39 protein-coding genes, 1 tRNA gene and 1 CRISPR repeat array are annotated in these 49,907 nt (G+C 61.6%); of the genes, 16 read left to right on the top strand and 24 right to left on the bottom strand.

All coding sequences use genetic code 11. From position 1 onward, the window contains the following. Nucleotides 1-121 precede the first annotated feature (121 nt). The 3 genes from FGU65_RS14725 to FGU65_RS14715 are packed head-to-tail and all read right to left on the bottom strand — an operon-like array spanning nucleotide 122 to nucleotide 3,834. Nucleotides 122-1,768, bottom strand: a complete 1,647-nt coding sequence (locus FGU65_RS14725; protein WP_301665262.1) for a radical SAM protein — start codon at nucleotides 1,766-1,768, stop codon at nucleotides 122-124. Then, a complete protein-coding gene (locus FGU65_RS14720; protein ID WP_301665261.1) occupies nucleotides 1,758-2,378 on the bottom strand; it encodes a 6-hydroxymethylpterin diphosphokinase MptE-like protein in 621 nt (206 codons plus the stop codon). The genes FGU65_RS14725 and FGU65_RS14720 overlap by 11 nt, the downstream gene beginning before the upstream one ends. Beyond that, nucleotides 2,368-3,834: a DHH family phosphoesterase gene (locus FGU65_RS14715; RefSeq protein WP_301665260.1), complete on the bottom strand. Its 1,467-nt coding sequence runs from the start codon at nucleotides 3,832-3,834 to the stop codon at nucleotides 2,368-2,370. The genes FGU65_RS14720 and FGU65_RS14715 overlap by 11 nt, the downstream gene beginning before the upstream one ends. A 113-nt stretch (nucleotides 3,835-3,947) precedes the next feature. Here FGU65_RS14715 and FGU65_RS14710 point away from each other — a divergent pair. Further along, nucleotides 3,948-4,020: transfer RNA gene (locus tag FGU65_RS14710), tRNA-Lys, on the top strand. A 263-nt stretch (nucleotides 4,021-4,283) separates the two neighbouring features. Here FGU65_RS14710 and FGU65_RS14705 read toward each other — a convergent pair. Genes FGU65_RS14705 through FGU65_RS14690 form a run of 4 tightly spaced genes read right to left on the bottom strand, consistent with a single transcriptional unit; the run spans nucleotide 4,284 to nucleotide 7,680 of the window. Continuing rightward, a complete protein-coding gene (locus tag FGU65_RS14705) occupies nucleotides 4,284-5,228 on the bottom strand; it encodes a radical SAM protein (RefSeq protein WP_301665259.1) in 945 nt (314 codons plus the stop codon). Next, the gene (locus FGU65_RS14700) at nucleotides 5,225-6,124 is read right to left on the bottom strand and encodes an NAD(P)/FAD-dependent oxidoreductase (protein ID WP_301665258.1); all 900 of its coding nucleotides are present in this window, start codon (nucleotides 6,122-6,124) and stop codon (nucleotides 5,225-5,227) included. Before FGU65_RS14700 ends, FGU65_RS14705 begins: the two co-directional genes overlap by 4 nt. Further along, on the bottom strand, nucleotides 6,105-6,770 hold the full coding sequence (locus FGU65_RS14695; protein WP_301665257.1) for an isochorismatase family protein: 666 nt from the start codon (nucleotides 6,768-6,770) through the stop codon (nucleotides 6,105-6,107). The genes FGU65_RS14700 and FGU65_RS14695 overlap by 20 nt, the downstream gene beginning before the upstream one ends. Nucleotides 6,771-6,792: 22 nt before the next feature. Next, a complete protein-coding gene (locus tag FGU65_RS14690; protein WP_301665256.1) occupies nucleotides 6,793-7,680 on the bottom strand; it encodes an ABC transporter ATP-binding protein in 888 nt (295 codons plus the stop codon). Between the two features lie 81 nt (nucleotides 7,681-7,761). Between FGU65_RS14690 and FGU65_RS14685 the strand changes: the two genes are divergently transcribed. The 4 genes from FGU65_RS14685 (at nucleotide 7,762) to FGU65_RS14670 (ending at nucleotide 12,855) form a co-directional block, all read left to right on the top strand. Beyond that, nucleotides 7,762-9,564 carry an ABC transporter permease gene (locus FGU65_RS14685; RefSeq protein WP_301665255.1) on the top strand — a complete coding sequence of 601 codons (1,803 nt, stop codon included), beginning with the start codon at nucleotides 7,762-7,764 and terminating at the stop codon, nucleotides 9,562-9,564. Next, nucleotides 9,561-10,643 (top strand): ABC transporter permease, encoded by a 1,083-nt coding sequence (locus FGU65_RS14680; protein WP_301665254.1) that lies wholly within the window; start codon nucleotides 9,561-9,563, stop codon nucleotides 10,641-10,643. Before FGU65_RS14685 ends, FGU65_RS14680 begins: the two co-directional genes overlap by 4 nt. A gap of 171 nt (nucleotides 10,644-10,814) precedes the next feature. After that, a complete protein-coding gene (locus FGU65_RS14675; protein ID WP_301665253.1) occupies nucleotides 10,815-11,492 on the top strand; it encodes a hypothetical protein in 678 nt (225 codons plus the stop codon). A 49-nt stretch (nucleotides 11,493-11,541) separates the two neighbouring features. After that, the gene (locus tag FGU65_RS14670) at nucleotides 11,542-12,855 is read left to right on the top strand and encodes a methyl-coenzyme M reductase glutamine C-methyltransferase (RefSeq protein ID WP_301665252.1); all 1,314 of its coding nucleotides are present in this window, start codon (nucleotides 11,542-11,544) and stop codon (nucleotides 12,853-12,855) included. A gap of 4 nt (nucleotides 12,856-12,859) precedes the next feature. On the opposite strand, the gene FGU65_RS14665 is transcribed toward FGU65_RS14670, so the two are convergent. Together FGU65_RS14665 and FGU65_RS14660 are read right to left on the bottom strand one after the other, a co-directional pair. After that, nucleotides 12,860-13,468 (bottom strand): cyclase family protein, encoded by a 609-nt coding sequence (locus FGU65_RS14665; RefSeq protein ID WP_301665251.1) that lies wholly within the window; start codon nucleotides 13,466-13,468, stop codon nucleotides 12,860-12,862. 30 nt (nucleotides 13,469-13,498) lie between these two features. After that, nucleotides 13,499-14,581 carry a helix-hairpin-helix domain-containing protein gene (locus tag FGU65_RS14660; RefSeq protein ID WP_301665250.1) on the bottom strand — a complete coding sequence of 361 codons (1,083 nt, stop codon included), beginning with the start codon at nucleotides 14,579-14,581 and terminating at the stop codon, nucleotides 13,499-13,501. 177 nt (nucleotides 14,582-14,758) lie between these two features. On the opposite strand from FGU65_RS14660, the gene kamA reads away from it, so the two are divergent. Then, nucleotides 14,759-16,075 (top strand): lysine 2,3-aminomutase, encoded by a 1,317-nt coding sequence (gene kamA / locus FGU65_RS14655; protein ID WP_301665249.1) that lies wholly within the window; start codon nucleotides 14,759-14,761, stop codon nucleotides 16,073-16,075. Then, nucleotides 16,059-16,898 carry a putative beta-lysine N-acetyltransferase gene (gene ablB / locus FGU65_RS14650; protein ID WP_301665248.1) on the top strand — a complete coding sequence of 280 codons (840 nt, stop codon included), beginning with the start codon at nucleotides 16,059-16,061 and terminating at the stop codon, nucleotides 16,896-16,898. Before kamA ends, ablB begins: the two co-directional genes overlap by 17 nt. A gap of 2 nt (nucleotides 16,899-16,900) precedes the next feature. Here the strand turns inward: ablB and FGU65_RS14645 are convergent, their stop codons facing one another. The 3 genes from FGU65_RS14645 to FGU65_RS14635 all read right to left on the bottom strand — a co-directional run bounded on the left by FGU65_RS14645 (nucleotide 16,901) and on the right by FGU65_RS14635 (nucleotide 19,419). Further along, nucleotides 16,901-17,395, bottom strand: coding sequence for a flavodoxin family protein (locus FGU65_RS14645; RefSeq protein ID WP_301665247.1), 495 nt, complete (start codon nucleotides 17,393-17,395; stop codon nucleotides 16,901-16,903). A 114-nt stretch (nucleotides 17,396-17,509) separates the two neighbouring features. Then, a complete protein-coding gene (locus tag FGU65_RS14640; RefSeq protein ID WP_301665246.1) occupies nucleotides 17,510-18,166 on the bottom strand; it encodes a DUF2795 domain-containing protein in 657 nt (218 codons plus the stop codon). 257 nt (nucleotides 18,167-18,423) lie between these two features. Further along, complete coding sequence (locus FGU65_RS14635) at nucleotides 18,424-19,419, bottom strand: sensor histidine kinase (RefSeq protein ID WP_301665245.1); 996 nt, start codon at nucleotides 19,417-19,419, stop codon at nucleotides 18,424-18,426. A gap of 493 nt (nucleotides 19,420-19,912) precedes the next feature. Between FGU65_RS14635 and FGU65_RS14630 the strand changes: the two genes are divergently transcribed. From FGU65_RS14630 to cas2, 8 genes are all read left to right on the top strand, one after another. Next, on the top strand, nucleotides 19,913-20,503 hold the full coding sequence (locus tag FGU65_RS14630) for a 3'-5' exonuclease (RefSeq protein ID WP_301665244.1): 591 nt from the start codon (nucleotides 19,913-19,915) through the stop codon (nucleotides 20,501-20,503). A 519-nt stretch (nucleotides 20,504-21,022) separates the two neighbouring features. Beyond that, complete coding sequence (gene cas3, locus FGU65_RS14625; RefSeq protein WP_301665243.1) at nucleotides 21,023-23,203, top strand: CRISPR-associated helicase Cas3'; 2,181 nt, start codon at nucleotides 21,023-21,025, stop codon at nucleotides 23,201-23,203. Nucleotides 23,204-23,207: 4 nt separating this feature from the next. Further along, complete coding sequence (gene cas5c / locus FGU65_RS14620) at nucleotides 23,208-23,876, top strand: type I-C CRISPR-associated protein Cas5c (protein ID WP_301665242.1); 669 nt, start codon at nucleotides 23,208-23,210, stop codon at nucleotides 23,874-23,876. Next, nucleotides 23,873-25,762, top strand: coding sequence for a type I-C CRISPR-associated protein Cas8c/Csd1 (gene cas8c, locus FGU65_RS14615; RefSeq protein ID WP_301665241.1), 1,890 nt, complete (start codon nucleotides 23,873-23,875; stop codon nucleotides 25,760-25,762). Before cas5c ends, cas8c begins: the two co-directional genes overlap by 4 nt. A 2-nt stretch (nucleotides 25,763-25,764) precedes the next feature. Next, nucleotides 25,765-26,616, top strand: coding sequence for a type I-C CRISPR-associated protein Cas7/Csd2 (gene cas7c / locus FGU65_RS14610; RefSeq protein WP_301665240.1), 852 nt, complete (start codon nucleotides 25,765-25,767; stop codon nucleotides 26,614-26,616). Further along, complete coding sequence (gene cas4 / locus FGU65_RS14605) at nucleotides 26,613-27,299, top strand: CRISPR-associated protein Cas4 (protein WP_301665239.1); 687 nt, start codon at nucleotides 26,613-26,615, stop codon at nucleotides 27,297-27,299. The genes cas7c and cas4 overlap by 4 nt, the downstream gene beginning before the upstream one ends. Nucleotides 27,300-27,360: 61 nt before the next feature. Further along, nucleotides 27,361-28,392, top strand: a complete 1,032-nt coding sequence (cas1c, locus tag FGU65_RS14600; RefSeq protein ID WP_301665238.1) for a type I-C CRISPR-associated endonuclease Cas1c — start codon at nucleotides 27,361-27,363, stop codon at nucleotides 28,390-28,392. 10 nt (nucleotides 28,393-28,402) lie between these two features. After that, nucleotides 28,403-28,693: a CRISPR-associated endonuclease Cas2 gene (cas2, locus tag FGU65_RS14595; RefSeq protein ID WP_301665237.1), complete on the top strand. Its 291-nt coding sequence runs from the start codon at nucleotides 28,403-28,405 to the stop codon at nucleotides 28,691-28,693. 295 nt (nucleotides 28,694-28,988) lie between these two features. Further along, a CRISPR array of direct repeats spans nucleotides 28,989-35,065; the repeat unit is 32 nt; unit sequence GTCACACCCCTCGCGGGTGTGTGGATTGAAAT. Between the two features lie 906 nt (nucleotides 35,066-35,971). Here cas2 and FGU65_RS14590 read toward each other — a convergent pair. The 11 genes from FGU65_RS14590 to FGU65_RS14540 form a co-directional block, all read right to left on the bottom strand. After that, nucleotides 35,972-36,610 (bottom strand): TMEM175 family protein, encoded by a 639-nt coding sequence (locus tag FGU65_RS14590; RefSeq protein ID WP_301665236.1) that lies wholly within the window; start codon nucleotides 36,608-36,610, stop codon nucleotides 35,972-35,974. Between the two features lie 101 nt (nucleotides 36,611-36,711). Beyond that, nucleotides 36,712-38,085 carry an FAD-dependent oxidoreductase gene (locus tag FGU65_RS14585; protein WP_301665235.1) on the bottom strand — a complete coding sequence of 458 codons (1,374 nt, stop codon included), beginning with the start codon at nucleotides 38,083-38,085 and terminating at the stop codon, nucleotides 36,712-36,714. After that, entirely contained in the window at nucleotides 38,051-38,488 is a 438-nt protein-coding gene (locus tag FGU65_RS14580; RefSeq protein WP_301665234.1) for an FAD-dependent oxidoreductase, read from the bottom strand. Before FGU65_RS14580 ends, FGU65_RS14585 begins: the two co-directional genes overlap by 35 nt. A gap of 21 nt (nucleotides 38,489-38,509) precedes the next feature. Next, nucleotides 38,510-39,169, bottom strand: coding sequence for a cyclase family protein (locus FGU65_RS14575; protein ID WP_301665233.1), 660 nt, complete (start codon nucleotides 39,167-39,169; stop codon nucleotides 38,510-38,512). Between the two features lie 43 nt (nucleotides 39,170-39,212). Continuing rightward, nucleotides 39,213-40,262, bottom strand: coding sequence for a glucose 1-dehydrogenase (locus FGU65_RS14570; protein ID WP_301665232.1), 1,050 nt, complete (start codon nucleotides 40,260-40,262; stop codon nucleotides 39,213-39,215). 13 nt (nucleotides 40,263-40,275) lie between these two features. After that, nucleotides 40,276-41,676 (bottom strand): sugar porter family MFS transporter, encoded by a 1,401-nt coding sequence (locus FGU65_RS14565; protein ID WP_301665231.1) that lies wholly within the window; start codon nucleotides 41,674-41,676, stop codon nucleotides 40,276-40,278. Between the two features lie 54 nt (nucleotides 41,677-41,730). Then, nucleotides 41,731-43,617, bottom strand: coding sequence for a glycoside hydrolase family 15 protein (locus FGU65_RS14560; protein ID WP_301665230.1), 1,887 nt, complete (start codon nucleotides 43,615-43,617; stop codon nucleotides 41,731-41,733). 101 nt (nucleotides 43,618-43,718) lie between these two features. Then, nucleotides 43,719-44,285 (bottom strand): DUF1269 domain-containing protein, encoded by a 567-nt coding sequence (locus FGU65_RS14555; protein WP_301665229.1) that lies wholly within the window; start codon nucleotides 44,283-44,285, stop codon nucleotides 43,719-43,721. A 178-nt stretch (nucleotides 44,286-44,463) separates the two neighbouring features. Continuing rightward, nucleotides 44,464-44,640 (bottom strand): hypothetical protein, encoded by a 177-nt coding sequence (locus FGU65_RS14550; protein WP_301665228.1) that lies wholly within the window; start codon nucleotides 44,638-44,640, stop codon nucleotides 44,464-44,466. Nucleotides 44,641-44,842: 202 nt separating this feature from the next. Beyond that, nucleotides 44,843-45,751 carry a bile acid:sodium symporter family protein gene (locus tag FGU65_RS14545; protein WP_301665227.1) on the bottom strand — a complete coding sequence of 303 codons (909 nt, stop codon included), beginning with the start codon at nucleotides 45,749-45,751 and terminating at the stop codon, nucleotides 44,843-44,845. 122 nt (nucleotides 45,752-45,873) lie between these two features. After that, nucleotides 45,874-46,413: an LURP-one-related/scramblase family protein gene (locus tag FGU65_RS14540; protein ID WP_301665226.1), complete on the bottom strand. Its 540-nt coding sequence runs from the start codon at nucleotides 46,411-46,413 to the stop codon at nucleotides 45,874-45,876. Between the two features lie 321 nt (nucleotides 46,414-46,734). Here FGU65_RS14540 and FGU65_RS14535 point away from each other — a divergent pair, with 321 nt between their 5' ends. After that, a complete protein-coding gene (locus FGU65_RS14535) occupies nucleotides 46,735-47,328 on the top strand; it encodes a HEAT repeat domain-containing protein (RefSeq protein ID WP_301665225.1) in 594 nt (197 codons plus the stop codon). Nucleotides 47,329-47,379: 51 nt separating this feature from the next. Here FGU65_RS14535 and FGU65_RS14530 read toward each other — a convergent pair whose 3' ends face one another. Further along, on the bottom strand, nucleotides 47,380-49,731 hold the full coding sequence (locus FGU65_RS14530; protein ID WP_301665224.1) for an arylsulfatase: 2,352 nt from the start codon (nucleotides 49,729-49,731) through the stop codon (nucleotides 47,380-47,382). Nucleotides 49,732-49,907 lie beyond the last annotated feature (176 nt).

Raw genomic sequence — 49,907 nt, 5'->3', positions numbered from 1 at the left:
GGGGCCTGCCCCCTCCCCTGATACCCCTCCCCCGTTGCGATTGCCCCTACGGTCCGGAGGATCGGGATTTGGGGAGGCGGCCTCCAGTTACAAAGGCCTGAAAAATCATCCTGCCAATCGACTAAAACACCAGCATATCATCTATCGGCGTCGCTCCGGCGATCGTGCGGAACTCCCCGATATTTTTGAACGGCCGTCGGGCCGCTATCTGCGCCGCCCGTTTCTTCCCGATGCCCGGTATCCAGCGGAGCGCACTCATCGGCAGGGTGTTGACCGGCACCGGCGACGGGAGGGCGGTGAGCGACCGCATCCCGAAGTCGACGACGACCGCATCGAGCACGCTTCGTGTCGGAAGGGTCAGCGGGATCCCGACCAGGATGGGATACGACCCCAGCTGCCGCCCGAAGGACGGGTTTCCCGACGCCTCGACGATCACTTCCGAAAGAGTCGTGCCGACCGGGAAGACGCGGCGGAGCATCGGTTCGTCGAACGTTCCCCGCGTCCACTCCTTGAACGCCCGAAACTCTTTATCATGCTGCCCGAGGGTGTTTGCCTCGTAGGCGGCCGTCCCCTCAAACGGCATCACCTGCCGGATGTTCACCCGCCGCACGAGGAGCCCGGCGTCGAGCACCCGCGCAAGGAACGCCCGGTTGGCGTCGAAGGTCGCCGGCGTCTCCCCCGCAAGCCCGATCACGAAGTTCAGCCCCGGCAGCAGTTCCGGAACACCGTTCCGGCGGACTCGTCCGACCTCGTTGACGATCTCGATCGCCCGGAAGACGTCGTCCGGCTGCGCTTTCAGGTTGTTCGCCGCGACGACCGCCGGATCCGCCGTCTCCATCCCGAACGCCGCGACGTCGCCCGGGGTGTGGCCGCGGACGATCGCTTCGAGGGCGGCACGGGCGGCGTCAGGGTGGCGGGCGATCGTCCCCGGGTTGATGTTGTCGATATGGAGCGTCCGCAAGGCCGGCGCCGCCTCCCGGATGCCGGTGAAGAGCTCCTCGAGAACGTCCGGGCGGGGCGTCGGGAACTCGCCGCCGCCGCCAGTACCGTAGGCGAGGAGGTCGGGCTGGCGGCCGAGCCGGAAGTGGCGGGCGCCGGCGGCGTGGAGCGCCGCGACCTCGGCGACGACCCCCTCGATCGAGCGGTACTGCGGCAGCCCGTAGAACGGCTCGGTGCAGAAGGAGCAGCCCCCGGTGACGGCGCGGGAGCACCCGGTGGCCGTCTCGAGCTCGCAGATAACGTAGGGGAAGGCCGGGTGCTCCGCAACGATCCCGCTCCCCGCCGCCATCCAGGGGTCGAGCCGGGCGTAGTCGACGGTGCCGGCAGGCTCGCGGCCGCGGAGCCAGGCGTCGAGCGCAACCGCAGGGTGGCCGCTGAGGGTGACGTCGAACCCGGCGATCGCCTGCCGGATTGCCTTCTTCCCGCCCTCCGGGGCGTAGCCGAAGGTGATCGGGCCGCCGATCGCCGTCGTCGGTTTCCGCAGCAGGGTGCCGAGCTGCTGGATCTCGGTGAGGCTCGCCGGGGTGCCGCCGATGTATGTGCCCGGGACGGTGATGCCCGCTATCATGACGACGAGCCGCGCCTCGCCGAGGGCGAGCGTCCGCCCGGGGTCGGCACGGAGCTGGTCGATGGTGACGTAGCCCGGCCGGTAGCCGTGTTCGGTGAGGGCGCCTGCGACCGAGCGGATATAGGGGGAGATGTAGGGCGAGACGCCGAGACAGGCGGGTTCGTCGACGTAGGCGTCGACGATGACTGCGTCAGAGGTCATGGCCGATCAGGTGCAGGAGCCTGCGTGCCCAGAAGAGTTTTCCCCGTTTGACCGGGTCGACCGACCGGTCGTCGAGGTCAAAGCCGATGATCCTGACCTCCTTCGCCCCGAGGTCTTCGGCGGCAAAGACGGCACGGTCGCCGTCGGTGAACCCGCCGAAGTTGTGGACGCGGGGGAGCGGAGATGCCTGGGTGGTGCGGACGAGCGGGCCCGGAAACCGGGGCACCCAGTGGCGGAGGAGCGGGATGTTGTCGCCGTGGGCGTGCACCACCATGACTGTCCCCGCCCGGTTCACGTCGATGAAGATGTCGGTTGCGCCGTCGAGGTCGGTGAAGATCGCGTCGGGGTGGATGCCGTGATTGTGGAGCACTTCTGCGGCGGCGTCGGCGGCGAAGACCATGCCCTCTACCCGGTCGAGCTCGCCGGCAAGTCCGGGCGCGTTCCCGCAGACCGTCACGGTCCTGCCGCTGCAGAGCGAGCGGAGCAGATCGATATCGTCCCGGTCCGCGAGATCCGCAAGGATGCGGGCCGCCTCTTCGTCGTCCGTGCGCTCGAAGCAGAAATAGTCGAGAATTGCGGTGTAGTGCGGCTCCCAATCCTCAAATTTCATCTTTATCCTCGCCGTCCAGGCCGACCAGGTTGGTGAACTGCTTCAGGACGGGGTCGATGATGAGCTGGAGCAGCTCCTCTTTGTCCTTCACCATCGTGAAGTAGTTTAAGGGGATACTCGCCGCCGCCATGGTCGCGTGCCCTCCGGCCTCGCCGATCGTTCCGAACGCCTCGCCCATGACGTTGCCGAGGTGGAGGCGGATGTCCTTGTTCCGGCCGGAGATGATGATCTGCTGGTCGCCGATGCCGTAGACGATCGCCGTGTTCACCCCTTCGAGCTGGATCAGGAGGTCGGCCGCCTGGGGGAGCGCATCGCGGTTCCGGACGTAGCCGACGTTCGAGAAGAGGTAGCCGCTCTTGATCTTCCGGTTCCGGACGGCGGTCCCCAGGATATCGAGCGTCTCCTGCGACATGGAGGGGGAGGTGATCTTGCCGAGCAGGTCCGAGTCGGTCAGGGGCAGGAGGAACGCGGCGTAGCTCAGGTCCTGCGGGGTGACGTTCCGCTTGAAGTCCCGGGTGTCGGCCCTGATGCCGTAGAGAAGGGCGGTGGCCACGGTCTTGCTCACCGGGATGTCCAGTTCCATCAGGTACTGGGTCATGATGCTGGCCGTCGCGCCGACACCCGGCCTGATATCGATGAAGTCGGCGATGGCGCTCGGCGGTTCGCCGTTCTTGTGGTGGTCGACGATGATATTGACCCGGGTGCTACGAGAGAGCTCGTTGTTGACACCGGGAGCGGCCGAGTCGACGAGTGCCAGGTAGTCGCACTCTCCGAGGACCTGGGGCGTGAGCCGCTCCATCTTGATCTCGAGAAGGTTGATGAACGCCCGGTTCTCCTGGTGCCCGATATTCCCCTCGTAGAGGATCCGGCAGGCGAGCTTATTGTGGCTGGCGTGGCGTGCGATCATCGAGAGCGCCATGGCGCTCGAGATGGCGTCGGGGTCGGGGTTGATGTGGGTCACGATCCCGAGTGTCCCTTCCCACCCTGCAAGGAGGTCGTAGAGCCGCATCGCGAGCCGGGACGAGTGGAGCTTTCTGATGTGGTGGATGGCCGTCTTTGCGACGACTTCCTGGGGGTAGAGGACGATGTCCGCCCCTTCCTCCTGCAGCATATCGACGCTCACCGGGTCGACCGCACGGGCGATCACATAGGTGGCGGGGTACCGGTTCTTGACGCTTCGAAGAGCTGCTATGTTGGCGTCCTTGTCGTTGCTTAAAATAAAGGCGATTTCCGGCACCGGCAGTCCGTCGAGGAGGTGGGGGTCGCGGATGTCCCGGACGAGCGCCTCGTACTTCCTGTCGCGGAGGTCTTCGACCCTTTTTTCGTCGCCGTCGACGATGATGAGGTCTTCATTCTCCTGGACAAGTTCTTCGGCGACGTTATATCCCGTGCTCCCGCACCCGAGTATGATATATTTGATTCGCTCTTTCGATACGTTCTGAACCGCCTCAGGCATGCGTACAATGGTGTAACTTCTCATCTTATTAAGGGATACGATGAGGCCGATTTTCGGGAGGAATCCGGAAGATTTATTTCCGCTCCCGTTCTATTCTGTTAAGTCAAGTGAATGGGCCTGTAGCTTAGTTGGCAGAGCGACGGACTCTTAATCCGTAGGCCAGGGGTTCAAGTCCCTTCAGGCCCGTATTCTTTCCTTGCACGCTTCTGATCTCTGCACTGCTCTGTTTTTCTGCCGTTGTGATGCATGGAGAGCCCCGCCCGGGTAAAGCCCGTTCTTCTCATGGAGCGGGTGCTTCGGAGACGGTCGGAGGTTCATCGGCATATGGGCGTCTGTGCGGTGGTCGCCGGAGGTCAGGTATATGCCGATCCTATTTAAAGTATGCTCATCGCGGCAATTTCCCCAAAAAAGTGCTCCATGAGGTTACCTCACCGATTCCCCTCGCCGGGTCAGAGAAGCGTCTCCTGCGAGATGTCATAGGTATATCCGGTCTTCAGCGGCTGCTGTGATCGCTGATGGGTGAGCACGTACTGGCCGCAGTTACTCCCGATAGCGTTCTCTTCACGTTCCCCGATACTGACGATGACCTCGAAACCGGCTGCTTTCAGGTCATGCACCCGTTTGTACTCTGTCTTGTCCGGCCGGATATAGGACGAGAGATTGTTCCTGATCGCGGCATACGTCGGATTGATCGGAGTGATCTTGATCAGGAAGATCTCCGGAGAAAAATGCCGCAGCAGAATGTCCGGGTCTATCGGTGCCCCCTCTGCGAGGGCAAAATTCAGCACGATCTTTCGATCTCCTTCTTCATGGAAAAGCTCTCCGTAGCGAGCCATCCGGGATACGTCCCAGGTCCGGATCGGTACCAGTGTTCTCCTGACCTGCTCGTCGGTGGTGTGCAGAGAGAACTGGAGCTGGAATCTGCCGCGGTAGTGTCTTTCCTTCACAGCGAGCAGGTCTTCGAAGAACCGATCCGTTCCGTGCGGAGCGACCGTTGACAGGGACGGGATGAGGCCGGGCGCTCTGTAGCGCCGGGGAAGAACTTCGAGTACGTCGATGACCGCCGGGTTGAAGGCCGGTTCGCCCATCCGTGCGAACTGGATCTTGAATTTTTTCGCAGGAACGGTGCCGTCGGGGTACCGTTTCCTGACGAGGTGGTCGATCTGGAAGAGGAGCTCTTCGGCCGTGAGCTTCCCGTGGTATTCCGTCCCTGCGTCGCAGAAGGAGCACCCGACGGGGCATCCGTGCAGCGTCGAGACGATCAGCACCCACTTCTCCTCGCGCGAAAGCGGGGGCTGAACGGATTCCACGCACTCGATCCTCCTCCCTGCCGCGGTTCCCATGATGTATACCCTCGCGATATCGTCGCATCCCGTCTGGGCCAGCACTCTCATTCCCTGTCACCTCTCAGCCTTCGGTCAAGTTCCATTGCGGCTCTCATCCCCGTTCCCGCGGCGACGGCGGTCTGCCGGAAGACGCCGGCCGTCGCGTCTCCGACGATCCATATCCGTCTCTCCGCCCGCAGCGCGTCCAGATTATATTTCAGGTCTTCACTCATAAAGTCGAGAGCCGGTTCCCTGCCGATGGCGGTGAGAAGGTAGTCGGCTTCACAGTCCCGGATATATTCCCCCGTCCTGCACCGGAGGACGAGTCCCCTGCCCCCGCGCGTTACCGCTTCGATCCGGGTATCGTCCAGGCAGGTGATGCGTGCACAAGCCCGCGCACGTTCACGGAGCAGCGGGAGGCACCGTGTCCGTCTGCTCCGGTTGACGATCACGACGTCGTTTGCGCGGGAGAGGTGCAGGGCGTAGTCGAACGCAGCGTCTCCTCCGCCGAGGACGGCGACGGTGCTTTCGCGCAGATCCCGGAGCGGAATGATGCCCGAGACGATCCGGTGTTCTGCATCCCGAGAGACGTCCGCGCCCTCCCATCGCCGCGGCTTCGTCCCCGGCGCTACGATGACGTTCGATGCCCGGTAGACGTCTCCCGCCGTCTCGATCACAAACTCCGCGCCCGTATAATCGAGCCGGAGAACTTCGCCCATGACGAGGCGGACGCCGAGCCGTTCCAGGTGGCTCGCCAGGCGATCGGCGAGTGCAAAGCCGGGTATTCCGTCCGGAAACCCGGGGTAGTTCTCGACGTTGTTCGCCTCGCGGATCAGGCCGCCGGGCGTTCCTTTCTCGAAGACGAGCGGACGATGGCCGGATCGCTGCAGCTGGACCGCGGCCGCGATCCCGGCGGGGCCGGCCCCGATGACGGCCACCCGCTCACTATCCCGTGCCTGCTTCATGCACCAGCTCCAGAAGTTCGGAGACGAGCAGGGGAACCGCAAATCCGTGTGCGAGGGTGCAGAGCGACGCCCGGTGCAGTTCCGCCGTATACGTAGCCGTCCCGTCGACGGGAAAGAGGACGGAGAACCCCCGCACGAACGCGGACCGTGCGGTCGTCTCGCAGCAGAGGTGGGTCATGACGCCGGCGACCGCAACCTGCTCGACGCCGGAGTCGCGGAGCATCGCCTCGAGGCTCGTTCCGTAGAATGCATCGTACTGCGACTTCACCACGACCGGGAACTCCCGGCGGTCGAGGCCGGGCGCGAGGTCTGCCGCACCGGCCTCATCGGTGATCATCCCTCTCCACCAGACGGCCATGCTGCCGGCGTCCGCGGGCGTGTTGACGTGCCGCGTGAAGATCACCTGCCCGCCTGCGCGGGCGAACCCGTCGATCAGGGCGCGAATCTTCGGCAGGATCGCGCGGCTGCCCGGGACGTATGCATGCGATCCCTCATCCAGGAAGTAGCGCTGCATGTCGATGACGAGCAGTGCCGAGCGCTCAGGGGTGCATCGGACGGGATGGCGGTTCCGGAGGTGGATGACGCCCCCGAGCATCTCTCCGGCAATGGCATCGATCGTTTCGGGGGTGAAATACTCCTCTTTCACTTGAACCGCCCATATTTGCGTTTTACTTCCCGATCTTCACCAGCATCTCTTCGAGCGTCGGGTACTGCGACTCGATCCGCTCGATCGCGGCGCCTTCGGCGGTGAGCGTGGCGGTGATCCGGTTCAGCTCCTCGACCGTCCGTGCCGTCGCCAGGTACAGCCCGTCGTGCTCGGTGTGCGCGACCTCGGTCGTAAAGGGTGCGCCGTCCGGGACGATGAAGTGGATCTGGTAGGTGATCGAACCGAACATCTCGCGCAGGTCGTGCATGCTGCCCGAGGCGACGGTCTTTCCCCGCCGCAGGATCATCACGGCGTCGCAGACCTCCTCGACCTGGTAGAGGTTGTGGCCCGAGAAGAGGACCGTCTTGCCCTGCGAGCGCAGGTCTCTGATATAGTCGATGACGAACCGGGAGGTCATGGGGTCGAGCCCGGAGGTCGGCTCGTCGTAGATGAGGAGCGCCGGGTCGTGGATCAGCGACCGCGCTATCGCGACTTTGCGCTTCATCCCCTTCGAGAGCTCCCCGAGCTTCTTGCCCTCTGCGTCGAGGGCGAGCGAGTCGAGGAGTTCGTCCCGCCGCCTCCGGATGGCCGCCGCATCCATGCCGTAGATCTCGCCGAAGAAGGAGAGGTAGGCGTCAACGGTCATCGTCTCGTAGAGGCGGGACTCTTCGGGGAGGTAGCCGAGCTGCCGCTTCAGGTCGATCGGCCGGCGGACCACGTCGATGCCGTCGACGGTAAGCGTCCCGGAGGTCGGGCGGATCAGGCCCGCCAGGATCTTGAGAAGCGTGGTCTTCCCGGCGCCGTTGTGGCCGATGATCCCGAGGATGGCGCCGTCCTCAAGGTCGAAGGAGATGCCGTCGAGGGCGGGGAAGTCGTTGTAGTACTTGACCAGGTCGCGAGCGCGTATCATCGTATCACCCCTTTTTTACCAAATGCATAATATAGATTACTGTAAACAGACATCACTCCTCTGGAGCCGAGCGGGATAATCATGAGTCACCTTTCCTCCGTCCTGACAATAGCCGTATGGGAGCTGAAGAAGTCGATGACTTCCATGGGCAGGAACGTGCTGCCCCTGGCGGTCGGGCTTCTGATCCTGCTCGTCCTGGTGACCGGGTTTGCCGCAGAGCAGGGGATCCATCTCCAGGACGGGATGTACCGGCTCGGCGTCGACGATCCGGACGTCGCCCGGATCGTCGCCGGCGACGACCGGTTCACGGTCTTCCAGGACTCTGCCCCCGGCCTCTGGCAGAACCGCTACGCCTATGACGTCATCGTGATCGGCGGCGAGGTCTACGCCGCCGACGACGGGAAGGGGCGGTCCGCGCTCAAGGCGCTGGAGCGCGACTATTCCGGCTACGTCTCATGGGTGGCGACCGGCCAGCCCGACCTCTTCGCCGCCTACCCGCTCTGGATCAATATGGAATACGTCCAGAGCGAACTCGACTTCGCGGCCACAGAGAGCGGCCGGCAGGTCGGGGCTCCCCCGCGGTCAGCATCGCCTCCGGTGCCCGAAGGCCCGGTGGCGGCGATGACGCCCCCCTCGTCCGCCGTCGCGTTCTCGCCCGACGATCTCCGCCGGCACCTGGCGACCGATACCGCGGATACCCCTTTCACCCGCTACACCGATATCCTCACCGCCGATACCGGGATGGAGACCTTCAAGACCCCGTCGCAGCTCTCGCCGCCGCTCCCCTTCGACTCGATCATCCTCATCTTCGTCTTCATCTTCCCGCTCTACTTCACCGCCCAGTTCTTCATGATGAGCATCATGAACGAGCGGCTCGGCCGCGTCGGCGAGGCCCTCCTCTCGACGCCCGTCCGGCCGGGGGCGATCCTGCTCGGCAAATCCCTGCCGTACCTCGCTATCATGCTGCTGATCGCCGCCGTCATCACCCTGATGAACGGTGCGTCGCTGCTGATCCTCCTCCCGCTCTTTCCGGTGATCCTTTTCTTCATGGCAAGCGCCCTGATCATCGGGATGGCGGCACGCAGCTTCAAGGAGCTCAGTTTCCTCTCGATCTTCTTCTCGACCCTGGTCACCTCATACCTCTTCTTCCCGACGGTCTTTGCGAATGTCCACATCGTCAGCATCATCTCCCCGCTCACCCTGGTCGTGCTGCAGCTGCAGGGCGACGGGTTCACCGCCGCCGAGTACCTCTACTCGACCTCCCTCTTCTTCGCAACCAGCCTCGTCCTCTTCTACGCGGGGGTGACGAACTTCACCGAAGAACGGCTCTTTTCGCAGGAACGCCTGCTGCCGCGGCTGATGGAGTTTGTGGCAAGCGGCATCTCCGCGAGCCGCCCGCTCCTCTCCCTCGGTCTCCTTGCCGCCTTCTCGGTGCCGTTCGTCTTCATGGTGCAGATGATGTGCCTCGTCCTCTTCTTCAACATGCCGATGCCCCTCTCCCTGATCCTGCTCATCGGGGCGTCGGCGTTCATCGAGGAGTTCGCCAAGTCGATAGGGCTCTATGCCCTCGTCCGGAGCCGGCCGGGCTTCCTGACGGTCAAAAATCTTGTGGCCGGTGCGCTCCTGATCGCGCTCGGATTCCTCGTCGGTGAGAAGGTTCTGCTGCTCGCGACGCTCTCACAGATCACCGAGTCGGTCTTCGGCGAGATCCTCTTCCTCTCGCTCCAGGTGCTCTGGATGCCGCTCCTCCTCCACTTCGCCGGGGTGCTGATCGTTGCCCTCTACCTGAAGATCGGGGGCAGCCGCTTCTGGGGCGTCGGGCTCCTGACCGCGACGATGGTGCACGCCGCATATAACCTCTACTTCATGGGAGGCCTTCTATGAACGGACGGAATATCGGCATCATTGCCAGAAAAGAGTTCTCCGGGCTGTATGCGGAGAAGACGATCCTCTTTGCCGTGCTGCTGCAGCTCTTCATCGCCATGTTCTCGTCGTTCCTGCTGGTCGGGCTTGCCAGCATGTACGACCCCGAGACGATGGCCGGCTACTCGACGGTCGAGTACGCCGTCGGCTACGCCGGGGAGGACTCGCCCCTTGTGGCGGAGTTTGCAAAACGGGACGACCTCCGGCTCTACCGCGTCGACCTTGCCGAGGGCGTCGCCGCCCTGAAGGAGCGGAAACTCGCGGCGGTCGTCTACGCTCCCGATACGCCGCCGGATGCTGCCGAGCCGGTCAAGCTCACGCTCTACCTCCTGCAGAACGACCTGCAGTCGAGCCTCATCAACGTGAAGATGAAGGACGTTCTCCTCGGCTACGAGGCGGAGCTCCGCGAGGTCCGCTCCGATCGGCTGGAGTCGTTCCCGGTCCGGCTGAACTTCCCGGAGGGGATCGGCGGGACCGACTTCTTCGAGTTCGTGTACGGCCTCCTAATCCCGCTGCTCGTCTTCATGCCGGCGATCATCTCGGCGGCGCTGATCATCGATCTCATCACCGAGGAGTACCAGCGCCAGACGCTCGAGACCCTCCTTTCGACGCCGGTCACCTTCCTGGAGATGATCTGGGGCAAGATCCTGGTCTGCGAGGTGCTGATACCCCTGCAGGCGGGGATCTGGCTCGTCCTGCTGGCGGCGAACGGGATCGCCATCGACCACGCACCCGAGATCCTCCTCCACGTCGCGGCGGGCGGCCTTGGGCTGATCCTCCTCGGGACGCTCGTGGCGCTCCATTACCGGGAGCGCACCAGTGCACAGTTCGTCTTCTCGACAGCGCTGGTGGTGGTCGTCCTCTTCGCCATGGCGGTGCCCTACAATCCGCTCAACCTGATCGTCCGGCTTTCGGTGGATACCGCAGGGGCGGCTCACTGGGTGATGCTCGGCATCGTCCTGCTGGCGACAGGGCTGCTTGCCTGGGCGACGACCGCCTACGCCCGCCGCGTGGCGGATCTCCAGCAGACCGGCGGATGAAAGCAGAACTTTCATAGACCGCACAAACGTGCGAAAACGATCCGGCTCCGCCGCTGCCTTCCCGCAAGATGCCGTTACCTTTGCTTTTACCCCGAACCGGTGCCGCATTGCCGCGGATTTTGCTGTCCGGGAAAAGATTATATTCTGGATCGGGCTATGCAGCCCTGATCAATGCACCGGCAGCAATACCTCAAGACCTTCTGTGCAGTCTGCGGAGAGCAGTGCCGCTTCTCACATCCGGGGCAGGCCGGCGCGGTCGGTTCCCGCGACCTCGATACCCGGCCGTCCGACCCCCTCCGGTCGACGATCTACGCCTGGGTGCAGCGCTGCCCGGCCTGCGGCTACGCCGCTCCCGACGTCGGGAAGCGGGTCCCGGGTGCGGCCGAGACCGTCCGGCTCCCCCGCTACCGGGAGCAGCTCGGGAACCGCACCTTCCCGGACCTGGCGAATACGTTCCTCTGCTGGTCGCTCATCCAGGAGGATGCCGGAAAGCGCGGCCGGGCTGCATGGGCGTGCATTCACGCGGCCTGGGTCTGTGACGATCAGGAAAACGACGTCGCCGCCCGGCTCTGCCGGAAGCGTGCCGCCGCGCTCATGAAGCAGGCCCGGCGCGAGGGCGACCTGCTTGCGACGCAGGACGGCGGCGACGATGCCATCCTGGTCGACCTCCTGCGGCGTGCCGGGAAACTCCGTGACGCCCGCACGACGGCGGAGGAGGCACTGACGCGGCATCCCGAACCGCTCATCGCCGACATCCTCGGCTACCAGAAACGGCTGATCGAGCGGGCCGATCGGGGCTGCCACAGCATCGACGAGGTGCGGCGGCTGCGGGGGCTCTCTCCGCGGTGACGCCGCCGGATGGTTACCCTTTGTATACCTTGACCCGCTGATATCTATCATGCATATTGGAATCGTCTCCCCGGGCATCTACACCTACGGTGCCATGCTGATCGGCGGCGTCCTCCGTGCTGCAGGCCACGAGGTGGCCATCAGCAGGGCGGCGGAGGCGTCCGCGGGCGAGGTTCTGCTGCTCAGCCTCTTCTCGACGCAGCATCTCCTCGATCCGGCTATCCGCGATCTCGTGCGGACGCACCGGGCATCGGGCGGCGTCGTCTACGTTGGCGGGCCGGTCTCTGCGGCGCCGGAGATGGTGATCGGCGAGCTTGCGCCCGACGCGGTCGTGGTCGGCGAGGGGGAAGAGACGATCCTCCGCCTCGTCGACGAGGGCGTCTCGCCGGGGCTCCCCGGGATCGCATACCGTGACGACGATACGGTGGTCGTGACCGATCCGGCGCCCCCGGCATCGCTTGACCGGCCGCTCCCACTCATCCCGCCCGATATCGGAAGCCAGAGCATCCGCGGAGCGAGCGCCTACATCGAGACGCACCGGGGCTGCATCGGGGGCTGCACCTTCTGCCAGGTGCCCCGGTTCTTCGGCCGCACGATCCGGAGCCGCAGCCTCGACGACGTCATCGCCGAGGTGAAGGCCTTCAAGGAGATGGGGGCGACCCGCCTCTCGGTCAGCGGCGGCACGGGCTCGCTCTACGCCTCCCGCGACGGCACCGTCAACGCCGGGGCGTTCGTCGAGCTCCTCGCCCGGATGGCCGAGGTGATGGGGCCGCGGAACATCTCGTCGCCGGACATCCGGGTCGACTGCATCACCGATGAGGTGCTCGAGGCGATCCGGCGGTACACCATTGGCTGGGTCTTCTTCGGGGTCGAGTCCGGGAGCGACCGGGTTCTGCGGCTGATGGGGAAGGGCGCGAAGGTGCGGCAGGTGGAGGACGCGGTCGCCGCGTGCCGGGAGCACGGGCTGAAAGTTGCAGGAAGTTTCATCGTCGGCTACCCCGGCGAGACCGAAAAAGACTACGAAAAGACGAAAGACCTGATCGCGTCCCTCTGCCTCGACGACGTCTTCGTGAGCAGCGCCGAGCCCATCCCGAGGACACCGCTCGCCGACCTGGTGCTCACGACGCCCCGGGAGAAGAACCCGGCGTTTGTGCCGCATACCGGCGAGTACCGGCCGCTGCACCTGACCGAGAGCGAAGCACGCTGCTTCGACCTGATGATGCACGCCGATATGTTCCGGCCGCAGATGCGGCTCGTCACCGACGAGGTCTACAACACCTACCTCGGCGAAGCGCGGACGCAAGGTGCGGACATCCGGGCGGCGACCGGGCTCCTCTTCCGCTACTACGGCACACGGGAGTAAGGCCTCACTCCTCTTCCCTGCAGAGCACCACCCGCGCCGGCGACCCGTCGAGGCCGGCGAGCGGGAGCGGCAGGGCGAGCAGGGTGTACTCCCCCTCCGCCGCCGCTGCAAGGTCGAGCATCTCGATGATAGCGCAGCCGCTCCCCAGGAGCGCGCGGTGCACCGCCCCGTCGCACGGGATGGCCTCGATCGACGGGGTGTCGATCCCGACGCAGGCAACACCCTCCCGGACGAGGAGCCGGGCGGCGTCGGTGTCGAGGTGCGCAAAATCGGGGCTGAAGGGGTCGGCCATGGCGTACCCGGTCTTCAGGAGAAGGCGGCGGGCGCCGCATAGCCGCCCCTCCAGGTCTTCGGACGTGATCGCGCCCGCGACCCCGCCGAGGTCGAGCACCCGGCAGGGGCCGACGAGGTGGTCGAGGGGAAGGGCGTCGACGACCGCTCCGCCTTCCAGGTAGTGCGCCGGGGCGTCGATATGGGTGCCGCCGTGGGTGGAGAGGAGGACGTCGCTGATACGGTACTGCCCGGTATCCCGCTGCCGGAAGACCGGCTGCGTCACGCCGGGTATGGCGGGCATGCCGGGCGCAAGGGGCCTGGTCACATCGATGATCTGCATAGAGATCCTTCGCCTCCCCGGGTTAAATAGTCAGACCGGTAGAAGGGTCTGCACCGTCCGCTCCCGCGGGAAGGCGAGGTAGCCTGCCGCCCACCGCGTCCGGATGCCGATCGCTTTTAAGTCGCGGAGACTTTCGAAGTGCCGTGTCTTTCGCTCCCGCAGGATCCGGTCGGCGCCGGCCGGCCCGATCCCCGGCACCCGCAGAAGGTCGTACCGCGACGCGGTGTTGACGTCCACGACCCCCATCCCCTCCGCGAGGATCACCTTCGGGTCGCGGTTGGCGAGGCTGCCCGCCGCATCGAAGATCCGGTCGAGTTCACCCGGATCGATCCGGTATTCCCGGAGGAGGTGGTCAAGCTGGTACCACCGGTGTGCCCGCCATGCCGGTGTGTCGGGCTGGTCGGCAAGCGGCGTTCCTGCAAGCGCCCGGAAGGCCGAGTAGTAGATCCGCGTCGGCCTGACCCGCCGGTACTGCTCCTGCACGCAGGCAAAGATCTCCCGGTCGGTCTCGTCGGCGACCCCGACGACGAGCTGCGTCGTGTGGCGGTCCGGCATGGCCTCGGCCACCCAGTCCTGGCGCTTTTTGATGTCGATCCGGTAGTCCTTCACGCCGGCGACGCTGCCGAGCCGATCCGCCGAGGGTGCCTCGATGTTGATGCTGATCCGGTCCGCCACCCGGGCGGCGTCGCGGATGTCGGACCTGGCGGCGCCCGGCAGCACCTTCAGGTGCAGGTAGCCGGCATACCCGGCCCGCCGGAGACGCTCGCCGGTCTCCACGATGTCGTGCATCACCGTATCCACGTCCCGGGCAATCCCTGAGCTCAGAAAAAGCCCGTCCGCCATCCCTTCGCGGTGCAGGCGGAGGAACGTCTCCGCAAGTTCGGCCGGCGTAAACGAGAACCCCTCGCGTGCCACCCGGATAGGGCAGTAGGCGCAGTCGTAGGCGCAGTCCCCGTGCATCAGCACCCGGAGCATCCGGCCGCAGCCGCCGCGGCGCGGGGCATACGTGATGCAGGGCGCTTCGGTGAGGTACTGCATGCACTCGCCCGGGGAGCAGACGTCGTATCTGCCCGCCGATGTCAGGTTCCGGAGTTTCTGTTCGCGCAGGGACATAATGCACGTACCTCCGCGCCGGAGATGATAAGAGCACGATGTGCAGGGCGAAAGTGAGTGCCCCTCCGTGCCAAAATGCCTCTTTGGAGAACGGTTTCGCCAATCCGGCTCTTTATAAAGGATATCCAAACCCATTATATATTCTTGGCGATATACGTAAGACCCGAGGAGGAACCTATGGTTATTTTTTCACCGAATCAACAGGCTATTGCCAACAGGATCGATGCCGACACCGCGATCGACCGGTGGAAGGACTGGCGGTGGCAGGTCAAGCACGCCGTCACCGATATCTCCACGTTCGAGCGGCTGCTCGGCATCGAATTCCCGGAGGACGAGCGCGAAGCCCTGGAAGAGACGATCCGGAAGTTCCCCCTTCGGATTACGCCCTACTATCTCTCCCTGATCGACGCGGACGACTACTGGAACGACCCCGTCTTTATGCAGTGCTTCCCGCAGCCTGCGGAGCTGCAGGTCGAAGCCTGCGACATGGCCGACCCGCTCGCGGAAGACACCGACAGCCCGGCGCCCTGCATCACCCACCGCTACCCGGACCGGGTGCTCTTCCTGGTCAGCAACGTCTGCGCCATGTACTGCCGCCACTGCACCCGGAAGCGCCGGGTCGGCGACGTCGACTCGATCCCGGACGAGGCCGAGATCCTCGCAGGGATCGCGTATATCCGGGAGAACCCCTGCATCCGCGACGTTCTCCTCTCCGGCGGCGACCCGTTCATGCTCTCGGACAGCCGGCTCGACTGGATCCTCACCGAGCTAGCGGACATCCCGCACGTCGAGGTGGTGCGGATCGGCACCCGGACACCGGTTGTCCTTCCCTACCGGATCACCGAGAAGTTCACCGCGATGCTGAAGAAGCATCACCCCCTCTGGGTGAACACGCACTTCAACCACCCGGCGGAGATCACCGCGTCCTCGCGTGAGGCGCTCCGCCGGCTCGCCGATGCCGGCATTCCGCTCGGCAACCAGTCGGTGCTCCTCGCCGGGGTGAACGACTGCCCGCGGATCATGAAGACGCTGATGCACAAACTCGTCCAGAACCGTGTCCGGCCCTACTACCTCTACCAGTGCGATCTCTCCGAGGGGCTCGCCCACTTCCGGACGCCGGTCTCGAAGGGGATCGAGATCATCGAAAATCTCATCGGCCACACGAGCGGGTTTGCGGTCCCGACCTACGTCATCGACGCCCCGGGCGGCGGCGGGAAGATCCCGGTGATGCCCAATTACCTCATCTCCTGGTCGACCAACAAGGTCGTTCTCCGGAACTACGAGGGCGTGATCACGACCTACCAGGAGCCCGACTCCTACGAGCCGGTCTACTGCGACCGGAAGTGCGACACCTGCCGCCTGCAGCTGAAGCTCGACGACGCCGACGAGTCCAAAGCGGTCGGCATTGCCCGCCTCCTCTCAAACGACGAGTCTATCTCGCTGGTCCCCGAGAACACGGAACGGTTCGACCGGAGACATGACGACGACGACTGATACGGTTACGACCCTCGGCGGCAGCACGGTGCAGCACGGGCCGCTGAACGACCGCATCTACCTGATGCACCTCGATGCGGGCGATCTTCCCGGGCTCCCCGACCGGCTCGACGCCCTCGCGGAGGAGAAGGGCTACGGGAAGATCTTTGCGAAGGTTCCGGCGTCGGCGCAGGGCCTCTTCGCCGCCCGCGGCTACGTCACGGAGGCCTGCGTGCCGCGGTTCTTCCAGGGGCGGGAGGACGGCTGCTTTCTGGCAAAGTACTTCGACCCTGCCCGGAGACTGGCCGAGGCGGGGCTCGGCGACGTGCTCGCCGCCGCACGAAAGAAGGCCGCCTGCGATCCGCCCGCCGATCTCCCGGAGGGTTTCTCCTCTTCGCCGGCGACGCCGGCGGACGCTCCGGCGATCGCAGGCCTGTACCGTGAGGTCTTTGCAACCTACCCGTTCCCGATCCACGACCCCGCGTACATCGCCCGGACGATGGAGGAGAACTTCCGCTACGTCTGTGTCCGCTCGCACGACCGGATCGTTGCGGTCTCCTCATCCGAGATGGATGCGGAGGCGGAGAACGTCGAGATGACCGACTTCGCCACCCATCCGGCCTTCCGCGGTTACGGTTTCGCCGCCCGACTCCTCGCGGTGATGGAGAACGCGATGCAGGATGCGGGGATGAAGACGGCGTTCACGATCTGCCGCGCCGCGTCCTACCCGGTCAACATCACCTTCGCCCGGGCGGGCTACGCCTACGCCGGAACCCTGGTGAAGAACACCAACATCTGCGGCTCCTTCGAGAGCATGAACGTCTGGTACAAACCCCTGGCGTGATGTTACGGCATCGGGGCGGCGGCCGCGGCGCGGTGGATCGTCGCTGCGAATTCGGCGATCTTCTCGCCGATTCTGCCGGCCTCGACGTCGTCCTCCAGGGTGTAGGCAGAGGAGACGTACTGCATCCCTTTCTCCTCGAGTTTCCTTCTGACGATAGCAATGGCGTTCTCTGCTCCCGACCCTTTCATCTCCACGATGACCGAGAACGGTTTGCCCGCAGCGTTCGAAACTTCGGCGATGTACTCGGTGATGTAGGGCGGCACCTTCTGCGCCCAGACCGGGCTCGCGATGACGAGGTGGTCGACATCGGTAAGGTCGGTTCTGGCTGGGCGTATGGCGGCCTTCATCCCGAGTCCCGCCCGCATGACCTTCCCGAACATCCCCGACTCAGATACGGGTTCGATCTTCTCGAGTTCTCCGTCGATCCGCCCGGCAAGTTCCCGCGCCACGGTTTCGGTGTGGCCCTGCCAGGAGTAGTATACAATGAGTATGCCCATCACGCGTCACCTCACGGAGCATGGTGTCGTCCCGGTACATAAGCGTGCCCGGCCGGCAGAGGGCGGGGCCGTGGTGGAGGAGCACTCGGTCAAAAAACAGTGGTGGGGTTGTGGTTACATCACGTCGCCGAGAGCCTTGCTCAGATCGGCCGCGCTGGTGAACTGCCGATCCTGCATCCTGTTCAGGACGTCGATGACGTCATCGGGTGCTTTGTTCTTCTTTGCCTGGCTGATGACGTCCTGTTTGCCGGCCGGGTAGTCCATGCCCTTGAGGAACTTCTGCACCTCGGCCGCACTGACGGCGGTTTTGGTGCTCACCGCCGCCTCGCCGCCCATGTGGCTGACCCGTTCGCGGGTCTCCTGGGATGCCGCCTGCAGACCCCGCTCCTCGTGCGGCGCCGCGCCGCCTGCGTGTGCTACGCGTTCGCGGGTCTCCTGGGATGCCGCCTGTAGGCCGCGCTTCTCGTGGGGCGCCTCGCCGCCGGCCCGTGCCACGCGTTCGCGTGTCTCCTCCGATGCGGCCGCGAGGCCGATATCTTCACCCCGGGATGCCCCGGTGGACTCGACATGCCCCTTGCTCATCGCCTTGCTGATGTCGATCGGCGAGTTGAACGTCGTGTCCGGAAGATTGCTGATGGTGTCGATGATATCCTTGCTAGCGTTGTTCTTCTTCGCCCGACTGAGCAGGTCTTTCCTGCTTGCAGGATAATCGACGCCGGAGAGATACTTCTCTACCGTAGCCGGATTTGTCTTAAACGTTGCCTTTGCCATTGTTCTCGACCTCCGTTGACGATCCCCTCCGCGTGCACTGAGACTACATAATGATTAGCATTCCATTGGGTGGACGGGTGTAGCGGTGGGCGCTCTCCATCGATCTGTGTCGCGGTGAGATCCGCCCGCTCCGGGAGGAAAAAGCCGATCGGCATACAGCTGCAATGACAATCGCGCGTTTTTTTTGGCGGGCGCTTCCGGCGGGATTGGTGCCGGCCATTTTCCTGCGGACCGCACGCTTCGCCGGCGCCGTCCCTTCAGGTTTCGGTCTGCCGGTCTCCCTTCTCCCCGGGTTCCGGCCGGGCCTGCCGGAGGGTGAACCGGAACGCCGCCCCTTCTTCCGGCCGGCCGCACGCCCGATCGTCGGCCCAGATGCGGCCGCCGTAGCGCTCCACCAGGATCTGCACCAGGTACAGCCCGAGGCCTTCGCCGACGCCCCGCCGCTTCTGTTCGTAGCGGTGGAAGATCGCCTGCTTGTCGGCGTCCGGGATGCCCGGCCCGGTGTCCTCGACCGAGACCAGCGCCTCGCCGTCTTCTTCGCCGACCCGGATGGTGATCCCGACGTCCGTTCCGCCGTATTTGACGGCGTTGCCGATGAGGTTTGCAAAGACTTCGGAGAGGAGGTCGTCGGCGTACACCCGGCAGGAAGAGCCGTCGTACCGGATGGCGGTGTCGGGAAACTGCTCGATCTCCCGCCGGATCACGCCGCTGAGATCCACCGCTTTGAGCCCGGAGGACGCCTGATGGATCCGGCGGATGGTGGAGACCGTGCCCAGGATCTCGATGCTCTTTTGGATGCTGCGCTGCAGCTTTTCTACGTATCCTGCCGCATCGCCGTCGACGGCGTCGATCAGGAGCTCGGCATACAGGTTCGAGACGTTCTCGGTGTTGCGGATATCGTGCGTCAGGATGTCGAGGTAGAGGTTCGACTCCCGGTGCGCCTCCTCGAGTTCGCGGTGAAGCCGGGCGAGCTCGTCGGTATGCCGTTTGAGCGCCTCTTCCGCCGCTTTTCGTTCGCGCACCTCGATCGTCATCGCGGTGAGGAGTTTCTGCTGGCTGCGGAAGACGAAGAACGCGGCGGAGACGGCCAGGAGCGTCGTGAACGCCACGGTCGTGATATGCGTCTCCATGATGGAGATGTCCGGGTAGAAGAACGTCTTGCCGAACTGAAAGAGGCTCATTAAGAGGAGCGTGATCGCGGCGACCTTTCCAAGCGCCAGAGCCATGCTGGTAGACCGGAGTTCTCTGTTCACGGCTATCCTCCCAAAAAGAGATGCATCTCTACGGCCGGCGTGCGGCGGTACCGGCGCGGCGTGGAGACCGGGGATGGTGTGTGCGCAGGCATAGTGTGCAGGAAGACGGCTGCCCCTGTTTATTTCGGCAGACAAGGCGGGCACGTGATGGAACCAGGGCTCTGCAGGTCAGCTGAGTCTTGCGCTCTTCTGGTGATAAAGCATTCCCCGGCGCCCTGCCGGCAGGTTACTGCTGCACGCCCGGGCGGGTCTTTCCATCCCTGAAAAGCGGCGCCGTGTCCGGCAGGCGGTCGGCCCTGACAGAGGCCGTCCCGTCGCAGAGCGAACGCGAGGCCGGCTCGCACCGCGGTGTTCCGAAACCGGCGCGGACCGACCCTGACGATTCTGCCCGGTATCTTTGAGAGAGGCGCGGGGGATTCCGCTCTTCATTGCTCCCTGCGCGCGGTTCCGCCATGTGAAAAGGTATATCGTTCCGGTCGTCGTTTCTCACGCTATGGTGCCGGAATTTTCCGGGAACGCCCCGGAGTACCTGTTCCTCGATACGGAGACGACCGGAATGTTCCGGGCGGGCAGCCCGCCGCCCCGCCTCGTCGAGGTTGCCTGGCTGGTCTGCGACGGCACGGGAGAGGTTGTGGAGAGAGGCGGCCGGATCGTCCGCCCGGATGGGTTTCTGATCCCGGCAAGCGCCGCCCGGGTTCATGGGATCACCACCGCCCACGCCCGGCAGGCCGGTGTGCCGCTCCGGGATGCGCTCGACGCTCTTGCCCTGGCTGCGGGTGCGCGATTGACGGTCGTCGCACACAACCTCAGGTTCGACCGCGCCGTCATCGCGGGTGAGTGCAGGTGCACCGGCGTTCAGGACCCGCTCGCCGCGCTGCCCGGCGTCTGCACGATGGAGACGACGGCGTCGCTCTGCGGGATCCGGCGAGGGAACGGGTACAAGTGGCCGACGCTTGCCGAACTTCACCGGACGCTCTTCGGCGTTCCGTATGCGGAGGTTCACCGGGCGGCCGGCGATGCGGAGGCCTGCATGCGGTGTTTCTTTGCGCTGAAGAAGACGGGTTTCTGGGAGAAGATGTGGTGATCCCCACGGGGTGGGGAACTCACCGGTGAGGGGACACTGGACGAGGTACTGGACGGTTCATTCCCACATGGTGGGGAGCTCAGGTCGCAGCAGCAACAGAACACGATGACCTTCGGTTGATCCCCACACGTGTGGGGAACTCTCTTCGAGTATGAGCCAGCCTTCGGCCGTTACCGGTTCATCCCCACGTACGTGGGGAACTCTCTTTCTCTTACTGCCCCGGAAGGAAGCACCCCTCCACCCCGGGTCGCCGTATCTGTCGAAAGTCTCCAGGTGGCCGGAGAGTCTAACTATACTCTCATCGCACTGCCATATCATGGTTTTGGCGTCTGGCCGGTATGGCAGATGAGCCGGTTGTCAGAGAGCCGGACTGCCCGGTTCCAGTGAGTGAACCCCTATGTAACCGTTCGTCACCAGGCTTCAGATCGTCTTTCTGCAGGAAACCTCTAGCATGTGGTCAAATACGAAATGGCCACATTTATCATCCCTTCATCGAATTGTTAGATCTGTGAAATCTCTATGTATTATGCCCATTCTACGGACGATCCCGGGAAGCATGACTGGCAAACCCTCCAAGAACATCTACAAAACGTAGCCGATATTGCATCGACATTCGCAGGCGATTTTAACGCCGGTGAGCTTGCCTATGCCGGAGGCCTGCTGCACGACATCGGAAAGTATTCGCCCGAGTTCCAGCGCCGCCTTGAGGGTGCTGCCATCCGGGTCGATCACTCGACCGCCGGTGCACGGGAAGCGCGAGCGCTGTATCCCAGGCACCTGAGCCGCGTTCTCGAGTATATCATCACCGGGCATCACGGCGGTCTCTTGGATTACGGAACCAGCGAGAGCGGACTTGAAGAGCGTCTGGGCAACAAATTCCTCCCGGATTATTCGGCATACCGGGATGAGATAGCGCCCCCCGATCTCACGGGGTTCCGCCCGAGATTCCAGCCCGTCCGGAACCGATTGGGTTTTTCGATAGCTTTCTTCACCCGGATGCTCTACTCATGCCTTGTCGATGCCGACTCCCTCGACACTGAGGCGTTTACCGATCCCAATGCCTCCTCTATCAGGGGCCGGTATGAATCGCTCGAACTCCTCTCCCGGAAATTCGATGACTACATGGCCGGATTCCTCTCGAGCGCCGATGATACTCCGATCAATAGGCGGCGGAGAGAGATCTATGAACAGTGCAGAGAGATGGCAGCACTCCCGCCGCAGATGTTTACCCTGACCGTCCCGACCGGCGGTGGGAAGACACTCTCGTCCATGGCGTTTGCTCTTGAACACCTCAAGCAGCATGGCTTGAAGCGAATCTTCTACGTCATACCCTACACGAGCATCATCGAGCAGAATGCCGCAAAATTCAGGGACGTCTTCGGGGGGCGGAACGTACTGGAGCACCACAGCAACTTCGATCCGAAAACTCTGCCCTCTGACGACTTTGATTCGCTGGATCACCTCCTCAAACTCTCGGCCGAGAACTGGGATATGCCGATCGTCGTGACGACAAACGTCCAGTTCTTTGAATCGCTCTTCGCAAACAAACGGTCACGGTGCCGGAAGATCCATAACCTTGCCGGGAGTGTGATCATACTCGATGAAGCCCAGATGCTGCCGACGGACTACCTGAAACCCTGTCTCCAGGCGCTCTCCGAGCTTGTTCAAAATTATGGCTCAACAGTTGTCATCTGTACGGCAACCCAGCCGAAGATTGGGGATCTTCTGGACGAGAGTCTTCGGCCGACCGAGATCATGCGCTCGCCTGCGAACCTTTACGAAGCGTTTCGGCGGGTGAACGTGAACGATCTTGGATCGCTGAGCGACGAAGAGCTCTCTGCGAGGCTGCAAGAGCATAAGCAGGTTCTGTGCATCGTCAATACCCGAAAACATGCACAGCACCTGCACGATGCACTCGCGGAGCACGGCACCTGCTATCATCTGAGTGCCCGGATGTGTCCCGTCCACCGGAGAAAGCACCTGCAAGAGATTAAGGATCTGCTGAAAGAGGGTGCCGACTGCCGGGTCGTCTCGACGCAGCTGATCGAGGCCGGCGTGGATATCGACTTCCCCGTTGTCTACCGGGCGGCAGCCGGCATCGACTCGATCGCCCAGGCCGCCGGGCGGTGCAACCGCGAAGGGAAGGCCGAGCGGGGAGAGGTCTGCGTCTTCCGGTCGACCGAGCACTATGGTCAGGCTACCAGCTGGCAACGCCTTACGGCGGAGATCGGCAGGATGGTTCTGGACGGGCACGACGACCCGCTCTCCCTCCCGGCCGTTGAGGACTACTTTCAGAAACTCTACTCTTACAAGGGAGACGGGGGGCTCGACCGGAAAGAGATACTGCCGCTATTTGAGAAGAATTGTGGCAGTCTTGCATTTCCGTTCGAAGATGTCGGCTGGAAGTTCAGCATCATCGACCAAGGCACAAAGGACATTGTCATCCCCTACGATGACAATGCCCGCTCGCTCCTCGATGAACTCCGAACCAGCGAGACCCCGTGGAGGTATGCACGGCGCCTGCAGGGGTATACGATCGCCATCTACCCCAACGAGTTCAAAGATCTTGAACGCGCAAATGGGATCGACCTTTTTGGCGATAGATTCTACGTGCTGAACGATATCAACAAATACTCGGAGGAAACCGGCCTTATAAACAGAAAAGATAATGGAGGGGAGGGGTCACTACTGATTATTTAGGGAGGTGACAACGATAGGATACGGAATACGACTGAAGGTCTGGGGTGATTACGCCTGTTTCACGCGGCCCGAGATGAAGACGGAGCGGGTGAGCTACGATGTGATGACCCCGTCGGCAGCACGGGGTATTCTCGAGGCGATCCACTGGAAACCTGCGATCTGCTGGAAGATCGACAGGATTCACGTTTTGAACCCGATAAAGTTCGATAACATCCGGAGGAACGAACGGTCGGGGAAGATCCCTGCAGGGAAAGTAAAAACCGCACTCCGCGGAGGCGATGTAACACTCTTTCAGGATCCGGCAGAAGATGCTGTTCAACGGGCTTCTCTGGTGCTGCGTGACGTCTGTTACGGCATCGAGGCGCACTTCGAGTTAACCGGCGAGGCAGGCCCGGAAGACACCGTCGAGAAGCACTACAATATTGCACTCCGCAGGATGAGAAAGGGGCAGTGTTTCCACCACCCCTATTTCGGTTGCCGCGAGTTTCCGGTTCAGTTCGAGCTTGTTGAAGGGGAGATGCCGGCGTCCTGCTGCACCGGAGAGAAAGACCTCGGGTTTATGCTCTACGACATCGATTTTGCCGACGAGATGAAAGCCATCTTCTACAGGGCGGTCATGGTGGACGGTGTCATCGATGTGCAGCGGTGCCTCGGCTTCGGGGGCGTTTCATGATCATCCAGTCCCTCTGCCGCTACTACGACATCCTGGCAGGTGATGAGGATGCAGCAATCGCCCGGCCGGGCTACAGCAGTGCGAAAGTATCGTTTGGGTTGGTTCTCGGTCCCGGGGGCGAGTTGTCGTACATCGTCGATCTCAGGAGCGATGACAAGAAACCGCGTCCCAAGGTTATGGACGTGCCTCTGCAGACATCCCGTGCGGTGAGCATAGTACCATACGTCCTCTGCGACAACGCAAAGTACGTCTTTGGCGTTGAGAAGTTCAAAAGAGGTGATTTCGAGAAGAAGTTTCTGAAACCTTCAGGTAAGGGTAATTCTCCCGATTACACGATACTCGCCGAGAACGAAAAAGAGGTCGTGGTAGTCCACCAGCGTTCGCGGGACTGCTTTGAGGCCTTCAAAATGCGCCAGCATGAGGTGTTCGACACCCTCGATGACCCAGGAGTCCGGGCACTATTCACGTTCTTAGATTCCTGGAAACCTGAGGAGTTCTGCAGGCATCCGAAGATAGCGGAGTACCTGGATGACCTTCTCGCCGGTGGGAGTTGTGTTTTTGAGTGTGACGGAGTCTTCCTGCACAGGAAACCTTCTGTGAAGGGTGCGTGGGAACACTATTGCGGAAACAATGAAAGTAGCGCCGCCGTTGCCGCCCAGTGCCTCGTGACCGGGAAGGTGGGTGCAGTAGCCCGTATCCACCAGAACCTCAAGGGCGTTGCCGGTGCTCAAATGTCCGGTGCGTCGCTCGTCAGTTTCAACGACGACTCATTCTGCTCCTACGGGAAAAAGCAGAGCTTTAATGCCCCTATTAGCGAATCGGCGATGTTCAAATACACCACCGCCCTGAACTATCTCCTTGCACACACGGAGTACCGGCAGAGAATAGCCGATACAACGGTGGTGTACTGGGCGGAGACGAGCGGCACCGCCTGTGAGAACCTTGCAAGTCTCTTCTTCGCTCCCCCGGAGACTGTTGACAGGGATAGCAGCAAAGATCCCACTGATCCGGAGAGGGTGCAGGACTGGCGGAAGATCGAACTGATCGGAGGGATCCTCGAGAAGGTCAGAAAAGGACGGAAGATCCACACCGAGGATGTCGGGGCGGATCCGGAAACAAATTTCTATATGCTCGGCCTTGCTCCGAACAACGCAAGGCTTGCAGTGCGCTTCTGGCACGTTGGCAGTTTTGGCAACTTCATCGAGCGGGCTGCACGCCATCACCTGGATATGGAGATCGTCAGGGGTGACTACGATCCGCGATACGTGTCGATGTATCGCCTGCTGGAGCAAACCGTTGCAGCGGGTTCCGATAACAAGGCCGCCTCCCCACTCCTCGGTGGCCTTCTCTTGCGGTCGATCCTGAACGGCACGCCGTATCCGGTTCAGATGTACACCGCGATGATCAACCGGGCGAAGGTTGAGCGGTCGGTGAACGCTGTCAGGGCTGGCTTCATCAAAGCCTACCTGCTCCGGCTTGCGAGAGCCGGCCTGACGAATTTACAGGAGGAGATGATTACCGTGAGTTTAAACGAAGAAAACCCGAATGTGCCGTATCGCCTTGGAAGATTGTTCGCAGTGCTCGAGAAGGCGCAGACGGATACGAACCGTGAGATGAAGAGCACGATCAACAGCAAGTACTTCAGCAGTGCGTCGACGACGCCGGCGGTGGTCTTCCCTGTTCTGCTGAAACTTGCACAGCACCACATAGCCAAGTCAGACTGGGGATTCAAGACGACGCAGGATGTCGAAGAAACGCTGGCAGGCGTGGACGAGTTCCCGGCGTACCTGAACCTGGAGGAGCAGGGCATGTTCATGCTCGGCTATTACCACCAGCGAAAGGCGTTCTACAAGAAGAAAGAGGAAGTTGCAGGCGAGGGTGAGTGATTATGAGTGAACCCATCAAAAACCGATATGAGTTTGTACTGTTGTTCGATGTTGAGAACGGGAACCCGAATGGCGATCCCGATATGGGGAACATGCCGCGGGTCGACCCACAGACCGGCCACGGTATCGTCACCGACGTCTGCCTCAAGCGGAAAGTGCGGGACTACGTCGAGCTGGTGAAAGGCGACGTTCCCGGCTATGACATCTACGTCAAATCCGGCGTGGTTCTCAACGAGCAGCACAAGAAGGCGTATGACTATCTCGGCATCGACCCCGACAGCAAAAAGCCGAAGGACGGCGAGCTGACCAAGTTTATGTGCAACAACTTCTTCGATATCCGGACGTTCGGTGCCGTGATGACGACAGAGGTGAACTGCGGCCAGGTCCGCGGCCCGGTGCAGCTCAATTTCGCCCGCAGCATCGATCCGATCTTCCAGCAGGAGATCACCATCACCCGCCAGGCAGTCGCCAATGAGCGAGACCGTGAGAAAGGGCAGACGATGGGGAAGAAGCAGATCGTCCCGTACGCACTGTACCGCGCCGAGGGCTACATCTCCGCACACCTGGCTCAGAAGACGACGGGTTTCTCCGAGGAAGATCTCGACCTCTTCTGGGACGGCCTTGTCAATATGTTCGAGCACGACCACTCGGCATCGCGGGGCAAACTCTCCGCCCGGAAGCTCGTCATCTTCAGGCACGACACGCCGCTCGGGTGCTGCCAGTCCCATGTCCTGTTTGACAAGGTCACGGTAGAACGCATCTCCGGGGATCTGCCTCCGCGTTCATTCGGGGATTACGAGGTCACTGTCGCCAAAGACGTGCCCAGCGGCGTTGAGGTTATCGAAAAGTTATGAGTGCGGCGCGGTATACCGACGAAGAGCTGCTTGCTCTGTCGGGCATCCAGCACTTCTGCTTTTGCAGGCGGCAGTGGGCGCTGATCCACGTCGAGCGCCAGTGGGAGGAGAATCTCCGGACGGCAGAAGGCCACCTGATCCACAAACGGGTGGATGACCCGTTCTTCATTGAGAGCCGCGGCGACGTTGTCATATCGCGGGCGTTCCCCCTTGTCTCGTATTCTCTCGGTTTCTACGGTGTGGCGGATATCATCGAGTATATCCGATCCGAAAACGGCGTATCCCTTCCGGGTCATGAAGGGTCCTGGATGATGCGGCCGGTAGAGTACAAACGGGGGAAACCGAAGATCGACGAACGTGACGAGGTTCAGCTCTGCGCCCAGGCAATCTGCATCGAGGAGATGTTTGATATCCATGTGGGCCGGGGCGATTTCTACTACAACGAGATCCGGAGACGGGTGCCGCTTCGGTTCTCCGACGAACTGAGAGACCGGGTCTACTCATTATCGGACGAGATGCATGATATCTTTGCGAAGGGGATCACGCCTCCTGCCGAGACCTCCCGGAACTGCAGCCTCTGTTCTCTTCAGAACATCTGTATGCCGAAACTGACGAAGAAAAGTCCTTCCGTCCGCAGGTACGTGCGGAAACACATGACGGAGGCCTGTGTTGAGGATGTTTGAGCGTTGAGGGGTTACTCCAGCAACGTCCCGTATACGCATCCCTTCCATCAGGACGCACCGCATGAGAAAACTGCTGAACACGTTATACGTGACCACCCCGGAGTCGTACCTTACCCGCGACGGTGAGAACGTCGTTGTCAGGGTCGACGGCGAGGAAAAGTTCCGGATTCCCGTCCACAACCTCGAGGGCATCGTCTGCTTCGGTTACATGGGGGCGAGCCCGCATCTGATGCGGCTCTGTTCAGATAACAATGTTGGTCTATCGTTTTTAACGCCATCCGGGAAGTTCCTGGCGCGGGTGAACGGGCGGGTCAGAGGCAACGTGCTGCTGCGGCGGACGCAGTATCGGAAAGCGGATAATCCTCAAGAATCGTTGGAGATTGCAAAGTCCTTCATTATCGGCAAGATCGTAAACTGCCGGACGGTTCTCGGACGAGGGCTCCGCGATCACGCAGCTGTTATTGACAGTGGCAGGGTGCGAGCGGTGGATGCTCTGCTGATCGAGAACCTGCTGAAGATCGAGGGTTGTGACTCCGCCGATACGCTCCGGGGAATCGAAGGGAACTGCGCAAAGTTCTATTTTGTCACCCTTGACGAGCTGATCCTCAAACAGAAGGACGACTTTTACTTAGAAGAGCGGAACCGGAGGCCGCCGCTGGACAACATGAACGCGCAGCTCTCCTTTTTGTACACGCTCCTTGCTCACGACGTCGAGTCTGCTCTGGAAACGGTCGGGCTCGACCCGTATGTCGGGTTCTTCCACACCGACCGGCCCGGACGGGCAAGTCTGGCACTCGATATGATGGAAGAGCTGCGGCCATTTATGGCCGACCGCCTTGCACTAAACCTTGTAAACCTGAAGCAGATCGATAGGGACGACTTTCTGAAAAAGGAGAACGGGGGGGTTATCCTGACTGAAACCGGACGGAAAGAGATCATTGGGGCCTGGCAGAAACGCAAGCAGGATACAATTACGCATCCGTACCTGAACGAGAAGATACCCGTCGGGCTGCTTCCGTATGTGCAGGCAATGCTGATGGCTCGTTTCCTGCGGGGAGATATCGACGGCTATCCGCCGTTCTTTATGAATTGAGGTGTTTGTGATGATGGTTCTGGTCACATATGATGTCAATACGGAAACCCCGGAGGGGAGGAAAAGACTTCGCAGAGTTGCGAAGGAGTGCGTAAACTACGGACAGCGGGTGCAGAACTCTGTTTTTGAGTGTCTTGTCGATCCTGCCCAGTTTGCAAAGCTTAAACATTCTCTATGTGGATTGATCGATGAAGAGAAGGATAGTCTCCGGTTCTATTACCTAGGAAAAAATTGGAAGAACCGGGTCGAACATTTCGGTGCAAAGGAAGGGTATGATCCGGAGGGTTTATTAGTTGCGTGACTCTGCGAACCCCTAGTGAGCATAAATTCCCCGGGTGGTTCGCGGAGATTTTTTCAAAATGCTATATGATTCTTGTGGTACAGCCGTCCGGTTCGTGATACGAGCGCCAGTCCCGAACCGGGATGCCATTTTGAAGAATTGTATGTGTGCGGTATTATAACCAAACTTTGATAGATGTCGACCTACGAAATCTCCTGAAAATAAGATTTATCTGTCTGCTGATTGAATACCAATTGGTTCGATAGGCACTCGTCCTTCAGCGATGGATGAAGTGTTGATCCGGATCGTTTTTGCGGTCACACCCCTCGCGGGTGTGTGGATTGAAATCTGCCCCGGTCGACCGGATGCCGTAGACCAGCACGCGTCACACCCCTCGCGGGTGTGTGGATTGAAATCTTTTCGATGAGAGCATCGAGGATGAACGGACGGGCGTCACACCCCTCGCGGGTGTGTGGATTGAAATCCGACGACCCTCCTGCATTGCGCTCGAGCCAGGCGTCACACCCCTCGCGGGTGTGTGGATTGAAATCCGAGGCATTATCCACCTCCCCGCAGACCAAAGGTCACACCCCTCGCGGGTGTGTGGATTGAAATTTGCAGGGCCTGATCGGCATCGAGCATGGCCGCAGTCACACCCCTCGCGGGTGTGTGGATTGAAATATGCTCCCGGAGCGTCGGGGTGCGGCACCTGCCGAGTCACACCCCTCGCGGGTGTGTGGATTGAAATCTCGAAAAGCACTATGAACCGGCATTAGACCTCAAGTCACACCCCTCGCGGGTGTGTGGATTGAAATATACTTCGATCTCCTGTTCGTAGATGCCGTCATAGTCACACCCCTCGCGGGTGTGTGGATTGAAATCTGCTGATTGCAGGGCTTCTCGTCGGGAGTGTAGTCACACCCCTCGCGGGTGTGTGGATTGAAATCTGACGGCGGTTGCATCCGCAGCGATCGGATGGGGTCACACCCCTCGCGGGTGTGTGGATTGAAATTCCATTTCTCAAGTGTTGCCTTTCGCTTTGCGGTGTCACACCCCTCGCGGGTGTGTGGATTGAAATATTTCAGATCGTGCTCGACAAAACGGCAGGACAGAGTCACACCCCTCGCGGGTGTGTGGATTGAAATATCAAACGATGTCGCGTTCGTCATGTCGATCGGAACGTCACACCCCTCGCGGGTGTGTGGATTGAAATCTTACACCGTCCGGTTCAACGACGCTCACAAGAAGTCACACCCCTCGCGGGTGTGTGGATTGAAATTTCTGTTTGTCTTGTTGTGGTCATAACACTTTCACCAAGTCACACCCCTCGCGGGTGTGTGGATTGAAATACCGCAGCCGAGTGGGGAGAGAGGTGCTTGAGATCCGTCACACCCCTCGCGGGTGTGTGGATTGAAATTGTGTTCGGCCGGTATTTTTTCCGCCGGATCGACGTCACACCCCTCGCGGGTGTGTGGATTGAAATCTGGAACGGCATGAGGAAGCCGGAATCCTCGAAGTCACACCCCTCGCGGGTGTGTGGATTGAAATCCCGCTGCGGCTGCGGGCGGCGTCCGAGCTCTGCGTCACACCCCTCGCGGGTGTGTGGATTGAAATTCGGAGTCCTTCACCACAGATACATGTCAACCGAAGTCACACCCCTCGCGGGTGTGTGGATTGAAATTTGTTCGACGACCACACCGACAACCCATACTCACTGTCACACCCCTCGCGGGTGTGTGGATTGAAATGATCCGGATCTCGAGTGATGCCTTGAGCGAGACGTCACACCCCTCGCGGGTGTGTGGATTGAAATGATAATAGGTTATCGGCCATACTTCTACGGACGGGTCACACCCCTCGCGGGTGTGTGGATTGAAATTGAGTACTTGAACGAGTTTGAGTAGAAGATGACGGTCACACCCCTCGCGGGTGTGTGGATTGAAATTCGTCATCCTGGACATCGGCAATCGTCTCCAGGAGTCACACCCCTCGCGGGTGTGTGGATTGAAATATGAACCCGCCATACTCGCGCGGCAGCCTTGAGTCACACCCCTCGCGGGTGTGTGGATTGAAATATCTATGTGATATTGGTGTATTATACAATATATAGTCACACCCCTCGCGGGTGTGTGGATTGAAATCCGTCGGTAGATCATGCGGTCGCCCCCTCTGCTGCGTCACACCCCTCGCGGGTGTGTGGATTGAAATCCAAGATGTATATCTCACAGGGGCTCCCCCCCAGTCACACCCCTCGCGGGTGTGTGGATTGAAATAGGACCTCGACGGCAGGGCCGATGTACTCCATGGCTCGTCACACCCCTCGCGGGTGTGTGGATTGAAATCCGGTTGTCCTCGTAGACCCAGATGGTCGGGTGAGTCACACCCCTCGCGGGTGTGTGGATTGAAATTGAGTGTTACTCTAAAGGATTTTGCCGACGCACAGTCACACCCCTCGCGGGTGTGTGGATTGAAATGAGCAGGCTGTTGTATATCGGTTCCCAGGCCACGTCACACCCCTCGCGGGTGTGTGGATTGAAATCGTTGCCTCGCCCGATGCGTAGACGTCCTGCAGGGTGTCACACCCCTCGCGGGTGTGTGGATTGAAATTCCGATCAGAGGGCAGTACGGCGCACCAGTCGGGTCACACCCCTCGCGGGTGTGTGGATTGAAATTCTCCACTTTACCGGGAACAATTTGAGGCACATAGTCACACCCCTCGCGGGTGTGTGGATTGAAATCCTCCGGGATTTTGCCATGGCGAGATAGGCAGAGGTCACACCCCTCGCGGGTGTGTGGATTGAAATCTCAATTAACTTCGATAGATCACCCTTGCGGGATTGTCACACCCCTCGCGGGTGTGTGGATTGAAATTCTGCCTGATACCGGGTTATGCGGTCGAGCTCGGGTCACACCCCTCGCGGGTGTGTGGATTGAAATGAGTCTGCCGATCCCCCGGCACCGAGAGATCAGAGTCACACCCCTCGCGGGTGTGTGGATTGAAATCATCCGGAGCGGTCATACATCGAGCTCCCAAAGGGTCACACCCCTCGCGGGTGTGTGGATTGAAATTCGCTGCCTGTGGCACTCCGGGCAGTACCAGTCGTCACACCCCTCGCGGGTGTGTGGATTGAAATTTCGCCATCCTCTGGTTCCTCTACCTGGGACTGTGTCACACCCCTCGCGGGTGTGTGGATTGAAATTCCTAAGTTGGAACATAAAATCTGTTCCGCTCGAGTCACACCCCTCGCGGGTGTGTGGATTGAAATAAGATGATAGTACCACTCCGTATCGTAATCACGCGGTCACACCCCTCGCGGGTGTGTGGATTGAAATTATTCTTCGGCGGTCTTCCTGACACTCACCACAGAGTCACACCCCTCGCGGGTGTGTGGATTGAAATCTTGAACTTGCTCTGCCCTGTCTTGAACCCGAGAGTCACACCCCTCGCGGGTGTGTGGATTGAAATTTGAGCCAGTAGAGCCGGGCGAGGTTGTTGATCTGTCACACCCCTCGCGGGTGTGTGGATTGAAATACCGTGCAGGCGTCGAGGGTCGCCCCGGCTGCGTGGTCACACCCCTCGCGGGTGTGTGGATTGAAATTCGGCCAGGAGTTCCTGGCCCCGCGCCGTCAGGTCACACCCCTCGCGGGTGTGTGGATTGAAATCAGGATCTCCAGCATGCCCTGGAACCGGGCCTGAGTCACACCCCTCGCGGGTGTGTGGATTGAAATTCCTGGCGGTGGACGTGAACGTGCCGGATGGCGCCGTCACACCCCTCGCGGGTGTGTGGATTGAAATCTTGATTGCAGCCATAATGCCCTGTGTGAGTTTGGTCACACCCCTCGCGGGTGTGTGGATTGAAATAATTCCCGCTCGAGGCTCTTGTTTTTGTGGTCACGTCACACCCCTCGCGGGTGTGTGGATTGAAATTTAACTACATCGACGCCGAGGGTATCGGGCTCGATGGTCACACCCCTCGCGGGTGTGTGGATTGAAATCCAGAGCGAAACGACGCACTCCGGGAGATTGTAAGTCACACCCCTCGCGGGTGTGTGGATTGAAATTGCAGCAATACTAGCTGAGACGTTTCCAGTAGAGTCACACCCCTCGCGGGTGTGTGGATTGAAATGCAAATGATGACATTCGGGGTCCCCTCCCCATAGAGTCACACCCCTCGCGGGTGTGTGGATTGAAATGTGATTTTGTCGATAAGGGTTTCGGCCTGCGCAAGTCACACCCCTCGCGGGTGTGTGGATTGAAATCCGTGCGGCCTGATGGTTACCCGAGGCGGCACTTTGTCACACCCCTCGCGGGTGTGTGGATTGAAATCGGACGGCGGCACCCGGTGTTAATCCGGTTGCCTGTCACACCCCTCGCGGGTGTGTGGATTGAAATCCTGAACGTCGCCCGCGACCTGATCCGGCTGCCGCGTCACACCCCTCGCGGGTGTGTGGATTGAAATAAAGAGAATGCCGATTATACGACCGTCCAGTTTGTCACACCCCTCGCGGGTGTGTGGATTGAAATATCAGCCAGGCACGGGTATGCTGCTTATCTGAAAGTCACACCCCTCGCGGGTGTGTGGATTGAAATCGGACGGCGGCACCCGGTGTTAATCCGGTTGCCTCGTCACACCCCTCGCGGGTGTGTGGATTGAAATGGTTTTTTTGGCATGAGACTCCCTCACGGGGTCTAGTCACACCCCTCGCGGGTGTGTGGATTGAAATAACGAGCGGTGGAAGGCAAAGCAGCAGAATGCATCGTCACACCCCTCGCGGGTGTGTGGATTGAAATCAGCAGATGTGCGGATACTCGCTGATCGACGGCAAGTCACACCCCTCGCGGGTGTGTGGATTGAAATCCGTACGGCGTCGAGTGCAAGCGGCAGGAGTCGTTGTCACACCCCTCGCGGGTGTGTGGATTGAAATTGGAGATGGTCAGACCGGTTTGCCCGAAGGGGATTGTCACACCCCTCGCGGGTGTGTGGATTGAAATTTCACGCTCCCGAACGGCTCGGAGATCTGGCTCGGGTCACACCCCTCGCGGGTGTGTGGATTGAAATATGAGGTGAATGAATTATGACGGAAACCAACGAAGTCACACCCCTCGCGGGTGTGTGGATTGAAATTTTTTATCAGACTGATTCCTGGCCGTGTCCGTTTTGTCACACCCCTCGCGGGTGTGTGGATTGAAATTCCCGGGAGCGGTCTAATTTCAAGGAGTGAAAAAGTCACACCCCTCGCGGGTGTGTGGATTGAAATGGGTATCACACCCGTTTACCCTGGAGCTCGACGACGTCACACCCCTCGCGGGTGTGTGGATTGAAATATCGACGGGTAGGTGCCGGCGGTTGCCGCCTGCTTGTCACACCCCTCGCGGGTGTGTGGATTGAAATTCCAGCAGGACGCAACCGCCGTACCGTGTGGGAGTCACACCCCTCGCGGGTGTGTGGATTGAAATAATGAGCCAGAAGAGCATACTACAGAAGACAGAGTCACACCCCTCGCGGGTGTGTGGATTGAAATTCGGCGTTGGTGCTGCACTGTTTCCACCATGCCGGGTCACACCCCTCGCGGGTGTGTGGATTGAAATTGTACTACGTGCCCCATGTGCCCCATGTGTCCCGAGTCACACCCCTCGCGGGTGTGTGGATTGAAATTTAAACGGGATCGCCTTGTTGACGGTGCGGAGGTGTCACACCCCTCGCGGGTGTGTGGATTGAAATATACGATTCAAACGAGATGTAATCGTTCCGTGCATGTCACACCCCTCGCGGGTGTGTGGATTGAAATATGCAGAACTTGCATCTATATACGAACAGAACGAGAGTCACACCCCTCGCGGGTGTGTGGATTGAAATACCTGCGATCCCTACCAGGCGATCGACGAACGATAGTCACACCCCTCGCGGGTGTGTGGATTGAAATGTATACGCTACCGTGATACCGTCGCCCGGTCCGCCGTCACACCCCTCGCGGGTGTGTGGATTGAAATTATAAGACCGATGCCGATATCGATGCCAAGAGCGAGTCACACCCCTCGCGGGTGTGTGGATTGAAATCAGCAAGACCTCCGCGACGATCTGATCCGGGAGCGTCACACCCCTCGCGGGTGTGTGGATTGAAATCTCGATACCATTGTCAAGAAGTACGAGGGCACGAGGTCACACCCCTCGCGGGTGTGTGGATTGAAATCTCCAACACGCCGTCGATGAGAACATCGCCAAATTGTCACACCCCTCGCGGGTGTGTGGATTGAAATAGAACGGGCAACCCACACCAACCTCTCGTCGCTCCACGTCACACCCCTCGCGGGTGTGTGGATTGAAATATTACAGGGTGCGGTCGAGGATAACCTGCGTTGGTCACACCCCTCGCGGGCGTGTGGATCGGAATTGGTGGTTTGTTGCGTAGCCAGAATTGTTTCATCCGGTAAATATTCTGGCATAACAAAATATTCCCGCCCGGGACACTCCAGCAAGATCGGTGACACCGCCCCGGTCGTGCATATCACTCCTCGTAGTTCTCCACCTGCACCCCACGTGAGCGGCAGATCGCCTTCTCATTATCGTAACTACCCCGCCGCCCGAGTTCACCCGGCCACACCGGTCGCAACTCCCCCCGGCGACAACGGGAAACCCTATCCTCCTCCGGCCGAATCGCCGGTATCCGGAATCCCTCGGCGTCAACCGAAGAACCAGTTCTCCTACCGCCGGACGGTCGTCCGCAGAACCCTGGTCAACCCTCCTGCCGCCCCGCCACGTTCAGCAAACGCTAAATACCCGCAAATCCGGCCAAAAATCCGCCGAAAAAACCACCCGCACAGACGCCCGCAGACGGCCGATCTCTGCCCCGCCCATACTCAGCACCCTCCCAAAAATTACTGCCCGTCATATCGTCGTTATAGGTCCATGATATTCCGGTATTTTCGCCATCGGAGTGCATACGCCGCGTTTCCCACCTCCCTCCTCCACGACCCCCGAAACCGGAGGAAAATACGCGATATACGGGCTTGTTTCGGGGCGGGCCGGGGTCGGTCCCGCCGCCCTCCGCAGGACTGCGGCGAGTGCACGTCCCTCGCAATCCTCACATCCGGGGAAGAACGGTTCGTTCCGTCGCATATCGCCGTCCGGGCGGTATCGGACGGTTTCACGGCGGCAGCCTTATCACGGCCGTCGCCCGAGAGACTATTGCCGGATCTGATACCATGGAATTCACGTTCGAAGACATCACCGAAGAAAAACGTCGACGACCTGATGAGCGTCTGCGGCAACATGCCGGGCATCGACAGAGACCCCCGCTTCAGGGAGGGCCGGGCCGCCCGGCGGGAGTGGCTGCTCGAGACGATCGGGAGATACGGCACCGTCGGCCGGCTTCGTGGAGTGCATCCCTGCGGCCGGACACCCGCTCGGGCGCTTCGCGGCCGATCTTCCGGGGACGATGGTCATCGACTGCGAGGCCGTCGACGAGGAGCTCCGGGCGCCGGGCAAGGTAGCGCATGATCCGATCGAGCATGAATGATGCGAAGAGCAGATCCAGCCCGTAGATGAAGACCGACAGCCGGGAACCAGGTCCGACGAGATGCTTGACCATCAGGCTCGTGGAGAACGGGAGCAGGGAGACGAAGAAGAGCATCACGAGCGTCATCCGGAACGTAACGCCGTCTTCATGCTCCGTCAGCCGGGTGATGGACGAGTGGGTGATCCAGAACCCGCCGATAAACACGAAACTGATGACATAGGCGAGGAAATCGGGCCACGCTTCGAGAAGCGCCCACAGCAGGTCATCGGTGGCTTCCGGCACGGGGAGTTCGAGGACGAGCAGCGTGATGACGATCGCGAAGACCCCGTCGGCAAATGCACGCAGCCTATCGGCGGGGAGAAAGGCGGTCAGGCGGTTTTCACCGGACCTCTTCGGGCTATCATCACTGCGGGACGCCACCACCCCTCACCTGCACGCTGGCATGAATCATGCACACACTCCTCCCCCGTATCAAAGAGGTACTGCTGCTCACGCGAAAGCACGCCGGTCCCGGCACCGGCTCAGCGTGCCGGGGCGACCATCGGCTTCTTCTCCTCCTTCGCTTCGACCGGTTCGACTGCTTCCCCCGGTTCCGCGCCCGCGCCCGTACCAAAGAGGTAATTGTGCGCAAGCGAAAGCATTCCTCCGGATACGGTTTTCGCGTTGAATCCGTTCTGCACAAGAATCCGCGTCGCATAATAAGCCCGCTGGCTGGAACGGCAGAAGACGTGGATCTCGCGGTCGCGGGGGAGTTCGCCGAGCCGCTCCCGGAGCTCTCCAAGCGGGATGTTGTGCGCTTCGGGCACGCTTTCCACGGCGAGTTCCATCGGTTCGCGCACATCCAGAAGGAATCCGGTCAGAGCGGTATCCCATTGGCTGAGCGGCATATCGCCCCGAAGGACGTCGGCCGTCACCATCCCGGCAAAGTTCACCGGATCTTTTGCGCTGCCAAACTGGGGCGCGTAGCAGAGCTCAGATTCCTCAAGGTCGTATACCGTAGCGCCCATCTGGATCATCGCCGCAAGAACACTCACCCGCTTGTCCACGCCCTCCTTGCCGAGCGCCTGCACGCTCAGCAGGCGTCCGTCGGATCTCCGGAAGAGGACCTTCATCGCGATCGGGCCGGCTCCCGGGTAGTAGCCTGCGTGCGAGTTCGGGTAGATGTAGATCTTTTCGTAATCGGTATCACCGAGCTCTTTCAGCATCTTTTCGCTGGGCCCCGTCCAGGCAACGGCCGCGCCGAAGAGCCCGATGATCGAGGTGCCCTGGGTGCCGCGGTACCGGGAGTCGCGCCCCGCGATGACATCGGCCGCGATGCGGCCCTGCCGGTTGGCCGGGCCCGCCAGCGGGATCAGGCTCCACTCGCCGGTGACGAAATCCTTCACCTCGACAGCGTCGCCGACGGCGAAGATATCAGGATTGCTCGTGCGCATATGGTCGTCGACACGTATCCCTCCAAGGTCGCCGATCTCTAATCCGGCCATCTTCGCCAGGGCGGTCTCCGGGCGCACACCGATAGCGAGGATCACCACGTCGCCGAGGTAGGTCCTGCCTGAGCTGGTCTCCACGCTGATGGCGCCATGCTCGGCCTGCTTGAACCCGACCACCCTGTCGCCGTGCATCACGCGGACCCCGTGACTCTCCATAAAGGCCTCGACGACCTGCGCAAATTCCCGGTCGAGCGGCCGTAAGACCTGATCCGGCTTCTGCAGCAGGGTCACTTCAAAGCCGCGCTGGATCAGGTTTTCCGCCATCTCAAGGCCGATGAACCCCCCACCGACCACCACGGCCCGGGTTTTGGGCCTGAGGGTCTGGAACCCCGAGTACCGGTCCATGCCGGAGAGGAATGCGGTGCCCTTCTCAAGCCACTCGTGGATAGCCCTGGCATCCGGCACGGTCTTGACGTGGAAGATGCCCGGGAAGGTCTATCCCCGGCAGCGGCGGGTGGACGGCGGCGGCTCCGGGGGAGAGCACCAGTTTGTCGTACGAGTGCGTGGTGACCTCCCCGGTCACCAGATCGCGCAGGTCCACGGTTTTCTTCTCCGGCGAGACCGCAACGGCCTCGCAGTTGGTCCGCACATCGACTGCGAAATGTGCGCGGAAGAGCTCCTCGTTGGCCACGAGCAGGCTCGATTCTTTCTCAATCACGTCCCCGACATGGTAGGGCAGCCCGCAGTTCGCGTACGAGACGTACGGCCCGCGTTCCACCATGAGGATCTCAACGTTCTCATCCAGCCTGCGCAGGCGCGCTGCACACGACGCCCCGCCGGCCACTCCACCGACGATAATGACTTTCATACAACCTTCTCCATTTTTCTCTCACCGCACCTCTCCGGCCGCCCGGTCCAAAGGACGCACGAGCGCCCGGGCCGGAGCACCGTCGCCGCCGAGGATCTTCAGCGGCAGGCAGACCAGGTCTACCTCGCCCGGCGGCACCTGTTTCAGGTTCAGCCCCTCGATGATCCAGATGCCGGCATTGAGCAGGGTCTGGTGAATCTTCACGCCGTCCGCGTGGAAACCGCCGACGGAGAGGTAGTCCGCGCCGACCAGCCGCACCTGCCGCTCGGCGAGGTATTGGGCCGCCGCTTCCGAGATGTACACGAACTCCTCGACGAACCTGTCGGTATCCCAGACGTGATCGGAGTTGTGGGTCTTGAAGAGGACCCGCTCGCCGCGCCGGATGGAATGCCCCTCCAGCTCGTCGGGTTCGATGGACGTGCGGTCACGGATGGGGATGACCCGCGCCGGACCGATGCTCGCATCCAGCGGGATGTCGCCGATCCCGGTGCCGCCGCGGACAAAGTGCGCAGGGGCATCCATGTGGGTGCCGGTATGGGCGCCCATCTCGAGGAGCGATACCGTGCTCGCATCGCCCCGCTCCATGCTCTGGGCATGGCTGATCCTGACCGGCGGGTCACCCGGCCAGGTGACCATGCCGGTTTTCAGCGTTACCGAAACGTCGATCCAGTCTGAAGCCATCGTATTCTCCCCTCATGTGATGTGCTGCAGAGCTCCCCCCACGTCAGATCTCGGAGAACTGAACGATGACCTTGATGTCTCCGGGTTGCCGCACCAGGGCCTCCTGGAAGTTTTCCGGTCTTTCCCGCCGTGTAATGAGGCGCTCGAGCCATGTTGGATCGGCGCGGACCAGGGCTCTGGAGGCCTTGTACCAGTGCCGCTTGTTGGCATTCACGCTTCCAACGATGGCAACATTTCGGAGCACCGCCGCCGCGGCGGTATCCGCCGTGGGCGTTGCAGGAAGTGGGCCTCCCTTACCGACACCCGTGAGGCAGATGACGCCGCCGGCTCCCACCTGGTGAATGGATTCGGCGATGACCTGCCCGACACCGGTACACTCGATGATGATGTCCGGTTCGAAGCCTACGTCTGATACGGATGTCGAGTGATACGTCGCTCCGAGAGCCCTGACCGCTTCGGGCTTGGGACCCGATGCATTCCGATCAAAGACATGGACATCCAGCCCTTCCTGCATACCGATAAGAGCCGCGAGAAGGCCGACGGGCCCTGCGCCGGTTATGAGCGCATTCTCCGGCTCCCAGAACGAGCGCTGGCCGATTGCTCTTACCATCTCCCAGGCTTTCGCGAGAACCGTCATCGGCTCGAGGAGCACGCCGAGGATCCCGAGCGTGGGATCCACTTTCATCGCGTACTCGGGTTCAATCCTCCACCGCTCGGACATGAAACCGTCAAGCTCTTTGATGCCGCGCTCGGTGTACAGCCCGTTGGTGCACATATCCCACTCCCCTACCGCACAGTTCGCGCAAGGAACCGGGTCGGGGCGCCGGACAATGCCCACGACGAGATCCCCAACGTGTAACCCTGATGCCGGTCCGGGATCGATCACCCGGCCGAGCGATTCGTGCCCCAGAACAAGTCGTGTTCTCCCCGGAGGCGCCCATCCGTATTTTCCTGCAACAATTTCGGCATCGGTTCCGCATACTCCGACGGCGATGGCTTCCACAAGCGCCGAGCCGTCCCGGATATCCGGTTCGGGAACATTCTCCAACCGTGCGGTTCCCGCTTTCATCGGTTCAACAGTGATCGCTTTCATCGCGCTACCTCAATCACATATTTCTTGGTCTCGTCTCTTCTCCGACCCGGCCACGGGACCGGAAGTACGCCTCGATCTGCTCCAGAGACAGCCCTTTGGTCTCGGGCACGAGCTTGAAGACGAAGAGCCACGCGAGCGCTGCAATCAGGGCGTAGAGGAGGAAGACGCCGGACTCCCCGATGAGGTCCACCAGCGAGAGGAACGTCGCTGCAATGATGAAGTTTGCGGCCCAGTTCGTCACCGTCGCGAGGCTCATAGCAAGTCCCCGTACGCTGAGCGGGTAGATCTCGGAGATGATCAGCCAGAATATCGGCCCGAGGCCCAGCGCGAAGGCGGCGACGTAGATGATGAGGCTTACCGCGGTGACCTGCCCGAGCGAGACCGCCGCCCCTCCGCCGCCGCCCTCGAAGGCAAACCCGATCCCGAGGAGCAGCATGGCGATGCCCATGCCGGCAAGGCTCCCGAGGAGCAGCGGCCTGCGTCCTGCCCGGTCGACGAGCCAGATGGCCACCAGGGTCACCAGGACGTTCACGATGCCGATCCCGACCGTCGCGGCGATCGAGGCGGTCGCCTCCGCAAGGCCGGCAAACTGGAAGATGGTCGGGGCGTAGTAGATGACGGTGTTGATCCCGGTCGCCTGCTGGAGAACCGCGAGCCCGACACCCAGGAGCAGCGGGAGCCTGACGCCGGGTGCGAAGAGATCCGACCACGTTCCCGCCCCTTCCGTCCGCATGCTCTTCTCAATCTCGCCGAGTTCATCCGATACATCGGGGGTGCCGCGGATCTTCCGGAGGACTTTTTCGGCGTCGCCGGGGCGGTTCATGAACATCAGCCACCGGGGGCTTCTGGGCATCAGGAACATGCCGACCAGGAGAACCGTGCCCGGGATCAAGCCTGCGAGGAACATCGCCCGCCAGGCGCCCTCCGCCGCAAAATAGTAGTTCACACCGTAGGCGATCAGGATGCCTATCGTGATCAGGAGCTGATTGAGCGATACAAGGGCGCCCCGGATATTTTCCGGCGCAATCTCGGAGATGTAGAGGGGAGCGACGAACGATGCGACGCCGATCGCGATCCCGATCAGGATCCTGCCGATGATGAAGATCGAGAAGATTGGGGAAAGAACGACCACGACCGTACCCACGAGGAAGATCGCCGCTGCAGAGAGGATGGAGCTGCGGCGCCCCACCCTGTCCGAGAGCGGGCCGCCGAAGAGCGCCCCGATGATCGCGCCCATCAGCACGGAGCTCACCGCCACCTCGGTCGTGGCGCTCGTTAAGCTGAAATCCTCGTTGATGAAGAGGATCGCCCCGGAGATGACGCCGGTATCGAATCCGAAGAGGATCCCGGCGACGGCGGCAACTGCGGCGACGACGAGAACAAAACCCGTGATCCGGTCGGGTTTAGACGCCATCGGGTTCCTCCGGTTGTGCGGTTCCTGTTTCCATCGGTTCGAGAGTGATCGCTTTCATTTTGATGCCCTAACCACATGCTCCCTGGTCTGATCGCTTCTCTGACCCCGGGCCCGGTGCTTCCTGGCGGCTGCCTCCCAGTCTTCAAGATCGACGTTCCCGACGCCTGCGAAGTACGCGAGCGTCACCGCGGCATGGATTACCCCGATGTGCGAGAACGCCTGCGGGAAGTTGCCGATCTGCTCCCCCGTGACCGGATCGATCTCCTCCGCAAACAGGCCGAGAGGGCTGGCCTTTGAGAGCAGGTTCTCATATATCTCACGCGCCTCTTCGGTCCGGCCGGCCAGAACCAGGGCACTGACCAGCCAGAAGGTGCAGAGGATAAATGTCGCCTCCTTCCCGCGGAGGCCCTCGGGAGCGTCGATGTAGCGGTAGCAGAGGCCGTCGACGACCAGGTCTTTCATCGTCGCGTCGAGCGTCGAGAGCATGCGAGGATCCCTGCCGTCGATGAAGCCGATGATGGGAAGCATGAGATTGGCTGCATCGAGAAGATCGTCCTCATAGGACTGTTTGAAGGCGCTGAGCCTGGTGCTCCAGCCCCGGGTCATGATCTCCTCGCGGATGGCGTCCCGCTCTTCCCGCCAGCGCTCGAGATCGCCTTTTAGATTGAGCCCTTCAAAGATCTCGATTGCGGCATCGAGCGCGTACCAGATCATCGCTTTTCCGTACACAAAGTGCCGGAGCCCCCCCCGGACCTCCCATATCCCGCTGTCCGGCTCATGTCGGCGTTCGATGAGCCAGTCGAGCATCATGCGGATTCTTCTTCCTTCCCCGGGAGGTTTCCAGAGTCCCGCACGCCATGCGAACCGGGCCGCACCCATCGCCTCCCCGATCACGTCGAGCTGCAGCTGGTCTGCCGCGCCGTTCCCGATACGGACGGGCCTGGAGTTTCGATATCCGCTCAGGTGGTCTAAAATCTCTTCAGTCGTCTGACCTTCGGGTGTAATCGGATAGAGAATCTTGACATCGTCCGGGTTCACCGTGTTGTAGATCCACCCGGCGTAGCTCTCCCCGAAGTCGTGATAGCCGGTAAGAAGCAGGGCGAAGAGCGTCAGTGAGCCGTCGCGGACCCAGGTGAACCGATAGTCCCAGTTCCTTTCGCCTCCGACCTCCTCCGGCAGCGAGGTCGTCGGCGCCGCGACGATGGCTCCCGACGGCGCATAGGTCATCAGCTGCAGGACAAGAGCGCTCCGTATGACCATATCCCGGTACGGCCCCCGGTAGGTGCACTTCCCGGCCCAGGTCCTCCAGTAGCTCAAGGTCGACTGCATTGCGGCGGAGATGGAGGCCAGAGGGCTCTTGTCCCGGTCGCCGGCAAGGGTGAAGAAGAACTGCTCGCCCGGACGGACGACGAATGTCTGCGAGAGCGACATGTCGCTTCCGTCCTTGAGCCACCCCTGAGGGCCGGTGATCACGAACGGACCGATGTCCGCTTCATTACCGTTCAGCGTGATCGCCGGGGCGTCGCGGGCATAGTTCGGTCTGGGGCGGCAGACGCTCGTCATCTCAACGTTGCCCTCAAGGCCCCGTACGATCCGGATCAGCTTTCCCGGCGGACCGCCTTCCATGTCCTGTTCGGCCCAGGTCATGTCCATGAAGTCGAGCAGGGCAGCCTTTCCTGGGGAGCACTCGAAGATCGTCTGCAAGATGTTTGTATCCTTCAGGTAGCGATGGCGGCTCGTGAAGGTGCAGGTCGGCCGGATGATCCAGTCCCCGCCGCGATCGGGATCCAGGATCCCTGCAAATATCGACGGTGAGTCGAACCTTGGCCAGCAGAGCCAGTCGATCGAGCCGGCGCTGTTCACGAGCGCCGCCGTGTGCCTGTTGCCTATCAGCCCGTAGTCTTCCAGAGGCAGAAATCCGCCTTTCGGGTGTGGCGCCACGCTCATCCTCTTCCTTTCAGGTGAAACACGAATCCTCGCCCCGGCTCTCCGTATCGGGATACGCCGATAAAAATGAGAGCGAGGCCGGCCGGAACGCCGGTTCAGCGCACCGACGCTGCCACCAGCGTCTTTCCTTCCTCCTCTTCCGCAGCCTCGACCGCCTCCCGGAGCGCCGCCCCGGCCATCACGAGGGCTTCGGGCTCGATGATCCCCTGGGCGATGAGGGAGCCGTGCGCATCGCGGAGGGCCCCTTTGAGGTCCTTTGCCCAGAGGTGTTCGATGAGGAGGACGGCGGCGGCACTGTTGTTTGGGATGGCAGCGATGACTTCCTCACGGACGTCGTCCTGATCCATGCCGTAATTCTTCTCGGCCGCCGCCATGGCGCCCATCTCGGCACCCCGCCGTGCCCCCTCCATGCCCCCGGCCCCGAGGCCGATGAGCGCGCCGACGGCGGCGCCGAAACGCTGCCGCTCTTCTTCGTCGAGCTGCGTCGCCTCCATTGCGGTGACGTTGCCGTCCGCGTCTTTCCAGACGAACCGGAGATCGATCAGCCTGACGACACCCTTCTCCATCGCCGACCCGAGCGCCCGGCGGATCTGGCCGTGGAAGTCCGGGTTCTCGAATCCGATGACCAGGAGGTGCATCGGTCCATACATTACTTCAGCCATTTTTTATTTCCCCTTTGACTTTCTGGTGAGTTGCCTGCCCGCGCACCGTGATCCATTGCCCTCGTGCCGACGGATCAGAGAGCAGAGCGCCGCTGTCCATAGTCTTTCTCTCTCTCCGGCAGTGTGCAGTCTGGCGGCGGGTTCGAACCATGATGGGGCATAAAATATAAATAATTATTTATATAATCTCTGTGTGCCCGAATATCTTGATACTTCCTGATTTTGGAGCCATTCCTCCCCAATCAGGCGTTGTGCCGTCCGGAGATCCCATCCTGCCGATCGCCGCCGCCACGGCGAGGACGAGCGCGTCGTTGTATCCGATAACGGTTCCGGCGCCGAGCATTCTGTCGACCATGATGCGGAAGCGGCTGCCTGGATCATGCGGGATTAACACCCCCGCGCCTTGTCTTGCGAAGGGGAGTACCTGCAGGAGGGATGGCACTCCCTCTCGCGCTCGCATCCGGGCAGCCGTCAAACGCCGCACGGACGAAAAGATAGGAACGAGTATGGGGTGCCTCACCTCCGGCCGTGAAAAGTGGAGTGTCTCTCTGTTCCCTTCATCCCTGCGATCTCTTTGCAGACCTCTCCTGGCGGGCAGTCCCGGATGCCGCCTCGGCCCGCCTGCCCCTCTCTCCGCCGAGGAGCATCAGCAGCACGAGACCCGCCAGCCCGACTACCAGGATCATGACCATCACATCCGGGTCGGTGAAGTTGAGGGCGGCAATCGCCAGCGCCGCCGAGATGTTTCGCTGTGCCGTCCCGACGCCGAGCACCCGTTTTGTGCCGCCGTCCGGGCCGCCGAGGAGGTAGCCGATTGCAAACGAGACCAGCACGAAGATGATCGTTGCGAGGACTGCGGTGGTGCCGACGACGCCCCCGATGTCGTCGAAGTAGACCACGAAGAACGCCACGATCAGCGTGAGCAGTGAGAGATTCGCTGCCTGGTTCATCAGGGGCAGGAGACCCGTCGCCACGCGCTCGTACCGCGCCCTGACGAGGAGGGCGATTGCGAGCGGTATGAGCATCAGCAGGACGAGCGATCGGGCGATTGCCCAAGGATCGATCGCGATACCGGGGAGCAGCAGCGGCAGGACGATCGGCATGTAGGCGATCGTCACCACCATCAGGAGCACCATCAGCCCCATGGCAAAAGCCATGTTCCCCTTCGCCACCTGCGCGAGTTTCGGCAGGAAGGGCGCTCCTGCGGCAGCACCGAGGACGAACAGGCCGATAGAGAGCCCTTCGGAGAGCGGGAAGATCAGGAGCAGCACAAGCGCGAGCAGCGGTACCAGGACGAAGTTCGCCACCAGGGCGAGGACGACCAGCCGCAGGTTTTTGAGTGATTCGGCGATCTCGCGCAGGGTCAGGGAAAATCCCATGCCGAGCATGCTCGAGAGCACGAAGATCACGACCGCGAGAACACCTATCGTCTCGAGAAAGACCGTGAACGATGCGGTTTCTACCATACGTTTTTACCCTCTTCTCCCCGGTGAGCGCAGCATGAAGACCGGCCGTGCCCGCACGCCAGGATCCGTCGCCCGTCGCACGACGAATACGCGGGCAGGCACGCGTCTTCTCCAGGGGCAGCCTAATCGTGCGCCATCTGGTCGATCGCCGCCGCCACGGCGAGGACGAGCGCGTCGTCGTGCCCCGGCTCCACCTCCACGCCGTAGGTATCCCGGATCCGGAACCATTTCTTTGAGACCTCCGCAACCCGGCTTTGCCGCCCGGCGTCAATACGGTACTCGTGGTCGAGGATGTTGCCCTGCACGTCCCAGTCCTCCCCGCCGGGGATGCTCACCGTCCACCGGTCACGGAGCGGCGCGATCAGCGCCTTCTTGATCGTCGCTGCTGTCCCGCCCTCGCCCTTCTCGATCTCCATGGTGTCCTTGATCCGGAGCATCCGCTCCTGGATTCTGTAGAGATCCTGCCCCTCCCGGTTCTGGATCACCAGCGTGTTCCGCACCCGGAGGGCTTTGCCGTCCACCTTGAACGCCCGCTCCCCCGCTGCGTTCTCGATCCAGTAGTCGTCTCCGATGGAGACGAGTTTCTCCCGCATCTTGTAGCGATGCGTGCCGCCGGCCTCTTCGCGGCCCCGCAGGCCGCCCTCCGCTCTTCTTCGCATCATTGCAGATCACTCCACAGACCGTTGAGCCGCCGTCCCCGTTTCGCCTCGCCACAGGCCCGGTGATCGAGCAGGTGTGATACGCCGGGACGACCAGCTGCCGGCGCCAGTTCTATCGTGAAGCAATTATAATTGTCGGTGAACGGAAACAACGCCGGGGTCAGAGCGGCGGAATCGGCAAACCGCGCCGGAAAGATGCCGAAATGCCCGGCGAACGGAGCCCTGCAGGCTGCCGGCGCCCATGAGCAGAGGACAACGGAGATCTCATTCCGGCTCGCGCACGACGCGGCTAACCATATATGCCGGTGCAGCCTATCCACGGGCATGAGCCCCTCACCGGAAGAACCTGGAGAAAGCTGCTGGGACTGGCGGGAAGCGTTCCCCGACCCCGGCGGTGACCCGGTAGCGTTTTTTATCGCGAGACTGGGCGATGACGATCCCAAAATACGCTGGAAAGCGGCATGGGCACTCGGCAGCCTCAAAGACGCCCGTGCAGTCGATCCCCTGATCGCTTTGCTGGACTTCTCGCGGCCGTACGCTTCGGGAGAAGATGCATTTACGCTGCATATGGTTGCTGCCTGGGCACTCGGGAGGCTCAGAGATCCGCGGGCGGTCGAACCGCTCATCGGGGCGCTCTCGAGTGCCTGCGACGATTTCGTCTGGATCGCGGCCTGGGCGCTCGGAGAGATCGGAGATGTGCGGGCAGTCGCCCCCCTCAGGGAAGCGCTTCGCCGGGGCGGGTTTGAGTGTGTGTGGGTTCCGGGGAGGTCCTCCCCGCCCGAGGAGTTTCTCGACCGGGCGGAATTTGCCGTCCTCGACTGCATCACCCGGATGACCTTCCACCCATCGGAGACGCCCATCGAGCGGGCGCTCGAAAAACTCGGAGCCGTTCCCGAACAGGCGACGAATCCGGCGTAACAGCGGAGCGGCGGTTGTGGGGGGTGGAGACACCCCCCGCTGCCGCCACTCTTACTCCCGGGCCATCATCGCGGCCGCCTCTTTCTCGAGGTGGACGTACGGCTCGCCGGTGACGTCCACCATGACCTTGTGGATCGTCCCGGTGAACGCCCAGGGTGGTTCGCCGGGGTAGTCGTCGGTCACTGCTTCGCCCAGGTGGCGCCCGATGGAAAGCCCTTTGCCGGCGAGATCGAAGTACCCCGGCTGGGTCTTGATCCTTGCTTCGCCGACTTGTATGTCGTTGATATAGAGCGTCAGGGTCCCGTGAGCAGTCCCTCGCGGTTCTTCGCTGTCTTTGACGAACGAGGCGGAGAGGATGCTCCTGCCGGCCGGAACCATAGCCTCCGAGACGACGTGCTGCTCGATGATCCCCACGAAGTTGTACACGTAATGCAGGCGGTTCTCCTTGACGTAGAGAGCATGGCCCCCGAACCTGCTCCCGAGAGCGAGGAGGACTCCTTCGCCGCCCCCCTCCGGTACGTCGACGTCGGCGGCGATGGTATAGGACCGGTTGCGGATGTTCACCGCCACCCCTTCGGGAACCGGGGCGGTTTTCGGGTAGTAGACGAAGAGGTTGCGCTCCGGCGCGGGTTGAGGCCGCGGCAGGGTCAGAACCTCCGGCGGCGTGCGATCTTCGAGCGGCAGCCCCTTGTACTTCCCTGCCTCGTGCCACCAGCGTGCGATCAGTTCGAGGAGCTTGTGCGGGTGCTGTTCGGCCAGATTCCGGATCTCCGAGCGATCTTCTTCGACATGGTAGAGCTCCCAGGTATCCTCGGTGAAGTGCCCCCACCCGGCGATGGTCGGATGGGTGGTGACTGCCTTCCAGCCATTGTGCCAGGAACCCCGGGATCCGAGCATGGAATAGAACTGAGTCGTCTTCCGGGTCGGTGCATCGCGTTCCCCGAATGAGTAGCCCATACTGATCCCTTCGAAGGGCCACTGGGTGTATCCTTTTACCTCATCGGGCATCGTGATGCCGATGCACTCGAGGATCGTGGGCGCGACGTCGATGGCATGGTGATACTGATGGCGCTTCTCCCCTTTTGCCCGGATCCCCCGCGGCCAGTGGAAGATGCAGGCGTCGGAGATGCCGCCGGCGTAGCAGTAGCGCTTCCACATCTTGAACGGGGTGTTGAACGCCATCGCCCACCCCGAACAGTAGTGGTTGTAGGTCTTCGGGCTTCCGAGGTCGTCCAGCATTTTCAGGTTTTCTTCGAGAGAATCGGGAATGCCGTTGAAGAATTTGTTCTCATTGACCGAGCCGTTCGGCCCGCCTTCGGCACTGGCGCCGTTGTCGGAGACGAGCACGATCAGGGTATTCTCCAGTTCGCCGCTCTCCTCCAGGAAGTCGATGAGCCGGCCGATCTGGGCATCGGTGTGGGCGAGGAACCCGGCGTAGACCTCGGCCATGCGGCAGAAGAGGTTCTTTTCGTCCTCCTTGAGAGAGTCCCAGGGCCTGACGGTGTCGAGTTCCGGGTATGGCTCTCCTTCGGGACCGCTCCTCGTCTCCGGTGTGCCGATGGGGTTGAGCGGCGGCAGCTCGGTATTCTCGGGAACGATGCCCATCTGTTTCTGCCGCTCGAGCACCATCTCCCGGCAGCGCTCGTAGCCCATGTCGAATCTGCCCCGGTACTTTTCAATCCAGTCCTTCGGAGCATGGTGCGGAGCGTGCGTTGCCCCGGGGCAGTAGTACATAAAGAAGGGTTTGTCCGGATTGATCTGTTTGGCGTCCTGGATGAATTCGATCGCTCTGTCGGTCAGGTCCTCGGTCAGGTGGTAGCCTTCTTCGGGAGTCTTCGGCTGCGCCACCGGGTGGTTATCGGAGACCAGGGCCGGGTACCACTGGTTGGTCTCGCCTCCGAGGAATCCGTAATACTGCTCGAATCCCCGGCCGCCCGGCCAGTTTCGTTTGGTCGAAGCCATGTGCATCTCTTCCTGCGGGCAGAGGTGCCACTTCCCCAGCATGTAGGTGTTGTAGCCCTGCTCGAGCAGCACCTCTGCGAGGGTGGCGCACTCGAACGGGATGTGGCCGTTCGAGTTCGGGAACCCGGTGGTTGCCTCGGCGATGCAGGCCATCCCGACGGTGGTGTGGTTTCTGCCGGTGAGCAGGCAGGCCCTGGTCGGCGAGCAGAGTGCCGTCGTGTGCCACTGGGTGTACAGCAGCCCGTTTTCTGCCAGGCGGTCGATATTCGGGGTTTCGATCAACCCGCCGTAGCAGGACATGGCTGAGTACCCGACATCGTCGAGGACGATCATCAGGACATTCGGGGCACCTTCGGGTGCTTTCGGCTCTTTATACGGCGTCCAGTCCGGAACCGAGTCCCGGGCATCGACGTTGACGACTCCATGAAATTCCTTCGGCATGCTCTTCCCCCCATTCGGAAGTGCGACGTGGATTATATTCACACATTATTATAGTTACTCGCTCAACAGCTTTGAAGCATACTTCGGACTCATAAATTTCTTCACCCATTTCTCCCAATAGGTTCTCTTCGTCGCCAGTTTCTCAAATGCCTGTGCAATCGTGGCAGTCATGTGCT

This window comes from Methanoculleus frigidifontis (assembly GCF_030464345.1).
GTDB classification, from domain to species: Archaea; Halobacteriota; Methanomicrobia; order Methanomicrobiales; family Methanoculleaceae; genus Methanoculleus_A; species Methanoculleus_A frigidifontis.
This window is presented reverse-complemented; position numbering and strand designations above follow the sequence as displayed.

Bases quoted from the DNA above. Each gene is read 5' to 3' on its own strand.
- FGU65_RS14555 (WP_301665229.1), bottom strand. From the start codon at position 44,285: ATGGCTGAAGTAATGTATGGACCGATGCACCTCCTGGTCATCGGATTC.
- FGU65_RS14580 (WP_301665234.1), bottom strand. From the start codon at position 38,488: ATGAAAGTCATTATCGTCGGTGGAGTGGCCGGCGGGGCGTCGTGTGCA.
- FGU65_RS14570 (WP_301665232.1), bottom strand. From the start codon at position 40,262: ATGAAAGCGATCACTGTTGAACCGATGAAAGCGGGAACCGCACGGTTG.
- ablB (WP_301665248.1), top strand. From the start codon at position 16,059: ATGACGACGACGACTGATACGGTTACGACCCTCGGCGGCAGCACGGTG.
- cas7c (WP_301665240.1), top strand. From the start codon at position 25,765: ATGAGTGAACCCATCAAAAACCGATATGAGTTTGTACTGTTGTTCGAT.
- FGU65_RS14630 (WP_301665244.1), top strand. From the start codon at position 19,913: ATGGTGCCGGAATTTTCCGGGAACGCCCCGGAGTACCTGTTCCTCGAT.
- FGU65_RS14680 (WP_301665254.1), top strand. From the start codon at position 9,561: ATGAACGGACGGAATATCGGCATCATTGCCAGAAAAGAGTTCTCCGGG.
- FGU65_RS14645 (WP_301665247.1), bottom strand. From the start codon at position 17,395: ATGGGCATACTCATTGTATACTACTCCTGGCAGGGCCACACCGAAACC.
- FGU65_RS14665 (WP_301665251.1), bottom strand. From the start codon at position 13,468: ATGCAGATCATCGATGTGACCAGGCCCCTTGCGCCCGGCATGCCCGCC.
- FGU65_RS14675 (WP_301665253.1), top strand. From the start codon at position 10,815: ATGCACCGGCAGCAATACCTCAAGACCTTCTGTGCAGTCTGCGGAGAG.
- cas1c (WP_301665238.1), top strand. From the start codon at position 27,361: ATGAGAAAACTGCTGAACACGTTATACGTGACCACCCCGGAGTCGTAC.
- FGU65_RS14535 (WP_301665225.1), top strand. From the start codon at position 46,735: ATGAGCCCCTCACCGGAAGAACCTGGAGAAAGCTGCTGGGACTGGCGG.
- FGU65_RS14660 (WP_301665250.1), bottom strand. From the start codon at position 14,581: ATGTCCCTGCGCGAACAGAAACTCCGGAACCTGACATCGGCGGGCAGA.
- cas8c (WP_301665241.1), top strand. From the start codon at position 23,873: ATGATCATCCAGTCCCTCTGCCGCTACTACGACATCCTGGCAGGTGAT.
- FGU65_RS14540 (WP_301665226.1), bottom strand. From the start codon at position 46,413: ATGATGCGAAGAAGAGCGGAGGGCGGCCTGCGGGGCCGCGAAGAGGCC.
- cas4 (WP_301665239.1), top strand. From the start codon at position 26,613: ATGAGTGCGGCGCGGTATACCGACGAAGAGCTGCTTGCTCTGTCGGGC.
- FGU65_RS14715 (WP_301665260.1), bottom strand. From the start codon at position 3,834: ATGCCTGAGGCGGTTCAGAACGTATCGAAAGAGCGAATCAAATATATC.
- FGU65_RS14565 (WP_301665231.1), bottom strand. From the start codon at position 41,676: ATGGCGTCTAAACCCGACCGGATCACGGGTTTTGTTCTCGTCGTCGCC.
- FGU65_RS14720 (WP_301665261.1), bottom strand. From the start codon at position 2,378: ATGAAATTTGAGGATTGGGAGCCGCACTACACCGCAATTCTCGACTAT.
- cas3 (WP_301665243.1), top strand. From the start codon at position 21,023: ATGTATTATGCCCATTCTACGGACGATCCCGGGAAGCATGACTGGCAA.
- FGU65_RS14575 (WP_301665233.1), bottom strand. From the start codon at position 39,169: ATGGCTTCAGACTGGATCGACGTTTCGGTAACGCTGAAAACCGGCATG.
- kamA (WP_301665249.1), top strand. From the start codon at position 14,759: ATGGTTATTTTTTCACCGAATCAACAGGCTATTGCCAACAGGATCGAT.
- FGU65_RS14640 (WP_301665246.1), bottom strand. From the start codon at position 18,166: ATGGCAAAGGCAACGTTTAAGACAAATCCGGCTACGGTAGAGAAGTAT.
- FGU65_RS14530 (WP_301665224.1), bottom strand. From the start codon at position 49,731: ATGCCGAAGGAATTTCATGGAGTCGTCAACGTCGATGCCCGGGACTCG.
- FGU65_RS14545 (WP_301665227.1), bottom strand. From the start codon at position 45,751: ATGGTAGAAACCGCATCGTTCACGGTCTTTCTCGAGACGATAGGTGTT.
- cas2 (WP_301665237.1), top strand. From the start codon at position 28,403: ATGATGGTTCTGGTCACATATGATGTCAATACGGAAACCCCGGAGGGG.
- FGU65_RS14685 (WP_301665255.1), top strand. From the start codon at position 7,762: ATGAGTCACCTTTCCTCCGTCCTGACAATAGCCGTATGGGAGCTGAAG.
- FGU65_RS14700 (WP_301665258.1), bottom strand. From the start codon at position 6,124: ATGAAGCAGGCACGGGATAGTGAGCGGGTGGCCGTCATCGGGGCCGGC.
- FGU65_RS14690 (WP_301665256.1), bottom strand. From the start codon at position 7,680: ATGATACGCGCTCGCGACCTGGTCAAGTACTACAACGACTTCCCCGCC.
- FGU65_RS14670 (WP_301665252.1), top strand. From the start codon at position 11,542: ATGCATATTGGAATCGTCTCCCCGGGCATCTACACCTACGGTGCCATG.
- FGU65_RS14705 (WP_301665259.1), bottom strand. From the start codon at position 5,228: ATGAGAGTGCTGGCCCAGACGGGATGCGACGATATCGCGAGGGTATAC.
- FGU65_RS14550 (WP_301665228.1), bottom strand. From the start codon at position 44,640: ATGGTCGACAGAATGCTCGGCGCCGGAACCGTTATCGGATACAACGAC.
- FGU65_RS14725 (WP_301665262.1), bottom strand. From the start codon at position 1,768: ATGACCTCTGACGCAGTCATCGTCGACGCCTACGTCGACGAACCCGCC.